Annotated in this window: 44 protein-coding genes, 1 tRNA gene, 1 rRNA gene and 1 pseudogene; 16 read left to right on the top strand and 31 right to left on the bottom strand. The window is 65.0% G+C overall.

The window, feature by feature from the left end; genetic code table 11:
* The first annotated feature begins 108 nt into the window (after positions 1 to 108).
* Together DAD99_RS01200 and pknB are read left to right on the top strand one after the other, a co-directional pair.
* Complete coding sequence (locus tag DAD99_RS01200) at positions 109 to 1,488, top strand: lytic transglycosylase domain-containing protein (RefSeq protein WP_193340010.1); 1,380 nt, start codon at positions 109 to 111, stop codon at positions 1,486 to 1,488.
* Positions 1,489 to 1,601: 113 nt separating this feature from the next.
* On the top strand, positions 1,602 to 3,674 hold the full coding sequence (gene pknB, locus DAD99_RS01205; protein WP_193340011.1) for a Stk1 family PASTA domain-containing Ser/Thr kinase: 2,073 nt from the start codon (positions 1,602 to 1,604) through the stop codon (positions 3,672 to 3,674).
* 52 nt (positions 3,675 to 3,726) lie between these two features.
* Here pknB and DAD99_RS01210 read toward each other — a convergent pair whose 3' ends face one another.
* Positions 3,727 to 5,118 carry a class II 3-deoxy-7-phosphoheptulonate synthase gene (locus tag DAD99_RS01210; RefSeq protein WP_193340012.1) on the bottom strand — a complete coding sequence of 464 codons (1,392 nt, stop codon included), beginning with the start codon at positions 5,116 to 5,118 and terminating at the stop codon, positions 3,727 to 3,729.
* Between the two features lie 71 nt (positions 5,119 to 5,189).
* Positions 5,190 to 5,969, bottom strand: a complete 780-nt coding sequence (locus DAD99_RS01215; RefSeq protein WP_309233171.1) for a lysophospholipid acyltransferase family protein — start codon at positions 5,967 to 5,969, stop codon at positions 5,190 to 5,192.
* A 112-nt stretch (positions 5,970 to 6,081) separates the two neighbouring features.
* On the opposite strand from DAD99_RS01215, the gene DAD99_RS01220 reads away from it, so the two are divergent.
* The 3 genes from DAD99_RS01220 to DAD99_RS01230 are packed head-to-tail and all read left to right on the top strand — an operon-like array spanning position 6,082 to position 8,331.
* Positions 6,082 to 6,903 (top strand): carboxylesterase, encoded by an 822-nt coding sequence (locus tag DAD99_RS01220; RefSeq protein WP_193340013.1) that lies wholly within the window; start codon positions 6,082 to 6,084, stop codon positions 6,901 to 6,903.
* On the top strand, positions 6,900 to 7,694 hold the full coding sequence (locus DAD99_RS01225; RefSeq protein ID WP_193340014.1) for a carboxylesterase: 795 nt from the start codon (positions 6,900 to 6,902) through the stop codon (positions 7,692 to 7,694). Before DAD99_RS01220 ends, DAD99_RS01225 begins: the two co-directional genes overlap by 4 nt.
* Positions 7,687 to 8,331, top strand: coding sequence for a hypothetical protein (locus DAD99_RS01230; protein ID WP_193340015.1), 645 nt, complete (start codon positions 7,687 to 7,689; stop codon positions 8,329 to 8,331). Before DAD99_RS01225 ends, DAD99_RS01230 begins: the two co-directional genes overlap by 8 nt.
* A gap of 10 nt (positions 8,332 to 8,341) precedes the next feature.
* On the opposite strand, the gene DAD99_RS01235 is transcribed toward DAD99_RS01230, so the two are convergent.
* On the bottom strand, positions 8,342 to 9,430 hold the full coding sequence (locus tag DAD99_RS01235) for an ROK family glucokinase (RefSeq protein ID WP_193340016.1): 1,089 nt from the start codon (positions 9,428 to 9,430) through the stop codon (positions 8,342 to 8,344).
* A gap of 179 nt (positions 9,431 to 9,609) precedes the next feature.
* On the opposite strand from DAD99_RS01235, the gene DAD99_RS01240 reads away from it, so the two are divergent.
* Entirely contained in the window at positions 9,610 to 11,418 is a 1,809-nt protein-coding gene (locus DAD99_RS01240; protein WP_193340017.1) for a long-chain fatty acid--CoA ligase, read from the top strand.
* Positions 11,419 to 11,499: 81 nt separating this feature from the next.
* On the opposite strand, the gene DAD99_RS01245 is transcribed toward DAD99_RS01240, so the two are convergent.
* On the bottom strand, positions 11,500 to 14,901 hold the full coding sequence (locus DAD99_RS01245; protein WP_193340018.1) for a pyruvate carboxylase: 3,402 nt from the start codon (positions 14,899 to 14,901) through the stop codon (positions 11,500 to 11,502).
* A gap of 301 nt (positions 14,902 to 15,202) precedes the next feature.
* On the opposite strand from DAD99_RS01245, the gene DAD99_RS01250 reads away from it, so the two are divergent.
* Positions 15,203 to 16,024 (top strand): ParA family protein, encoded by an 822-nt coding sequence (locus tag DAD99_RS01250; RefSeq protein ID WP_193340019.1) that lies wholly within the window; start codon positions 15,203 to 15,205, stop codon positions 16,022 to 16,024.
* 106 nt (positions 16,025 to 16,130) lie between these two features.
* Here DAD99_RS01250 and DAD99_RS01255 read toward each other — a convergent pair whose 3' ends face one another.
* The 5 genes from DAD99_RS01255 to gcvH all read right to left on the bottom strand — a co-directional run bounded on the left by DAD99_RS01255 (position 16,131) and on the right by gcvH (position 19,217).
* The gene (locus DAD99_RS01255) at positions 16,131 to 16,727 is read right to left on the bottom strand and encodes a MerR family transcriptional regulator (protein ID WP_193340020.1); all 597 of its coding nucleotides are present in this window, start codon (positions 16,725 to 16,727) and stop codon (positions 16,131 to 16,133) included.
* Between the two features lie 238 nt (positions 16,728 to 16,965).
* A complete protein-coding gene (locus tag DAD99_RS01260; protein WP_193340021.1) occupies positions 16,966 to 17,469 on the bottom strand; it encodes a bifunctional nuclease family protein in 504 nt (167 codons plus the stop codon).
* Positions 17,469 to 18,185 carry a MerR family transcriptional regulator gene (locus tag DAD99_RS01265; protein ID WP_193340022.1) on the bottom strand — a complete coding sequence of 239 codons (717 nt, stop codon included), beginning with the start codon at positions 18,183 to 18,185 and terminating at the stop codon, positions 17,469 to 17,471. Before DAD99_RS01265 ends, DAD99_RS01260 begins: the two co-directional genes overlap by 1 nt.
* 23 nt (positions 18,186 to 18,208) lie before the next feature.
* Entirely contained in the window at positions 18,209 to 18,685 is a 477-nt protein-coding gene (locus DAD99_RS01270; protein WP_185263200.1) for an FHA domain-containing protein, read from the bottom strand.
* Positions 18,686 to 18,830: 145 nt separating this feature from the next.
* Positions 18,831 to 19,217: a glycine cleavage system protein GcvH gene (gcvH, locus tag DAD99_RS01275; protein WP_185263199.1), complete on the bottom strand. Its 387-nt coding sequence runs from the start codon at positions 19,215 to 19,217 to the stop codon at positions 18,831 to 18,833.
* A gap of 118 nt (positions 19,218 to 19,335) precedes the next feature.
* Between gcvH and DAD99_RS01280 the strand changes: the two genes are divergently transcribed.
* Positions 19,336 to 19,953 (top strand): hypothetical protein, encoded by a 618-nt coding sequence (locus DAD99_RS01280; RefSeq protein ID WP_193340023.1) that lies wholly within the window; start codon positions 19,336 to 19,338, stop codon positions 19,951 to 19,953.
* A gap of 4 nt (positions 19,954 to 19,957) precedes the next feature.
* Positions 19,958 to 20,827: an Fpg/Nei family DNA glycosylase gene (locus DAD99_RS01285; protein WP_193340024.1), complete on the top strand. Its 870-nt coding sequence runs from the start codon at positions 19,958 to 19,960 to the stop codon at positions 20,825 to 20,827.
* A 78-nt stretch (positions 20,828 to 20,905) separates the two neighbouring features.
* Here DAD99_RS01285 and DAD99_RS01290 read toward each other — a convergent pair.
* From DAD99_RS01290 to DAD99_RS01335, 10 genes and pseudogenes are all read right to left on the bottom strand, one after another.
* A tRNA-Pro gene (locus DAD99_RS01290) sits at positions 20,906 to 20,982 on the bottom strand.
* A 147-nt stretch (positions 20,983 to 21,129) separates the two neighbouring features.
* Positions 21,130 to 22,680, bottom strand: a complete 1,551-nt coding sequence (der, locus tag DAD99_RS01295) for a ribosome biogenesis GTPase Der (RefSeq protein ID WP_193340025.1) — start codon at positions 22,678 to 22,680, stop codon at positions 21,130 to 21,132.
* Between the two features lie 10 nt (positions 22,681 to 22,690).
* Positions 22,691 to 23,372: pseudogene (locus DAD99_RS01300) on the bottom strand (lysophospholipid acyltransferase family protein).
* 31 nt (positions 23,373 to 23,403) lie between these two features.
* A complete protein-coding gene (cmk, locus tag DAD99_RS01305) occupies positions 23,404 to 24,117 on the bottom strand; it encodes a (d)CMP kinase (protein WP_193340026.1) in 714 nt (237 codons plus the stop codon).
* Positions 24,117 to 25,226, bottom strand: coding sequence for a prephenate dehydrogenase (locus tag DAD99_RS01310; RefSeq protein WP_193340027.1), 1,110 nt, complete (start codon positions 25,224 to 25,226; stop codon positions 24,117 to 24,119). The genes cmk and DAD99_RS01310 overlap by 1 nt, the downstream gene beginning before the upstream one ends.
* Positions 25,227 to 25,229: 3 nt before the next feature.
* A complete protein-coding gene (locus DAD99_RS01315; protein WP_193340028.1) occupies positions 25,230 to 26,537 on the bottom strand; it encodes a pseudouridine synthase in 1,308 nt (435 codons plus the stop codon).
* A gap of 110 nt (positions 26,538 to 26,647) precedes the next feature.
* A complete protein-coding gene (locus tag DAD99_RS01320) occupies positions 26,648 to 27,298 on the bottom strand; it encodes an SMC-Scp complex subunit ScpB (RefSeq protein WP_309233172.1) in 651 nt (216 codons plus the stop codon).
* A complete protein-coding gene (locus DAD99_RS01325; protein ID WP_193340030.1) occupies positions 27,295 to 28,107 on the bottom strand; it encodes a ScpA family protein in 813 nt (270 codons plus the stop codon). The genes DAD99_RS01320 and DAD99_RS01325 overlap by 4 nt, the downstream gene beginning before the upstream one ends.
* A gap of 7 nt (positions 28,108 to 28,114) precedes the next feature.
* Entirely contained in the window at positions 28,115 to 29,014 is a 900-nt protein-coding gene (locus DAD99_RS01330) for a ParA family protein (protein WP_185263190.1), read from the bottom strand.
* Positions 29,015 to 29,256: 242 nt separating this feature from the next.
* Positions 29,257 to 30,600, bottom strand: coding sequence for a cation:dicarboxylate symporter family transporter (locus tag DAD99_RS01335; protein WP_193340031.1), 1,344 nt, complete (start codon positions 30,598 to 30,600; stop codon positions 29,257 to 29,259).
* 146 nt (positions 30,601 to 30,746) lie between these two features.
* Here DAD99_RS01335 and DAD99_RS01340 point away from each other — a divergent pair, with 146 nt between their 5' ends.
* Together DAD99_RS01340 and DAD99_RS01345 are read left to right on the top strand one after the other, a co-directional pair.
* Positions 30,747 to 32,387 (top strand): sensor histidine kinase, encoded by a 1,641-nt coding sequence (locus DAD99_RS01340; protein ID WP_193340032.1) that lies wholly within the window; start codon positions 30,747 to 30,749, stop codon positions 32,385 to 32,387.
* Positions 32,384 to 33,097, top strand: coding sequence for a response regulator (locus tag DAD99_RS01345; protein WP_185263188.1), 714 nt, complete (start codon positions 32,384 to 32,386; stop codon positions 33,095 to 33,097). Before DAD99_RS01340 ends, DAD99_RS01345 begins: the two co-directional genes overlap by 4 nt.
* 125 nt (positions 33,098 to 33,222) lie before the next feature.
* On the opposite strand, the gene DAD99_RS01350 is transcribed toward DAD99_RS01345, so the two are convergent.
* A complete protein-coding gene (locus DAD99_RS01350) occupies positions 33,223 to 35,124 on the bottom strand; it encodes an AMP-binding protein (protein ID WP_185263187.1) in 1,902 nt (633 codons plus the stop codon).
* A 170-nt stretch (positions 35,125 to 35,294) separates the two neighbouring features.
* On the opposite strand from DAD99_RS01350, the gene DAD99_RS01355 reads away from it, so the two are divergent.
* The 4 genes from DAD99_RS01355 to DAD99_RS01370 all read left to right on the top strand — a co-directional run bounded on the left by DAD99_RS01355 (position 35,295) and on the right by DAD99_RS01370 (position 39,621).
* Positions 35,295 to 35,936, top strand: a complete 642-nt coding sequence (locus DAD99_RS01355) for a GntR family transcriptional regulator (RefSeq protein WP_185263710.1) — start codon at positions 35,295 to 35,297, stop codon at positions 35,934 to 35,936.
* An 11-nt stretch (positions 35,937 to 35,947) separates the two neighbouring features.
* Positions 35,948 to 37,468 carry an MmgE/PrpD family protein gene (locus tag DAD99_RS01360; RefSeq protein ID WP_193340033.1) on the top strand — a complete coding sequence of 507 codons (1,521 nt, stop codon included), beginning with the start codon at positions 35,948 to 35,950 and terminating at the stop codon, positions 37,466 to 37,468.
* Between the two features lie 33 nt (positions 37,469 to 37,501).
* On the top strand, positions 37,502 to 38,407 hold the full coding sequence (gene prpB, locus DAD99_RS01365) for a methylisocitrate lyase (protein ID WP_185263185.1): 906 nt from the start codon (positions 37,502 to 37,504) through the stop codon (positions 38,405 to 38,407).
* A 74-nt stretch (positions 38,408 to 38,481) separates the two neighbouring features.
* The gene (locus tag DAD99_RS01370; RefSeq protein ID WP_185263184.1) at positions 38,482 to 39,621 is read left to right on the top strand and encodes a bifunctional 2-methylcitrate synthase/citrate synthase; all 1,140 of its coding nucleotides are present in this window, start codon (positions 38,482 to 38,484) and stop codon (positions 39,619 to 39,621) included.
* A gap of 186 nt (positions 39,622 to 39,807) precedes the next feature.
* On the opposite strand, the gene DAD99_RS01375 is transcribed toward DAD99_RS01370, so the two are convergent.
* The 10 genes from DAD99_RS01375 to DAD99_RS21465 form a co-directional block, all read right to left on the bottom strand.
* Entirely contained in the window at positions 39,808 to 40,293 is a 486-nt protein-coding gene (locus tag DAD99_RS01375) for an 8-oxo-dGTP diphosphatase (RefSeq protein WP_193340034.1), read from the bottom strand.
* Positions 40,294 to 40,323: 30 nt separating this feature from the next.
* Positions 40,324 to 41,307, bottom strand: coding sequence for a site-specific tyrosine recombinase XerD (xerD, locus tag DAD99_RS01380; RefSeq protein ID WP_227007484.1), 984 nt, complete (start codon positions 41,305 to 41,307; stop codon positions 40,324 to 40,326).
* On the bottom strand, positions 41,307 to 41,969 hold the full coding sequence (locus tag DAD99_RS01385; RefSeq protein WP_193340035.1) for an NUDIX hydrolase: 663 nt from the start codon (positions 41,967 to 41,969) through the stop codon (positions 41,307 to 41,309). Before DAD99_RS01385 ends, xerD begins: the two co-directional genes overlap by 1 nt.
* 25 nt (positions 41,970 to 41,994) lie before the next feature.
* Positions 41,995 to 43,740 (bottom strand): CTP synthase, encoded by a 1,746-nt coding sequence (locus DAD99_RS01390; protein ID WP_193340036.1) that lies wholly within the window; start codon positions 43,738 to 43,740, stop codon positions 41,995 to 41,997.
* Between the two features lie 88 nt (positions 43,741 to 43,828).
* Positions 43,829 to 45,568, bottom strand: coding sequence for a DNA repair protein RecN (gene recN, locus DAD99_RS01395; RefSeq protein WP_193340037.1), 1,740 nt, complete (start codon positions 45,566 to 45,568; stop codon positions 43,829 to 43,831).
* A gap of 3 nt (positions 45,569 to 45,571) precedes the next feature.
* Positions 45,572 to 46,597, bottom strand: coding sequence for an NAD kinase (locus tag DAD99_RS01400; protein ID WP_193340038.1), 1,026 nt, complete (start codon positions 46,595 to 46,597; stop codon positions 45,572 to 45,574).
* Positions 46,598 to 46,610: 13 nt separating this feature from the next.
* Positions 46,611 to 47,423, bottom strand: coding sequence for a TlyA family RNA methyltransferase (locus tag DAD99_RS01405; RefSeq protein ID WP_193340039.1), 813 nt, complete (start codon positions 47,421 to 47,423; stop codon positions 46,611 to 46,613).
* 2 nt (positions 47,424 to 47,425) lie between these two features.
* Entirely contained in the window at positions 47,426 to 47,656 is a 231-nt protein-coding gene (locus tag DAD99_RS01410) for a hypothetical protein (RefSeq protein WP_193340040.1), read from the bottom strand.
* Positions 47,657 to 47,665: 9 nt separating this feature from the next.
* Positions 47,666 to 48,655 carry an HAD-IIA family hydrolase gene (locus DAD99_RS01415; protein ID WP_193340041.1) on the bottom strand — a complete coding sequence of 330 codons (990 nt, stop codon included), beginning with the start codon at positions 48,653 to 48,655 and terminating at the stop codon, positions 47,666 to 47,668.
* A 5-nt stretch (positions 48,656 to 48,660) separates the two neighbouring features.
* The gene (locus DAD99_RS21465) at positions 48,661 to 49,569 is read right to left on the bottom strand and encodes a hypothetical protein (protein ID WP_309233173.1); all 909 of its coding nucleotides are present in this window, start codon (positions 49,567 to 49,569) and stop codon (positions 48,661 to 48,663) included.
* Between DAD99_RS21465 and DAD99_RS21470 the strand changes: the two genes are divergently transcribed.
* Positions 49,558 to 50,874: a hypothetical protein gene (locus tag DAD99_RS21470; protein ID WP_227007485.1), complete on the top strand. Its 1,317-nt coding sequence runs from the start codon at positions 49,558 to 49,560 to the stop codon at positions 50,872 to 50,874. The genes DAD99_RS21465 and DAD99_RS21470 overlap by 12 nt on opposite strands.
* A gap of 53 nt (positions 50,875 to 50,927) precedes the next feature.
* On the opposite strand, the gene rrf is transcribed toward DAD99_RS21470, so the two are convergent.
* Positions 50,928 to 51,044, bottom strand: a 5S ribosomal RNA gene (rrf, locus tag DAD99_RS01425).
* Positions 51,045 to 51,151: the final 107 nt, after the last annotated feature.

Consider the following 51,151-nt stretch of genomic DNA (forward strand, 5'->3'; position numbering starts at 1 on the left):
AGAGATTCACATAGATCACATTTGTAACACTAATAACTTGAGTAACATTAGTATCAATAGTCACATAGCATCTCCCGCCCACGGCAGTTGAAGAAGAGGAATCTTTCCATGACGACGTCCCGCTCGCCAAAACAGCCCCCGAGGCAGAGCCTGCCCATGATTGCTGTCACCACGGCGGCGCTCCCTGCGGTTGTCTTGTCGTCGTTGGCCCTCGCCCAGCCTGCTGCGGCAGAGGCACCTGCGCGCGCAATCCCGGCAACCCTTGCCGCCGCGATGAAAGCCCAAGCGGCGGAAACGAAAGTTGGCCTGATCCCGGCGGCTTCCGTCTCCACTACTATTCCGGCTGCCTTCCAGCCCATGCAGCCGGCGGCGCCCGCGGAATACACCATCGCCCGCGGCGACACCATCAGCGGAGTTGCCGGCAAGTTCGGGCTGGACACGTACGAAGTCCTCAAGCTCAACAACCTCCAGACGAACACCATTATTTACCCCGGCCAGAAGATCAAGCTGTCCGGCTCGGGCTCCCCCGCTGCGCCTGCTCCGGCGCCCGCGGCCGCTCCAGCCAATGCCGGAGGCAGCTACACGGTAAAGGCCGGCGATACACTCGGCGCCATCGCGGCCCGGCACAACGTCAGCTTGTCCGATGTTTTCAGCTGGAACGGCCTGAATATGCGCTCCATCATCTACCCGGGCCAGAAGATCAACGTGGGCGCGGGTGCTGCTGCAGCACCGGCTGCAGCAGTCCAGCCTACTTCCGCTCCCGTCGCACCAGCTCCCGCACCAGCTCCCGCACCAGCTCCCGGCGGTTCATACACGATCAAGGCCGGGGACACCCTGTCAGCGATCGCCTCCCGGCACGGCGTCAAGCTCTCGGACATCCTGGCCGCCAACCAGCTGAGCATGACTACTGTCATCTACCCCGGCAACAAGCTGGTCATTCCGGGCGCCTCCATCCAGCCTGCTTCCTCCACCCCGGCCGCCCCGGCGGCCCCCGCCGCTCCACTGGTAGCGAGCTCCTTCCTGGGCTTCACCTACCCCGCGGCCGTTGTGAGCTCCGCCAACGAAAACAAGGCCTTGCTGAACGCCTCTCCCGTACCGTCCCGGGCTGAGATGCGCACAATTGTGGCCGACACGGCCCGCCAGTTGGGGGTAGACCCCACTCTGGCTCTGGCCTTCGCGCAACAGGAGTCCGGCTTTGACCAGCGAGCGGTGTCACCGGCCAACGCGATCGGCACCATGCAGGTCATCCCCTCCTCCGGGCAGTGGGCGTCAGACCTCGTAGGGCGGAAGCTCAACCTGCTGGACCCCTACGACAACGCAACGGCCGGCGTGGCGATCATCAAGCGCCTTTTCGCCACCAGCAAGGACGAGGACACAGCGATAGCGGGGTACTACCAGGGCCAGTACTCGGTCAGTAAATACGGTATGTACGACGACACCAAGGCCTACGTAGCTGCGATCAAGGCGCACCAAAAGAACTTCGGCTAAACCACCGCATAACAGCGCCCCGCGGGCTTGCTGAAGCCAGCCCGGGGATAACGATAAGGGTCCGGACCGCACGTCGGTTCGGACCCTTTTCCATGCGGGATTAGTATCGTAGGGTGCAGGAACAAGTGTCAGACCTTCTCGTTGGAACGCTGGTGGACAACCGCTACGCCGTCCGCTCTAAACTCGCGCGCGGCGGCATGTCGACGGTATATCTGGCAACGGACCTCCGGCTGGAACGCGATGTTGCCCTGAAGGTCCTCCATCCCCACCTCGCCACCGACGAGACGTTCCTGGACCGGCTGGGCCGCGAGGCGAAGGCCGCCGCGAAGCTGTCCCACGCCCACGTTGTGGGAGTCCTGGACCAGGGCAACGACGGCCAGACGGCCTATCTGGTAATGGAACACATCAAGGGCCACACCCTCCGGGACGTCATCAGATCCAGAGGTGCACTGCCTCCCCGGCTGGCCCTCGCCCTGATTGATCCGGTAGTGCAGGGCCTCGGCGCGGCCCACGCTGCGGGGCTGATCCACCGGGATGTGAAACCGGAGAACGTCCTGATCGCGGACGACGGCCGGATCAAGATCGGCGACTTCGGGCTGGCCCGTGCGGTGACGACGTCCACGAGCACCGGGACACTCATCGGTACCGTGGGTTACCTCTCGCCCGAGCTTGTGCTCGGAAAACAGGCTGATACCCGGAGCGATATCTACTCAGTGGGCATCATGCTCTTTGAGATGTTGACCGGCCAGCAGCCGTACGACGGCGAGGTCCCCATCCAGGTTGCGTACAAGCACGTGAATGAAACAGTCGGTCCGCCCTCGGCCTTGGTGCCCGGCCTCGCCGCCGAAGTGGATGAACTCGTCCAGTGGTGCACCGCAAACGATCCCGAGAACCGCCCCGTCGACGGCAACGCCCTGCTGCAGGAACTGCGCCACATCCGAACCAATCTCACGGACGCCGAACTGGACCTCATGCCACCGGCAGCAGCCCCTGCAGGACAGCAGAACCACACCGAGGTCATCGCCCGCACCAACAATCCCACAGCCGTAATGTCGTCCTTCTCCCGGCCCCGGCCACAGCACTCACCGCAGGGTCCGCAAGCCCTGTATCCGGCCGACGCCAACTTCCGGCCAGGCGAACAGTACCGGCCGGAAACGCATTACAGGCTTGAAGCTCAAGACGCCGTCCCGGCAGCGATTCCCATCAGCAAACGCGCCCGGCGCAGGCTCGACAGGGAGGAAGAGAAGGTAAGGGCGCGGGCTGCGGCCACCCCGGTCCGGAGCCTGCGGGAGGGCAACCCGCGGCGCCGCGGCGTCCTCTGGGTGGTGGTCCTGGTCATCATCGCATTGCTTGCCACAGGAGCCGGCTGGTTCTTCGGCATGGGTCCCGGGTCCCCGGGCACCATTCCGGTGGTCGCCAACAAGTCGGTAGCCCAGGCGCAGCAACTGCTGAGCGAGGCGGGGTTCCAGTCACGGACCAACGATGTCTTTGACGACGATGTTCCCTCCGGCCTCGTGGTGGGCTCCGACCCGACTGCCGGAACGGAGACTCGGAAGTATCAGCCGGTGTCCTTGTTTGTTTCCCAGGGCCCGCAACTCTATGAACTCCCGAAACTGACCGGCGGAACGCTTGACGACGCGAAAAATGCACTGAACCAGGCTGAAATGGCGCTCGGCACCGTCACTGAACAATTTGACGGCGCCGTTGCCGCCGGCGTCGTGCTCTCCCAGGAACCGGCTGCCGCGGCCCCCGCGCGCCACGGCACCCCGGTCAATCTTCTGGTCTCCAAGGGGCCGCAGCCGATCCCGGTCCCGTCAGTGGTGGGACTGGCGAAGAACGCCGCCGTCGACGCCATCGAAACTGCCGGCCTCAAGGCCGATGTCGCGAAGGACGAAGTCAACGATCCCAAGGTGCCCAAGGGCTCAGTTGCCGCACAGTCGCCCGCGACCGGCACCCTGACCAAGGGCGGCGCAGTGACGCTGACCATTTCCGACGGACCCAAGCTCGTTGAAGTCCCCAGCTTCATCGGCAAACAAGCCAAAGAAGCCGAAGCAGCGCTGCGTGCGCTGGGCTTCGAGGTACGGGTAAACAATATCCTCGGCGGCTTCTTCGGCACGGTTCGTGATCAGGACCCGGTGAAGAAGAAGGTGCCTGAAGGCTCCGTCGTGACCCTCACCGTGGTGTAGCCGGCGGCCTGCCGGCCACACCACGGTGGAAGCCTGACTCCGCATCGGGCGGTCAGTGCTTGGCCAGTGCTCCGGCCACCAGGAACGCCATTTCGAGGGACTGCATGTGGTTCAGTCGCGGATCGCAGACCGACTCGTACTTGTCGAGGAACGAATCCTGGTCCACCGGATCGGCACCGCCCAGGCATTCCGCGACGTCGTCACCGGTCATCTCCACATGGAGGCCACCGGGAACCGTGCCCAGGGCCTGGTGCACTTCGAAGAAACCGCGTACTTCATCAATGACGTCGTCGAAGTTGCGGGTTTTGTAGCCGTTCGGCGACGTAACCGTGTTGCCGTGCATCGGATCGGTGACCCAGAGAACCTTAGCGCCGGAGGCCGTGACCTTCTCCACAATGGCAGGAAGCTTCTCGCGGATATTGCCCGCTCCCATGCGCGTGATGAACGTCAGCCTGCCCGGCTCCCGCTCGGGGTCCAGCTTGTCGATGAGGCGGAGGGCGTCGTCGCCGGTTGTCGACGGGCCCAGCTTCACGCCAATGGGATTCCGGACGCGTGAGAGGAAGTCAACGTGCGCGTGGTCAAGTTCGCGCGTACGCTCCCCGATCCACAGGAAATGCGCCGAGGTGTCATACGGGAAACCGGTACGCGAATCGATGCGGGTCAGTGCACGCTCGTAGTCCAGCAGCAGGGCCTCGTGGCTGGCGAAGAATTCCACCCGCTTGAGTGCTTCGAAATCAGCGCCGCAGGAGGCCATGAACTTTATGGCGCGGTCGATGTCTCGGGCGAGGGATTCGTAACGGGCGTGCGCCGGGTTTTCGGTGAAACCCTTGTTCCACTGGTGCACGGAGCGCAGGTCTGCGAAGCCGCCCTGCGTGAAGGCCCTGATGAGGTTCAGCGTGGAGGCGGACGTGTGGTAGGCCTTGAGCATCCGGGCGGCGTCATGGCCACGGGACTCGGGAGTGAACTCGTAGCCGTTGACGATGTCGCCTCGGTACGCCGGCAGGGTCACGCCGTCGCGGGTCTCGTCGTTGGACGAGCGGGGCTTGGCGAACTGGCCGGCCATCCGGCCCATCTTGATGACCGGCATCGCCGCGCCGTAAGTGAGCACCACTGCCATCTGCAGGATGGTCTTGACCCGGGCGCTGATCTTGTCCGCCGTTGCCGCTTCAAAGGTCTCAGCACAGTCGCCACCTTGCAGCAGGAAGGCTTTGCCCTCCGCGGCAGCTGCCAGCCGTTCACGGAGAACGTCCACTTCGCCGGCGAAAACCAGCGGCGGCAGCAAGGAAAGTTCCCCGACAGATGCGTCGAAAACGTCCTTGTCCTGCCAGCTGGGCTGCTGGGAAACGGGAAGGTCACGCCAAACATCCAGGCCAGGATAATTAGCTGCTCCGCTCTGGGCGGTGCTGGACAGCGAAAAGGCAGGTTTTGCAGATAGCTCAGTCACTATCTAAGACTAATGTGCGCGGCTGGCTTCAGGACACCTGACCGTCACGCGTCCCGAGAGCGGCGTCACAGTCAGCCGGCTGCCGGGTCCTTACCCTCGGTCTCAGTGCCCTCGGCACCGCCGTCAGATTCAGCCCGTTTCGCGGAGGCACCGCCAGCCTCGGTCGCCGCTGCTCCCGCAAGGCGGAGCTTAACCACGGCGGCGTACTCGTCCACGTACTCCTGGCCGGAGAGGCGCATCAGCTCGAACATGATCTCGTCGGTGACCTTGCGCTGGACCAGCCGGTCCTCCGCCTGGTCGGAGAATTGGCTGAAATCCAGCGGAGCACCGAAAATCATGCCGATCCGCCGGATATTCGGCATCCGTTTGCCGATGGGCTGAACCTTGTCCGTGCCGATCATTGCCACGGGAATCACGGGCACTCCAGCCTCCAGGGCGAGCCTGGCGACTCCAACCTTTCCCCGGTACAGGCGTGCGTCGGGGCTGCGGGTGCCTTCAGGGTAGATGCCCAGCAGTCCACCGCCGGTCAGGACATCCATGCCGGCATTGAGCGATACGGCCGATGCCGCGCCGCCGGACCTGTCCATGGGCAACTGGTTGGTGAGCCTGAAGAAGAGGGCCGTCAGCCTGCCCTTGAGGCCCGTGCCGGTGAAGTACTCGGACTTGGCCAGGAAAATCACCGGCCTTCGAACCATCAGCGGCATGAAGATGGAGTCGGAGAAAGACAGATGGTTCGAAGCGATAATGGCCGCCCCCTGCGCCGGAACATTGTCCAGGCCTTTGACCCAGGGGCGGAAAAGAAGCCGTAGCACCGGCCCCAGGAAGATCCTCTTCATGACCCAATAGAACACGTGATGAACCTCTCCGGAAGCCGGCCAGCCAGCCCCTTCGTCGGGCCGGGCGGGCACTTCAATGCAACCCTACTCTAGTGAGATTTGTCCCAAACAATGACACGATGGTGTCATGACAGAAAGCAGCATCGCGCCCCGGCCTGCCGCTTTCAGCTACCCCGGCCACGGACCCAATGCCACCACCGGGATTGCCATCTGCCACGGCTTCACCGGCAGCCCCCTGAGCGTCCTGCCCTGGGCAGAGCACCTCGCCGCCCAGGGATTCGCGGTGTCGGTACCGCTTCTTCCCGGCCACGGGACAGATTGGCGTCAGCTCGCGCGCTCAAATTGGCGCGACTGGTACGGGACTTTCGAATCGGCGTACCTGGAGCTGAGCGCCCGGACGGAGCAGTGTTTTGTGGCCGGCCTCTCGATGGGCGGCGCCATTGCGTTGCTGACGGCCGCCAGGCATCCTGCGGCTGGCGTCTCTCTGGTGAATCCCGGCCTTAGCTTCTATGACCGCCGCGTGCATGTCATCGGAGTGCTCAAGTATTTCCAGCGCACTACCTTGCCCATCCAGGAGGAACAGCCGACGGCGGGCGTCACCAATGACGGCGACTATTCGCGGACGCCTTTGGCAGCCGTCCATGAGCTCAAGAAGCTTTTCGGCACAGCCACGCGGGGGCTGCACCAGGTCAGCGCCCCGGTGCAGGTCTTCAAGTCCCAGTCGGACGTCGTGGTGCCGGCCACCTCGCTCCTGACGCTGCGGCAGCGTTTGGGCCCCCACTTGGTGGAAGTAGTGGACCTGCATAACAGCGGACATGTGGCCACGCTGGATGTCGACGGGCCAGAGATATTTGCCCGTTCCAGCGCCTTCTTCCTTGCCCATACACCCACCACTGCCCCGTCAGCCCGAACCGCGGCCACACCTCACACCACCTCGGAGACTTCATGACCGGCGTACCGGACCACAGCCCTTTCAGCAGCACCTTCAACGGCGCCGGAGCCCGGATCGGGGTGGTCCTCTCCCACGGATTTACGGGCAGTCCGCACGGCCTGCGCGCGTGGGCGCAGTCGTTCGCCGACGCCGGGTTCGCCGTACGCATGCCGCTGCTGCCCGGGCACGGCACCAGCTGGCAGGACCTGGCGCGCACGCGCTGGCCGCAGTGGCACGGCGCACTGGACGACGCCTACCTGGAGCTTGACTCCCACTGCGACCACGTCTTCGTCGCCGGGCTGAGCATGGGCGGCGCGCTGGCCCTGAGAATTGCGGCCAGCCGGCCCGTGGCCGGGGTGATCGTGGTGAACCCCGGCCTCGTTATCGATGATCCCCGAGCGCCCTTGGCCGGCATCCTGAAACTGGTCCTGAAGAGTACTCCGGCCATCGCCAACGACATCCTCAAACCCGGGATGGACGAGGGCGCCTACCCCCGGACGCCCGTAGCTGCAGCCCATGAGCTGAACAAGATGTTCAAGGACACCATCCGGTTGCTACCCCGCGTCACCGCGCCCGTACGGGCCTTCCGCTCCACCGTGGACCACGTCGTATCGGACAGGAGCGTGGCAGCGCTGCGCCGCGGGCTGACAAACGCACCGCTGACACTGACCACGCTGGAGAACAGCTACCACGTGGCAACGCTTGATAACGACGCTGAGGAGATTTTCCGAGGATCTGCCGACTTCATCAGGGCAGTGGTTGCCGGCACGGCAGCAGCCCAGGTCCAGGAGGGTACCGCCCATGAATAGGCCCGGCTCCGGTTCACAGGACCAAAGCGCAAACCAGGACGATGCAGTGTGGCTGGACCTGGTGGCCCGGCTCGAAGAAAAGCCCGGAGCCCCTACCGGCACAGTCCCGGCGAGTGCCAGCTCCCCCGGCCCGAATGCCCCGGGCCCTAACGCCAAAACTCCTGATTTACCAGGCCCGGACGCCGCGGCCGGGGCTGGCAGGTCCGCGACGTTCCGCGACTTTGATCCGCTGGGCCTGGCGGGCACAGCCCCTACCGAACTGTCCGCAGCCGAGCGGCATGCGGCAACGTCCGGCGCCGGTGACGGTGACGGTGCGAAGGCCGGCGAAGCTACCGCTGGTTACGGCCAGGGTGGCAGCGAGGCCTTCGGCCCGCGTGACTATGCCGTGGAGGACGACGCCGGTGATTTCGTGCCGGAAGAACCGCCAAGCCTTGCCGGGACGGATCCCCTGACCATGCTGGCCTGGCTCGGCGCCATCGGTGCGCCCCTTGCCTTGCTCCTGGCCGCCATGTTCTGGCGGTCCGCGCCACTGCTGGCGATTGTGGGCATGGTGGCAGCATTCATCCTCGCCGTTGCTTACCTGATCATGAAGCTGCCCCAGGAAAAAGACGAGAACGACGACGGCGCCCGCGTCTAAGGAGCGTCCGTCACCGCATGCGGCTGCTGACTCGGGACAGATCGGCCGCTCCGATGAGCCCCGCGTTTGGTCCGAGCGCTGCCAGCTCGATGCCGGCCGCCGGACGGAAGCCCCGGCCGGTGAGGTTCCGGGCGAAGGCTTTACGGGCGGGCTCCACCAGCAGGTCACCTGCCGAGCAGAGTCCCCCACCGATCACAAACAGTCCGGGATCCAACGATGCTGCCAGGTTCGCCAGTCCCAGGCCCAGCCATTCGCCCACTTCATCAAGGAGTTCGCGGCAGGCCGCGTCACCGGCGAGTGCCAGTTCGGTGACAATCGTCCCGGTGATCTGCTCCGCGTCACCGCCGACGGTGGCCAGCAGTTCCTGGGCAACCGGCGAATTGGCACGCGCCAGGATCCTCGCTTCCCGGCCCAAGGCGTTACCCGAAGCGTACTGCTCCCAGCAGCCCCGGTTCCCGCACTCGCAACGCTGCCCGCCGGGCATGATGATCTGGTGGCCGAATTCGCCTGCTACACCAAACCGGCCGCGCTCCACCCGCCCGTCCATCACCATGGCGCCGCCGATACCGGTGCCGAGGGTGATGCACACCAGCCGGTCCTCCCCCTGCCCCGCACCAAAGCGCCATTCCGCCCAGGCCGCGGCGTCGGCGTCGTTCGTCAGTAGCACAGGGCGTCGCAGGAGGCGCTCAAGGTTTGCCCGCAACGGCTCGTTGCGCCAGGCGAGGTGCGGACTGAAAAGCACTGTTCCGCCATCCAGATCCATCCAACCGGCCGCTCCGATGCCCACCGACCAGACCCTGTGGCCGGCTCCCAATTCGTCCACGAGCTCGACGATGACCTGCTCCACAGCGCGCGGGTCGCTGCCGGGGGTGGACCGCCGGGCCTCGCTCAGAATCCTACCGTCGGCGTCTACCACGCCGGCGGCGACCTTGGTGCCGCCGATATCGATGCCGATCGCCAGCCCCTTGCGCCCGAGCCGCAGGTGCTCCCGGAACGTTTCCACCTGCCTGGGCCGGGCCCTCAATCCCAGCGGCCGCCGCCGCCAAGGGGCTGGACGTCGGAGCGGATCGGCGGGCTCGCCGGGGGGCGTTGCATACATAGTGCTTCATTCTAGGGCGCCCCGGGCAGGCAGCACCGGAGGCCGGGCCCATGGCCTTCGCCCTCCTCTTTGACTCCTATGTTACTGGCCAGTAGATTTGTTTCTGCACGGCCAAGCTACAGGGCGTATTAGTCTTTAGGCATACCCTGTGCGGGTCTATGGATATCAAAGGAGCTATAGTGCGCGAATTCAGTGTTCCGCCTCTGGTTGTTGTCCCACCGGAAACCAACATCACCGATCTTGTGCTTCGGCAGGCAGCCAAGCCCAGCAACCCGGCACTCTTCTCGCGGCTGGACTCCGCAGGCGCGTGGCGGGACGTCTCGGCCACGGATTTCCTGGCGGATGTCCAAGCCCTTGCCAAGGGCCTGATGGCCAGTGGCGTGGGAGCCGGCGACCGGGTGGGCATCATGTCCCGTACACGCTACGAGTGGGCGCTCATCGACTTTGCCATCTGGTTCGCCGGCGCCGTCTCGGTGCCCATCTACGAGACGTCATCGCCGTCGCAGGTTGCCTGGAACCTCGGTGACTCCGGGGCGGTTGCCGCATTCGGCGAGGCCGCCCACCATGAGGACATCATCCGGCAGGCTGCCACGTCCGAAGGCCTCACCGCCCTCCAGCACGTCTGGCAACTCGAAGGCAGCGGACTGGACGCCGTCCGTGCGGCGGGCCGGGACGTCAGCGACGCCGACCTGGAGGCCCGCCGCTCAACGGCACAGCTCAGCGACGTGGCCACTCTCATCTACACTTCGGGCACCACCGGCCGGCCGAAGGGCTGCGAGCTGACCCACGGCAACTTCGTTGAACTGTCCGACAACGCCCTGGCGCTGCTTGGCGACGTGGTCAACGAGCAGGCCAAAACCATCATGTTCCTGCCGTTGGCCCACGTCTTTGCACGGTTCATTTCGGTGCTGGCAGTGGCCGCCGGCGCCACGGTCGCGCACACCCCGGACATCAAGAACCTGCTGGCCGATTTGCAGAGCTATCAGCCCACGTTCATCCTGGCCGTGCCGCGCGTCTTCGAAAAGGTCTACAACTCGGCCCTGACAAAGGCAGAGGACGGCGGCAAGGGTGCCATCTTCCACAAGGCCACGGAGACCGCCATCGCGTTCTCCAAAGCCCGCCAGGCCGGGCACGTTGGCCTGGGGCTGAAACTCAAGCACACGGTGTTCGACAAACTCGTCTACGGCAAGCTGCGCGCGGCCATGGGCGGCAACGTGGCCCATGCCGTGTCCGGCGGCGGCCCGCTCGGGGAACGGCTGGGGCACTTCTTCCAGGGCATCGGCCTGCAGATCCTTGAAGGGTATGGCCTTACCGAGACCACCGCCCCCATTTCGGTCAACACCCCCGCCCTGATCAAGATCGGCTCCGTCGGCAAGCCGCTGCCGGGCAACTCCGTCAAGATCGCCGAAGACGGCGAGATCCTAGCCAAGGGTGTCTGCGTGATGCGCGGCTACTACCAACGCGAAGACCTGATGGCCGATACGTTTGCCGATGACTGGTTCCGCACCGGCGACATCGGAAGGCTCGACGAGAACGGCTTCCTGTGGATCACCGGCCGCAAGAAGGAAATCATTGTCACGGCCGGCGGCAAGAACGTGGTTCCGGCCCTGCTGGAGGACCAGATCCGGGCGGATGCACTGGTCTCCCAGGTCCTGGTGGTGGGCGACAACCGGCCGTTCATCGGCGCCCTGGTGACCCTGGACCAGGAAGCCCTGCCGGGCTGGCTTCAGCGGCACGGGCTGCCCGCCACCACGACGCTTGACGAGGCGGTCGAGAGCCCTGTGGTCAAGGCCGCCGTGCAGGACCTCATCACGCAGGCCAACGCCTCGGTGTCGCAGGCGGAGGCCATCAAGTCATTCCGGATCGTCGCTTCGGACTTCACGGAAGCGTCCGGCCATCTGACGCCGTCCATGAAGGTGAAGCGGGCGCAGGTGATGAAGGACTTCGAGACGGTCATCGAGGAAATGTACGGCGCGCCGCGCGTCTAAGCGGCACTGCAAAACGAGGGGCCCTCCCGGCGGAAGTGGAAACTTCCGCCGGGAGGGCCCCTCCCTTTAAGCCTGGATTCCTTATCCCTGCTCTACGACCAGGAGGAGGTCCCCGCCCTGGACCTGCTCCACGGCGGAGATGGCGAGCCGCGAGACTTTGCCCGCCACCGGCGTTGTAATGGAGGCTTCCATCTTCATCGCTTCGATGGTGGCCACCGTGTCGCCGGCATTGACCGTGTCGCCGGCCTTGACGGTCACGGTGACGGCCCCGGCGAACGGCGCGGCAACGTGACCGGGCTGGGCCGGGTCTGCCTTCTCGGCGGCTTTGACGTTGCTCACCACGGAGCGGTCACGGACCACAACGGGGCGGGACTGGCCGTTGAGCGTGCACATCACCGTGCGCATGCCCTTCTCGTCGGGCTCGGAAACGGCTTCCAGCGAGGCGATCAGCCGGACACCCTTCTCCAACTGGATCTCGTGCTCGGCGCCGCGCTGAAGGCCGTAAAGGTAATCGCGGGTGTCGAGGACGGAAATGTTGCCGTAAGTCTCCACGCTCTTGAGGTAATCCTTGGTGGGGCCCTCGAAGAGCAGGCGGTTCAGCGTGTTCTGGCGGGTCTTGGAATCGCCCTGGAGCGCGGCGCTGTCCTCGGGGCTGAGGTCAGCATCGCGGACCTTGATGCTGCGGCCCTTGAGCGCCTTCGTGCGGAAGGGCTCCGGCCATCCTCCGGGCGGGTCCCCAAGTTCGCCGGACAGGAAACCGATGACGGAGTCGGGGATGTCGTAGTTCTGCGGGTTTTCGTTGAAGTCCGCCGGATCTGCGTTGAGGCCCACGAGGTGCAGGGCGAGGTCGCCCACCACCTTGGACGACGGCGTGACCTTCACCAGGCGGCCCAGGATCCGGTCCGCCGCGGTGTACATGTCCTCGATCGCTTCGAAGCGCTCCCCCAGACCCAGAGCCATGGCCTGCTGGCGCAGGTTGGAGAGCTGGCCGCCCGGGATTTCGTGCTGGTAGACACGGCCGGTGGGGCCCGGAAGGCCTGACTCGAACGGCGCATAGACGCGGCGCACGGCTTCCCAGTACGGCTCAAGGGAGCTGACAGCGTCAAGGCTCAAGCCGGTGTCCCGCGGCGTGTGCGCCAGCGCCGCCACAAGGGCGGAGGCGGACGGCTGGCTGGTGGTTCCGGCCAGCGAGGCGGAGGCAACGTCAACAGCATCCACGCCGGCGTCCACGGCCGCCAGCAGGGTGGCCAGCTGACCGCCGGCCGTGTCATGGGTGTGGAGGTGGACCGGGAGGTCGAAGCGTTCGCGGAGTGCGGCGACCAGTTTGGCGGCCGCTGCCGGGCGGAGCAGCCCGGCCATGTCCTTGATGGCAAGGATGTGCGCGCCGGCGTCCACAATCCGCTGGGCCAGTTCCAGGTAGTAGTCCAGCGTGTACAGCTTCTCGTCCGGGTTCAGCATGTCGCCCGTGTAGCACAGGGCCACTTCGGCTACAGCTGTGCCGGTGGCCCGGACAGCGCGGATGGCGGGGGCCATCTGGTTCACGTCGTTCAGGGCATCGAAGATGCGGAAAATGTCGATACCGGTGGCGGCGGCCTCGTTGACGAAAGCCACCGTCACCTCCTCCGGGTACGGCGTGTAGCCCACCGTGTTCCGGCCGCGCAGAAGCATCTGCAGGCAGACGTTGGGCAGCGACTTCCGCAGCGCGGCCAGGCGGTCCCAGGGGTCCTCGCCGAGGAAGCGCAGCGCAACGTCATAGGTTGCGCCGCCCCAGGCCTCAACGGACAGGAGTTCCGGAAGGAGTGCCGTGACCGCGGGTCCGGCGGCCACGAGGTCCCGGGTACGCACGCGGGTGGCCAACAGGGACTGGTGGGCGTCGCGGAAGGTGGTGTCGGTGACGGCCACGGCGGTCTGCTCACGCAGGGCCTTGGCGAATCCTTCAGGGCCAAGCTCCAGCAGGCGCTGGCGTGATCCGGGCGCGGCCTGCCGATCGCCAACGGCGGGGAGTTTGGCAGCCGGATCCGAGTGCACCTTCAGCTCGCCGTTGGGCTTGTTGACGGTGACTTCGGCCAGCCAGGTCAGGAGCTTGGTGCCGCGGTCGGCGGAGACCCGGGCCTTCAACAGCTGGGGTCGCTCGTCGATGAAGTTCGTGGCGACGTTGCCGGCAATGAAGTCGGCATCATCGAGGACGGCCTGGAGAAAGGAAATGTTGGTCGACACACCTCGGATGCGGAACTCCGCGAGGGCCCGGCGGGCGCGGGCCACGGCGGCAGGGTAGTCACGGCCCCGGCAGCTCAGCTTCACGAGCATTGAGTCAAAGTGGGGACTGATCTCGGCACCCGAGTAGACGGTGCCGCCGTCGAGCCTTACACCCGCACCGCCGGCGGAGCGGTAGCCGGTGATCTTCCCGACGTCGGGCCGGAACCCGTTGGCCGGGTCCTCGGTGGTGATGCGGCACTGCAGCGCTGCACCCTTGAGCTGGACCGTCTCCTGGGAAAGGCCGAGGTCCGCGAGGGTCTCGCCGGAGGCGATCCGAAGCTGTGCCTGCACCAGGTCAACGTCCGTCACTTCCTCAGTAACGGTGTGCTCCACCTGGATACGGGGATTCATTTCGATGAAGACGTGCTGGCCGGCGCGTTCGCCGACGGTGTCCACTAGGAACTCCACAGTTCCGGCGTTGACGTAGTTCAGGGCCTTGGCGAACTTCACCGCGTCACGGTAAAGCGCCTGGCGGATGCCTTCGTCCAGGTTGGGTGCCGGGGCAATCTCGATGACCTTCTGGTGCCGGCGCTGGATGGAGCAGTCACGTTCGAAGAGGTGGATGACGTTGCCCTCGGCGTCGGCCAGGATCTGGACCTCGATGTGGCGCGGGCGTAGCACTGCCTGCTCGAGGAACATGGTGGGGTCACCGAAGGCGGCATCGGCTTCACGCATGGCGGCCTGCAGGGCCTCAGGAAGGCCTTCCCGGGTGTCAACACGGCGCATGCCACGTCCGCCGCCACCGGCGACGGCCTTCGCGAAGATGGGGAAGCCGATCTCGTCGGCCGCGGCGATCAGCTCATCCATGTCCTTCGAGGGTTCACTCGATTTCAGGACCGGCACACCGGCCTCACGGGCAGCCTTCAGTGCTGCCACCTTGTTGCCGGCCAGCTCAAGCACTTCAGCCGGCGGGCCAACAAAGGTGATGCCCGCTTCCTCTGCCGCGCGGGCGAGGTCCGGGTTCTCCGACAGGAAGCCGTAGCCGGGGTAGATCGCGTCGGCGCCGGACTCCTTGGCAACGCGTACCACTTCGGCAACATCGAGGTAGGCCCGGACGGGATGCCCCACTTCGCCGATCAGATATGCCTCATCGGCCTTCTGGCGGTGGATCGAATTTCGGTCCTCATTGGGGAAGACAGCAACGGTCTTGGCGCCGAGCTCGTAGCTGGCACGGAAGGCCCGGATCGCGATTTCGCCGCGGTTGGCCACCAGAATCTTGGAAAACATAATTCTCCTGCATCTTTGCGGGTGTATCGGTAAGTGGTCACAGTGTCTAAGACCCGCGCTTAGAAACACAAATCACTGTGGCCACAGTCACAGAAACCTCCGTCATGTCCCGCGTGCATCAACGGAGGCTGGCAGAACCTGCCACCCATACCATCCCCGTGCCATGCCGTGTCCCCATAAGGCGGGATTCACAGGCGCAGCCACATATGATGAGTAAGGCGGCTCGAGCCGCCGGCTTCGGGAGTGCCGGAGCAAACATTACCCCCAACACGGCAGCCGGCGTTAGGTTTTGGTCTCACAAGTGCAAGTAGTCAGCATCAGCAGCCTCAAGGGCGGAGTCGGCAAGACTTCCGTCACCACAGGATTGGCGTCTGCGGCGCTTGCCGCAGGAATCCCCACACTGGTGGTGGACCTCGATCCGCATGCGGACGCGACCACGGCCCTGGGCGTCCTGGCCGGCGATCAGCTGGACATCGGCAGGATGCTCAAGAGCCCCCGCCGCGCCAAACTGGCGGACAATGTCGCAGGCAGCTCCTGGACTGCACGGGAGCACACCAACGGGTCCGGACGGGCCGTACTGGACGTCGCTGTGGGTTCGGCCTACACCGGCATCTACGATCGTCCCGACCTTGGCCGCCGCGACCTCCGCAGGCTTTCCACAGTCCTGGCCGGCGCCGACCGCTACGAGCTGGTCCTCATAGACTGCCCGCCGTCGCTGAACGGGCTGACCCGGATGGCGTGGTCCGCGAGTGACAAGGTGGCCTTGGTGGCCGAGCCCGGACTTTTCTCGGTGGCGGGAACAGAGCGGACCATGCGCGCCATCCAGCTGTTCAAGCAGGAATTTGCGCCGAACCTGTCCCCCGCCGGCATCGTGGCCAACCGCGTGCGCACAGGCTCCTCCGAACACACCTACCGGCTCGCGGAAATGGAATCGATGTTCGGTGACCTCCTGTTGAGCCCGCGCATCCCCGAACAGGCGAACTGGCAGCAGATCCAGGGCGCGGCCCACCCGGTGCACCACTGGCCCGGCGAATCCGCGAAGTCTTCCGCTGCACTGTTCGACGCACTCCTTGCCAACCTCCTGGCGACTGGAAGCGGCCTGCGGAACCGAACCCAGCGGTAACTCCCCCGGCTGCAGCGTGCCGCTGCAGCCACAGGTTCTGCGGCCAACCAGAAGAGGCCACCCGTCGGGGTGGCCTCCTCTCGTTGCTATGTGTCAGCCTGTGGTGTCAGCCGATCTTGCGGGCGGCGCGCCGCTTGCTCAGTTCGTCGTCGGGAAAGGACTGTTCGACGGCGTGTTCGCTCGGCAGGGAAGCCAGGCTGCCTTCGACTTCGCGCCAGACCCTGCCCACGGCGATGCCGAAAACACCTTGGCCGCCCTGGACAAGATCGATGACCTCGTCAGCGGACGTGCATTCGTAGACGCTCGCACCATCGCTCATAAGAGTGATCTGCGCCAGGTCCTCCACTCCGCGTTCGCGCAGGTGTTCCACCGCGGTACGGATCTGCTGAAGGGACACGCCAGTGTCCAGGAGCCGTTTGACCACCTTGAGGACGAGAATGTCCCGGAAACCGTAGAGCCGCTGTGAGCCCGAGCCGGCGGCGCCGCGGACTGCGGGCTCAACGAGCCCGGTCCGTGCCCAGTAGTCCAGCTGGCGGTACGTTATCCCGGCCGCCTTGCAGGCGGTGGGGCCGCGGTATCCGGCGTCCTCATCAAGGACAGGAAGGTCTTCGGTAAACAGGAGGCCCTGGGCACCGCTCGCGGGCACAGCCACACCAGCCGTTGAGGGCTGTTTCAGCCCGCCTGCTTCGCCTTTGGGACTCACCTGGATCCTCCTTCTATAAGCTCCCGGGGGACCACTGCATCAGCCGGTGCACGCATGAAGTCCATGCATGTAATTTCGCGGGGGTCCTACTTTTACAGTGTGACTTGCGCGGCTGCTGTAAGCAATGGGAGCTTGATACCTTCGACGTTAGGCGCGCCGCGCCCCTAGGTCAAAGATGTAGGCCTCTTGGTGCAGGCGTGTCGGAACTTTCAGTCTCAACTTTAACCTTAACGTGACCTCAGCCGTCGAAGTCTTCCGGCTCAACATCGTCCAGGAACTCTCGGAACCGCCGCAGTTCGCGCTCTTCGTCCACAGTGGGGCCCGGGTCAGTGTCTTCACCCTCGTCATGCTCGGTGATGCGGACGCCGGCTTCATCCATCACGGAGTCGGCACACCAGATCCGGCACTTGGCCCGCAACGCGACCGCGAGGGCGTCCGATGCGCGTGAGCTGACGGTGGTGCCGTTCTCGAACTGGAGCTGGCCATAAAAAATATTGTCCTCAACGGCCACAATGTTGACGCTGACAATTGAGTGGCCCAGGGATTCCACTACGTCCACCAGGAGGTCGTGGGTCATCGGGCGCGGAGGCACTACCCCTTGCTGGGCCAGGGCGATGGCACTTGCCTCCGGAGTCCCGATCCAGATGGGCACGTGGCGTTCGCCGTGGATCTCGCGCAGCAGCACGAGCGGCTGGTTGGACGGCAGTTCGATGCGAACGCCAACAATCTCCACTTCGATCATCAGATGTCCATACGCGAGATGCGGTCCTGGACCAGAGCCCGGTGCAGGACCAGGCAGAGGTCGCTGATTTCGCGGGCGGCTTCCGCAGCCCGCGCCTGGGACGCGGAATCGCGCCGGGACGCGAGCGGCGCAACTGCCCGCTCCACGAGCCCGAATTCACGTTCCGCGGCGGCCTGGAACGGACGCAGGTGGCGCGGTTCAAGGCCGTGGCTCTCCAGTTGCACGCAGGCACGGGCAACCTGAAGGGCGTGCTCGTCGAACGTGCCGTTGCTGTGGCTGATCAGTCCGAAGCTCAGCAGGGATTGAAGCAACGGAATGCTGGCACCGGATTCAGTCCGCAGCTGTTCCTCGCTGAATTTCCGGCCGCGGTTCTGAAGCTCCACGGCCAGTTCATCCGAAACGATCCGAGGCGAAACCACGACGCCGGGCGGCAGGTTCTCCGGCCGTTCTCCCCGGTCAATCGCATCAAGGTAGTCCTTGATGACTTTCAGTGGCAGGTATTGGTCCCGCTGCAACGCCAGCACAAAACGGAGACGCTCGACGTCACCGTCCGAGTACTGCCGGTATCCGGCCGGAGTGCGGCGCGGATTAATCAGGCCTTTTTCCTCCAGGAATCTGATTTTCGACGCGGTCATACCCGGAAAGTCGCCGCTGAGCTGCGCGAGGACTTCCCCGATGTTCAGAACTTGGGGCCCCCGGCGTTCCGGTTGTGCCATTGCCACAGGCAAGTGTCCCGGGATCAGGCGCGGCCTGCTGCGCGGGCAGGGCTCAGGTAGAAGGTAAGACGGAACTTGCCGATCTGGACTTCGTTTCCGGACTTCAGCTCAACACTGTCCACGCGGTCGTGGTTAACGTACGTGCCGTTGAGGCTGCCGGTATCCACCACTTCAAAGCTCCGCGCTGTGCGGCGGAACTCGACGTGGCGCCGCGATACGGTGACGTCATCCAGGAAGATGTCCGCGTCGGGATGACGGCCGGCCGTGGTGGTGTCCGTGTCAAGCAGGAAGCGGGCACCCGCGTTCGGGCCGCTGTGGGCAACCAGGAGCGCGGAACCGGCAGGCAGTGCCTCCACGGATGAACGCTCGTCCATGGACAGCTTGGGGGCGATCGTGGGCTCGTCCGTGACGGGGGTGAGATGGATCGAGGTGGTCTCCGAAGCCCTGGCTGCACCTGTGCCGTGCTCGCCTTCGGCAGGGACCTGTTCGTGGCCAACCATGGATTCCTCCTCTTTCGCTGCAGCTCTCACGCCTGCAATCAACATTTGCCCTGACGGACCCGCCTCGCGGATCCGTTGCCGGGCACCGATCCGGCCACTGACGTGCGAAGACGCCCGCCGGCCGGACCGGATGAACCCGGTAGCTTCAGCCTACCTGCTGTTCGTACTCGGATGCACTGAGCAAGGATTCCACAGCGTCTGCTTCGGCAAGCCGGATCTCGATCAGCCAGCCGTCGCCGTACGGATCGGAGTTGATCAGGGCCGAATCGGTATCGAGGGATTCGTTGCGTGCAACGACTTCGCCGCTCACCGGAGCATAGATATCGCTGACGCTCTTGGTGGATTCGACTTCGCCAACAACTTCGTTAGCGGTGACTTTAGTACCCGCTTCCGGCAGCTGGGCGTAGACAACATCTCCGAGTGCGTCCTGCGCGAAGTCGGTGATGCCCACCCGGACCACGCCGTCGGCGCTCGGTGCGGATACCCACTCGTGCTCGGCAGTGTAGGACAGGTCTTCGGGAATGTTGCTCATCAGGGGCCTTTCATCGGGTCAATCACCAATGTCAACGGGGCCTGGAAAACAAGCCGCCGCTGAAAGTATAGGCACAACTCCACGGGCGTTCGGGGAGGATTCTGACATGATGAGACGCATGAGAACACACTCACAGGAATCGCCCGCGAAACAGGCGAACTGGGCTGCGCGGATCATCCTCGCTGTGGTGGCGCTGGTGGTCCTCACTGCCGCCTACTTTGCCTTTGCGGCGATCCTGCCGGTCTGGTGGGCGAATGTTATCCGCAACCAGGTCCAGGGCAACCTCGGGGCAGGCATCCTGGTGGGGATGTTCTACGGGTTCGTTTTCACGTTCGTCCCCCTCCTGGTGGCCTGGCAGGCAACGCGCAAATCCCTGAACTGGCCCTGGAAGCTGGCCATCCTCGCCGCCGCCGTGGCCCTCGCGTCCCCTAATCTGCTGACCGCCGGAATCATGTTCGGCAGCTCGCAGGCCGCCCACAACGGACAGCGGATCCTTGGCACCGAGGCCACCTGGTTCTCTATGTGGACGCAAATCTCAGCCATCGCCGCCGCTGTCATCTTTGTTGTTGGCCTGGTCCTGTGGAGGGTCTGGCGGCAGCGAGGCAAGAAGATGCGGGCGCTCAGGAAGGCAGATACCGAGCGCTCCATGGCGGCGAAGGCGGCCAATGACACCGCGGCCAGCTCACCTGTTCCTGAGGCACCTGCCGCCACCGACAGCCACGCTGACCGCAGGTAAAGCCGTGCCGGAGCTACCCGAGGTTGCAGGCCTGGCCGGTTTCCTGGACGAGCACTTGCGCGGAGCGGTGGTGCGGAAGATCCAGATTGTTTCCTTTGCGGTGCTGAAGACAGCGGATCCGCCCTTCACCGCGTTGGAGGAGTGCACCATCAGCGGCGTCCGCCGGTTCGGAAAGTTTGTCAGCCTAGACACCGACGGACCTTCGTTTGTCTTCCACCTCGCCCGGGCTGGATGGGTACGTTTCACGGACTCCCCCACCGGCACCCAGCTCCGGATGGGAAAGGGCTACATCGCTGCCCGGCTGGAGTTCAGCGGGCCGGACGGTGACCATGGCATGGATCTCACCGAGGCGGGGACCAAAAAGAGCCTGGCCGTGTACGTGGTGAGCGATCCCCAGGATGTGCCGGGCATCGCGGCCCTTGGGCCGGACCCTTTCAGCGCAGCGTTCTACGCCGACATGCTGGTGGAAATTCTTGGCTCCACGTCCCAGCAGATCAAGGGCGTCCTGCGGAGCCAGAGCGTGATCGCGGGGATCGGAAACGCCTACAGCGACGAGATCCTGCATGCTGCAAGAATCTCCCCTTTTGCTACCGCCAAGTCCTTGGACCGCGACACAGTGCAGGCGCTGTACGACGCCATCCACAGCGTGCTCGGAACCGCCCTGGCTGAAGCCGAGGGGAAACCACCCAGCGAACTCAAAGACGTCAAACGCGGCCACATGCGGGTCCATGCCCGGACCGGCGAGGCCTGCCCGGTGTGCGGTGACACCGTCCGGGAGGTGTCTTTCGCCGATACGTCCCTGCAGTACTGTCCCACGTGCCAGACCAAGGGAAAGATCCTGGCGGACCGCAGGACATCGAAGTTCCTGAAATAGGCCGGGTGACGAAACATGCAAAAAGGACGGCACAAAACAGAAGCGTCCCGGAGAAAATTCTCCGGGACGCTTCTGTTTTGGTCGGGCTGACAGGATTTGAACCTGCGACCCCTTGACCCCCAGTCAAGTGCGCTACCAAGCTGCGCTACAGCCCGTTAGTTCCGCCGTTCTCCGCTGCGTTTACTCCTGATGTTAGCCAGGATTTCAACTCAGCAGTCCGGCCGAACCACCTTGAAAAGCTTACACGATTCCGGAGGGTGCAAGTGACACTTTGCCGCCTGCACGCCCCCGGCGTGACCTAATTAACGCTTCTTGCCACGCTTTTCGCGGACGCGCATGTTGACCTCGATGGGCGTGCCCTCGAAACCAAACGTTTCGCGGAGCCTGCGGGTGATGAAACGACGGTAGCCCGGGTCCAAAAACCCGGTGGTGAACAGCACAAACTTCGGCGGCCGGCTGGACGCCTGCGTGCCGTACAGGATGCGCGGCTGCTTTCCGCCGCGGACCGGGTGCGGGTGCGCCGCCACAAGCTCGCCGAGGAAGGCATTGAGCTTGCCGGTGGGGATGCGCCTGTCCCAGTTCTCCAGCGCCAGGTCAAGGGCAGGAACCAGGCGGTCCTTGTGCCAGCCGGTCAGGGCGGATATATTGACCCGCGGCGCCCAGGCCACGTGGGCCAGGTCCTGCTCGATTTCGCGCTCCAGATAGGTGCGGCGTTCGTCGTCGAGCAGGTCCCACTTGTTGAAGGCCAGCACCAGGGCACGGCCCGACTCGATGGCCAGCTGCAGGATGCGGACGTCCTGCTCGCTGAGCACCTCGTCAACAGCGAGAAGAACGACGGCGACCTCCGCCTTCTCGAGCGCGGCCTGCGTCCGGAGGGAGGCGTAGTAGTCGGCGCCCTGCGCCATGTGCTGGCGGCGCCGGATGCCCGCCGTGTCCACAAAGCGCCAGGTGCGGTCGCCGAGTTCAATGAACTCATCCACCGGATCACGGGTGGTACCGGCAGTGTTGTCCACGACTACACGTTCGGACCCTGCCAGCTTGTTCAGCAGCGATGACTTGCCCACGTTCGGGCGGCCGATCAGTGCGATGCGGCGCGGGCCGCCCGAGCGTTCCAAGCCCTCAATCGTGGAGAACTCCGGCAGGGTGTCCATCACGTGGTCCAGGAGGTCGGCGACGCCGCGCCCGTGCAGGGCGGAAACGGGGTAAGGCTCACCGAAGCCGAGGCCCCACAGGGTGGCGGAGTCCGCTTCCTGGGCGAAGTCGTCCACCTTGTTGGCCACCATGATGACCGGCTTCTTGCTGCGGCGGAGCATTTTCATGACGCCCTCGTCCGTTGCGGTGGCACCCACCGCGGAGTCGACGACGAAGAGCACGGCGTCGGCCATTTCCACGGCCATTTCCGCCTGTTCGGCCACCCGGGCGTGGATGCCGCGGGCATCGTGCTCCCAGCCACCGGTGTCCACGACCGTGAAGTTGCGTCCGTTCCAGTGTGCCGAGTACATCACCCGGTCCCGCGTCACGCCGGGAGTATCCTCGACCACGGCTTCGCGTCGGCCCAGGATACGGTTCACGAGAGTGGATTTGCCTACGTTGGGACGGCCGATGATGGCCAGCACGGGATCGAGCTTGACCGGTCCGTCAAAGTCCTCGTCGTCGAATTCCCCGCTCAGAAGGGCGGCGTCTTCGTCGTCGAGTTCGTAGTCGGCCAGGCCGGCGCGGAGCGACGCGGCACGCAGCTCCGCTTCGTCGTCGTCCAGGGCGGCCAGCCGCTCGGCCACCTGGTCCGTGCCGGTGGGCGTGTATTCGTCTTCGCCGGCGCCGGAGTGGCCGGAGGTTTGAGTCGTATCGCTCATTGCACTTTCCTTAGTGGTCATCTGCCGGCGTCCCGGCTACTGCTGTGAAGTTCGTGCGGGAAATCCGCGTGGGGCAAAGGCTGCCCACTGTGTTGGATGGTCTCCTGGACGTGCCCCGAAAGCGCAGCGCGGATTTCCGTTCCCGCCCTGTCCATTGAAGCACGGCCCGTTTCGCCGGGGTTTCGGCTGAGTGTCAGCGCGTCGCCGAAGCTGACGTGGAACCGCCGCCCCGGCCTGGGTACTGTGTCGAGGTGTTCGTTGCCAGTCCGGGTGCCGAGGATCGCCACGGGAACCACTGGGGCGCCGGAGTTCAGCGCCAGCCAGGCCACCCCGTTGTTGATGTCCGTTGCCTGGCCGCTCCCCCGAGTACCTTCCGGAAGAATCCCGATGCAGCGGCCGGCGTCGAGCATGCTTTTGCTCAGCAGCAGCGCTGCCCGGTCCCCGGAGCGGTCCACCGGCAGCTGGCCTGAGGCCCGAAGGACCCGTCCCAGCACTCCCTGGAACATCTCCTTTTTAACCAGAATGTGCATGGGACGCGGCGACGCACCGAACATCACCGGCCCGTCCAGGAAACTGATGTGGTTGCCGGCAAAAATCACCGGCCCGCCTGTAGGCACGTTGTCCCGGCCAGTGACGGACGTCCGGTACACCACATGATCAAGTAGCCAGCCGACGGGCCTGCTCCAGGTCATGGTCAAACCGGAGGGAAGACGCACGCCGCCGTCAGTCACGGTTGAGCACCTTCGTGACGATCACGAGCGCCGCATCCACGGTCTCGGCGAAGTCCAGATCGGACGAATCCAGGGTGACAACACCGTCGGCAGCCTGGGTGAAGTTCACCACCGTGGAATCCTTGGCGTCGCGCTGGGTGACCTGGGCGGCGAGCTGTTCCGCATCCTGCGTGCCGCCCAGCTGGATGCCGCGGCGGCGAAGCCGTGCTTCCTCACTGGCCGTCAGCAGCATGCGGACTTCAGCGCCCGGCGCGACGACCGTGGTGATGTCCCGGCCCTCCACCACGATGCGGCGGTGGTGCTTTTCAATTAGCTCACGCTGCCGGCGGATCAGTTCGGTCCGGGCACCAAGGGTGGTGGCCACCGTACTGACCGCCGAAGAAATTGCCGGTTCGCGGATGGCGTCCGTGACGTAGGTCCCGTCCACGCGCACGTAGTCCTCCCGCGGCGTGGTGCTCAGTTCCAGGACCAAGTCCCGGGAAGCCTGCTCCACGGCGGCGGCATCGCTGAGGTCGATTCCGGTGGTGACGCAGAACCAGGTCAGGGCCCGGTACATGGCGCCGGTGTCCAGGTAGGCAAGGTGCAGCCGTCGGGCCACTTCCTTGCTCACACTGGACTTGCCGGAGCCTGACGGTCCGTCGATGGCAACCACCAGGGGCCTGCCGACGCGTAAGGCCGGAAAGGTGTCAAGAAGTTCTTGTGTCATTACTGCAATACCCGCCATCCGCGGTCGTTGAGTGCTTCGATCAGATGGTCATGTTTGTTCGGCAGCACGGACAGTTCCACCATGCCCACGTTCTGACCCGAAGAATGGTCCAGCCGAAGGTCCTCCACATTGACGCCGATCTCACCGATTTCGGTGAGCAGCTGCGCGATCTGTCCCGGCCGGTCATCCACGAGGACCGTCAGCCATGAGTAGGCCTGCGGCGGGCCACCGTGCTTGCCCGGAATACGGGCCTGCCCGGCGTTGCCTTCGCTTATGAGCTGGGCAAGGTCAAGCCTGGCACCTGGCGCCAACGGTTCCTCCAGCGTGCCGATGAGCCGGTTCAGGTCCTCGCGGACGCCGTAAAGGATCTCTACAACCTTCGCCGCGTTGCCGCCCAGGATCTGGACCCACAGCGTGGGATCGCTGGCGGCAATCCTAGTGACGTCCCGCAGCCCGTTGCCGGCGAGGGACAGCGCGTTAAGCGGCGTCCCCTGCAGCCTGCTGGCCAGCAGGGAGGACATGATCTGGGGCAGGTGCGACACCAGGGCAACGGCTTCGTCGTGTTCGTCGGCAGTGAATTGGGAAACCACAGCACCCAGGTCGGTCGCCAGGGAGCGCGCGGTCTGCACGGCCGCCGCGGATGATTCCGGGCCCGGACAAACCACCCACGGCATAGACGTGAAGAGCTCACCGCGGGCCGCTACGGGCCCGGACTTTTCACGCCCGGCCATCGGATGGGTGCCCACATAGCGGTTGAGGTCCGCGCCGCGGCCGCGCAACTCCGCCAGGATTGCGGCCTTGACGCTGGCGATGTCAACCACCACGGAGTCCGGGTAGTCGCCAAGCGCACGGGCCACGACGTCGGCGGTCACGTCCGGCGGTGCTGCCACCACCACAAGCTCCGGCGTCCCGTCCCGGAGCTGGTCCAGGGGCTGGCCGGCACCGATGTCCACGGCAACCGCCTGGTTGGTAGGCGACGGGTCAGACAGGAATACGGGCACGCCGCGGCCACGCAGGCCCAGCCCGATGCTGGCACCGAGCAGGCCGGTGCCAATCACCACGACCGGTCCGTTGAGGTGTCCCCGCCCGTGGGAGCGAAATGCGGACATGCGTCAGAGTCCTACGGATGCCAGCAGGTGGCCGACTTCCTGCTTGCCAAGGTTGCGGATGCTGCCCTGGCGCTGGTCGCCCAGACCGATGGGACCCACCTTGACGCGCACGAGGCGCAGGACCGGGAACCCGACGGCGTCGAACAAACGCCGGACAATCCGGTTCTTGCCCGAGTGCAGGATTACTTCGATCAGCACGTGGCCCGGGGTGGAGTCCACCAGCTTGAAGGAATCAACGGAGGCAAAGCCATCCTCAAGTTCCACACCTTCCCTGAGCTGGGCGCCGACTCCCTGCGGGAACGGGCCGCGGACCTGGACCAGGTAGGTCTTGGGGACCTCATAGGACGGGTGGGTCAGCCGGTTGGCCAGTTCGCCGTCGTTCGTCAACAGCAGCAGGCCCTCGGTGGCGACGTCCAGCCGGCCCACATGGAAGAGGCGTTCGCCCTGGTGGGTCTTCCGCACAAAATCGCTGATGCAGGGGCGGCCATCGGGGTCCTCCATGGTGGACACCACACCCTTGGGCTTGTTGAAGACCATGTACACGAGGTTTTCATCCAGCTGAATGCGCAGGCCATCAACGTGGATGACCGCAGTCTTGGGGTCCACACGGACACCAAGCTCAGTGACCACCTGGCCGTCGACTTCCACCCGGCCTTCGGAGATCATCTCTTCGCAGACGCGGCGCGAAGCCACGCCCGCCTGTGCCATAACCTTCTGGAGGCGGGTGCCATCGGCGTCGTGCATTTCAGACTGCGGAACAGAACCGCGGGGTCCGCGCTGGCGGGCAGGCTTGCGCACGGGGCCAAGGTTCTGGCCGAAACGTTCGCTGCCAAAGGCGCGAGAGGCCGCGGCTCCGGGCCGGCCGGTGCGTGGCTTGGGCTTGAGTGCGCCCGGAGTGCCGGGAGCTTTATTGGCGCCCGGCTTGCGGGCGGCAGGCTTGCGCGCCGAGGCGCTGGCGGCGGGCTTCCAGTCGGAGGCACCGCGGTTGGCCGGCGGCGACGCCGGGGCATCGCCGGGATCCACAAATGGCTCCTCGCGCGGCCTTGGGGCCTTGAACCGCCGGTCGTCTCCGCCGAATCCGGCGTTACGCTTGCCAGCGCCGCCGCGGAAACCGCCGCCTGCCGCGCTGGGGCGGCCGCTGCCGCCCTGTGCAGGGTTACGGCTGGCGCCGCCCTGCGCTGGATTGCGGCTGGCCGCTGGATTGCTGCTGGCCGCTGGATTGCGGCTGGCGCCGCCCTGTCCGGCATTGCGTTCTGAACTGTTGCGTCCCGAACTGTTACGTGGTGAACCCTGGCGTCCCGCCTGTGTCATGACCCGTCCTTCGTAATTTGGCCGGCTGGTTGTCCAAGAACAACCCTAGCCAGCCATGCAGAAATTATCTGCCCTTATGAATATTCGTGTGCGTACGCGGGATTTCCCGCCTACATTCTGTCGGCGTCGTAGAACTCCGAGATGCCCTCAAGCCCCGGAAGATGGGGTGAAAGCTGAGGCAGTTCCGCTGCGGAGCCGATTCCCATCCGTTCCAGGAAATACGACGTGGTCCGGTAGAGGATGGCGCCCGACTCAGGATCATGTCCCGAATCTTCGATCAGCCCGCGCTGGGTCAATGTCCGTACGACAGAATCGACATTGACTCCTCGAATTGCAGACACCCTGGCCCTGGAGACAGGCTGGCGGTACGCGATGACAGCCAGTGTTTCCAGAGCCGCCTGTGTGAGCCTGGCCGTCTGACCCTCAAGCACAAACCGTCCGACGATCTCGGCGAAGTCTGCGCGGGAGTAGATCCGCCAGCCACCGGCGATGTTCCGCAATTCGAAACCCCGGGGGCTGGCACTGAAACCAAAATCGCTGGCATCGTCCATGTCCGGGGCTTTAACAGTATAGCCGCTATACTCCTGCTGCAGTTCCGCCAGTAACTCTTCGACGACAGCGACGGTCAGGTTAAGGCCGGCGGCCAGTTCGATGGCGGTGGCTGGCTGGTCCAGGACCATCAGGACCGCCTCGAGTGCAGCCTTTGCGCCGCCGGGAAGATCCCGGACGTCAACGCCCGGCTCCGGAAGTTCTTGACTCACGGCAGTTCCTCGTATTCTTCGCTTAGGTTTTCTGTTGACCATTCCCGGCCATCCACTGTCCAGTGCACGGTGAGATCACCAAGCGGCGTCACCTGGTCAAAGGACACTGCCCTGTCCCGGAACATCTCCAGCAGGGCCAGGAACCTGGCCACCACTACCAATGTGGAATCGGCGTCGGCGATCAGCGCGCGGAAAGACAGGGGCTTCCCCAGCTGGAGCCGGAGCCCCAGGATCTCGGCCTGTTCCTTCACGCTGACGGCACTCCCATGCAGGTGGGCAAGGCCCACCTCGGTGGGCCGCGGCGCCTTGGGCTTCAGAGCGGACTCGGCCAGGCGGGCGAATTGTTCCGGCGAGTGCTTCCACACCAGTTCCGGGAGCATGGCGGCAAAGTGCTCCTCCAAGGCCACCTGACGCGGAAACCGGCCGGCTTCCTGTTCAAGGGTTCCAGCCATCAGAGCCGCCACCTGTTTGAATGCCTTGTATTGGAGAAGTCTCGCAAAAAGGAGGTCCCGTGCTTCCAGCAGGGCGATGTCTTCATCGTCCTCCACTTCGCCGGCGGGCAGGAGCCGCGCCGCTTTGAGGTCCAGGAGGGTGGCGGCGATGACCAGGAATTCACTGGCTTCGTCCAGTGCCCATTCCTCGCCGAGCTTCTGGAGCTTCCTGATGTACTTGATGAACTCATCAGTGACGGTGGCAATGGCCACCTCGGTAATATCCAGCTGGTGCTTGGCGATCAGGCCCAGCAAGAGGTCGAACGGGCCGGTGAAGTTGGCCAGCCGCACCTCAAAGCCGGGTTTGGACTCGGCCACGGCCTGGCTAGGGCGCTCCGCCGCGCGAAATCAGCTCTTTGGCCAGGCGGCGGTAGGCATCGGCACCGATATGGCTGCCGGCGTAACTGGTGATCGGCTCGGCCGCGACGGTGGCGTCCGCGAACTTGATGGAGCGTTTGATGACGGTCTCGAAGACTTTGTCACCGAAGGCTTCCACCAGACGGGTGATGACTTCGCGGCTGTGGAGCGTACGGGCGTCGTACATCGTGGCAAGGACACCATCAACCTGCAGGCCAGGGTTCAGCCGGTCCTGGACCTTGTCGATGGTTTCTACCAGCAAGGCTACTGCCCGGAGGGCGAAAAACTCGCAGATCAGCGGAATGATCACGCCGTGGGCGGCGGTCAGGGCGTTGACCGTCAGCAGGCCGAGGGAGGGCTGGCAGTCGATCAGGACAACGTCGTAATCGTCTTCGACTTTTTTCAGCGCCCTGTCCAGGACCTGCTCACGGGCTACTTCGTTGACCAGCTGCACTTCTGCGGCGGAGAGGTCGATGTTGGCCGGCAGCAGGTCCACATTTTCGACGCCGGTCCGGTGGATGGCGTCGCGGATGTCCACCTTGCGGTCCATGAGGACGTTGTACACCGTCAGGTCCAGTTCGTGCGGGTTGATGCCGAGGCCCGCGGAAAGCGCACCCTGCGGATCGAAGTCAACCAGCAGTACCTTGCGGCCGTATTCGGCAAGGGCCGCTGCCAGGTTGATGGTGGACGTGGTCTTACCAACGCCGCCCTTTTGGTTGACCATTGCGATCACGCGCGCGGGACCGTGGGACGACAGCGGGGCGGGTTCCGGAAATTCGCGGTGGGGGCGCCCGGTGGGGCCCATCACGGCGTCTTCCAGATCGAGTTCTGTGCCTTCCAGAGTTGCCGAACCCTGTTCGCTGCTCACGTATCTATCCACACTTTCGATGACGGTGATTTTCCTGCCGCTGGAGCTCCAGCGCTGATCCTGCTTTCAACCTAGGCTACAGGCCCCGACACGGTATTCGAGGGAACTTGACTTTAGCGGGATTCTGAGCCTTTACCTTCTACTAGAGGTCGAAGGTTAGGCTTCCGGACGCAGGAAATGCCCGCGCAAGCCGGGGCTGTGCGGGCATTCCTGCGTGTTCATGATTCGGTGCCGATGGCCGCTTAAGCGTTGGTCAGCACCGGCGCCTTGGCGGAATCGGACAACGGCTCGCCGTGTCCTGCGATCATGGTCTGCTCGTCGAAGGGGGCCTGGCCCGAGAGGACTTTGCCGACCTGCTGGTTGTCGATTTCCTTGACCCAGGTGCCGATCAGTACGGTGGCGACGGCGTTGCCGGTGAAGTTGGTCAACGCACGTGCCTCGGACATGAACCTGTCGATGCCCACGATCATGCCGACGCCGCCCAGCAGCTGCGGCGCGTGCGCTTGGAGGCCTGCAGCAAGGGTGGCCAGGCCGGCACCGGTGACGCCGGCGGCGCCCTTGGAGGCAATGATCATAAAGACCAGCAGGGAAATCTGGGCACCCAGATCCAGCGGGGTACCCATCGCGTTGGCTACGAACAGGGCGGCCATGGTCAGGTAGATGGCCGTGCCGTCCAGGTTGAACGAGTATCCGGTGGGGACGGTGACGCCAACAACGGGCTTGGAGACGCCCAGGTGTTCCATCTTGGCGATGAGGCGGGGAAGGGCAGCCTCGGAGGAGGAGGTGGAGAAGATCAGGAGATACTCGCGGGCCAGGTACTTCATGAGCTTGAAGATGTTGACGCCGGTAACCACCTTGAGCAGGCCACCCAGGATGATGACGATGAACAGTGCGCAGGTGATGTAGAAAGCGGCCATCAGGGTGAACATGCTGACGATCGCCTGGAAGCCGGTGGCTCCGACGACGGCGGAGATGGCACCGAAAGCTCCGACGGGGGCAAGCCACATGATCATGATGAGGATGCGGAATACCAGCACTTGGCCGTGGCCGATGGCCTTGAGGATAGGAGCGCCCTGCGGGCCCATCTTTTGGAGGGCGAAGCCTACGAGGATGGCGGCGAAGAGCGTGGGCAGAACCGGAATGTCGCCCGGAATGATGCCCAGCAGGAAGGCAACGGTGCTGTCGACTTCCGCCTTCTTGTTGGGGTCGTACGCCGCCAGCTTCAAACCCTCACCCGGGTGGATCAGGTTGCCCACTACCAGGCCGATGCCGAGCGCGAACGTGGACATCAGCAAGAAATAGCCAAGCGCCAGGCCGCCCACCTTGCCGACCGTGGCGGCTTTGGCGATGGAGCCGATACCCAGGACGATGGTGCAGAAGATGATCGGTGCAATCATCATCTTGATGAGCTTGATAAAGCCGTCGCCGAGCGGCTTCAGTGATTTGCCAACCTCGGGGAACAGCAGGCCGACGACGGCGCCCAGGATAACGGCGGCAATAACGGCAATGTATAGGTAATGGGATTTGTCCAGGCCCTTGCGCCGCGTTTTCACGGTGCCGAGCGACTCTCCTCGTTGAGAAGCCATGATGTGTCTCCTTGATATATGGATGATCTGGTAGACGCTGCGGCGCATTCTCTGGGCTCTTCGCGTCGGTCCGGTGTGATATCCATCATTGGCCATACCGTGACTTAGCTCACGGTTGCGTTCATATTGGTCATGGGAGGTGCTTGATGATCCACCGCTGGAGTATCGCCCGCCGGCTGTTTGTGGCGAATCTGCTCATTGTGCTGGCCTTCATTGCGATTGCGGGCACCGTTGCATTCGTCGACGCCAGGGACCGGAGCTATGAGGAAGCAGGTCGGCGGATGACGGGTGTTGCTGCCGCCGTCGCCGCTAATCCGCTGGTCCTCCAGGCCTCGGACCAGACGGATCCGTCAGCGTTGCTCCAGCCCTACGCCCTGGACGTTATGGCCGGGTCAGGGGTGGACTTCCTCACCATCATGGCGCCGGACAGGACGCGCTGGACGCATCCCCGGAACGAGGAGCTGGGCAGGCCGTACATCGGCTCGATTGAGGCTTCCCTGCGCGGGGAGGTGTTCACCGAGGTCACAGCAGGAACGCTTGGCCCGTCGGTACGCACGGTTGTTCCGGTAAAGGATGCGGCGGGCAACGTCAAGGCACTGGTCGCTGCCGGCGTTACGGTCCGGACCGTGGACGTGGCGCTCTCCGGCCGACTGCCCGCCCTGCTGGCCCCCGGCCTGGCCCTGCTGGTGGGCGGATCCCTGGCTTCCTGGCTGCTGGGCCGCTACCTGCGCCGGGTGACCAGGGGGTGGGGTCCGGAGCAGCTGGCGCAGCTGTTCGCCTACTACGAATCGGTCCTGCATTCCGTGCGTGAGGGACTGATCCTGATCGACACCAAAGGCCGGGTGGTGATGTACAACGACCAGGCAGCCGAGCTGCTGGGACTGCAGCCCCGCGATTCGGCAGACGACCCGTCGCGGCCGCCCTTCCTGACGAACCTTCCGCTGGCCCCCAGCCTGAAAGAACTGTTTGAATCCGGCCGCGCAGCCCACGATGAAATTCACCTGACAGGCCCGCGGATTGTGGTGGTGAACCAGGGCCCGGCCGTCGGGCCCGACTCCCCCGGCCTCCGCCGGCCGCCGGTGTTCGGCACCGTGGCCACCATTCGCGACCGGACAGAGATCGAATCACTGGGCAGCGAGCTGGAAACGATGCGGACGCTGTCCGACGCCCTCCGCGCCCAGACCCACGAGCACGCCAACCGGCTGCACACCATGGTTTCCCTGCTGGAGCTGGGGCGGACCCGGGAGGCCCTGGAATTCGCCACCAAGGATCTCGAACTGAGCCAGCAGCTGACTGACGAGATGGTGAGCTCCGTGGACGAGCCCGTCCTGAGCGCCCTGATCATGGGCAAAGCTGCGGAAGCGAATGAGCGCGGGGTGAAGCTGACGCTCTCCACCGAGGGGTCCGCGTCCGTCGCGGGCCTGGCCGTCCAGGACCTCGTCACCATCCTGGGAAACCTCCTGGACAACGCGATCGACGCCGCCGCGGACGGCGCGGCCCCCAGAACTGTGGAACTGACTGTGGAGTCCGACGCCGAGGGGCTGGACATCACCGTGGAGGATTCCGGATCGGGCGTGGACCCCGCAGCCGTGGAGGATATTTTCCGGCACGGCTTCAGCACCAAGGCATCCGGCCCCTTCGGACGCGGCATTGGCCTGGCCCTCGTCCGCCAGGCCGTGCAGCGCCTGGACGGTACCATGAGCATCACAGGCACGGACGGCGCGCGCTTCCAGGTCTTCCTGCCGGCCATGGCCGCCGGAACCGACAAAGAGGAGCAGTTCCAGTGACCGATATCCGCGTCCTCGTGGTGGAAGACGAGCCGGTGGCGTCGGCCGCGCACGCAGCCTACGTGGGCAGGATGACAGGATTTATGCTGGCCGGAACGGCCCCGGACGGCCAGTCCGCGCTCAGGCTGCTGGGCGAGCTCGCCGCTGCCGGCGAGCCGGTGGAACTGGTCCTGCTCGACATGAACCTGCCGGACCTGCACGGCCTGGACATCGCCCGGCGGATGCGTGCTGCAGGAATCCTGGCGGACATTATTGCCATCACCGCGGTCCGGGAAGTGGCGATTGTCCGGAGCGCGGTGGCCATCGGTGTGGTGCAGTACCTGATAAAGCCCTTCACCTTTGCCACGTTCGAAGACAAACTCTCGAGCTACCGGTTGTTCCGGCAGCAGCTGGCAACCCCTGGGTCCGGAGCCGGGAGGACCGGCGCATCCCAGAGCGAGGTTGACCAGGCCTTCGCAAGCCTCCGGGCGCCGTCGGAAATGCCCCTCCCGAAGGGCCTTTCCGTCTCCACGCTGGGCACAGTCCGGGACTACCTGAAACACCATGCGGGATCCGTTTCGGCCACAGAGGTCATGGCGGCGCTTGGAATGTCCCGCGTGACGGCCCGCCGTTACCTCGAATACCTCGCCGACGCCGGCATCGCCTCCCGGGCGCCCCGCTATGGAACGCCCGGCCGGCCGGAAAACGAGTACGCCTGGAAGCGGCCCTGATACTACAGGCGTGTTTTCCGTGGAGCCCGAGGCTAAGCAGAGGAGATGGCTTCCTTCCGGGCCCCCAGCACCGGGGCCACTGACGCGGCGTTTGCGTTGGGACCCATCAGTTATTACCGCGGGTACTAGACGGCGCCGTCCGGCCGGAGCACGCCCAGCAACTGCCCGATCACCTCGGGATCCTCAATCGTTGAGGGCACAATGTACTCGTCGCCGTCGGCGATCTGGCGCATGGTCTTGCGCAGGATCTTCCCTGACCTGGTCTTGGGGAGTGCTTCGACCACCGTGGCGTGCTTGAAGTCAGCCACCGGCCCGATGTCCTTCCTGACAAGGGCGATCAGCTCGCGGACCACCTCGGTCGCGTTGGCGGTCACACCTGCCTTGAGTACCACGAAGCCGCTGGGGCGCTGACCCTTGAGGGGATCCGCCACACCGATCACGGCACATTCGGCGACGGCGGGGTGGCTGGCGATGACCTGCTCAATCGCACCCGTGGACAGCCGGTGTCCGGCCACGTTGATGATGTCGTCGGTCCGGCCCATCACAAAGACGTAGCCGTCGGCGTCCCGGTAGCCGCTGTCGCCTGTGGCGTAGCTGCCTTCAAAGGCCGCAAGGTACGAGGACACATAACGGTCGTCGTTCTGCCAGAGGGTGGTCAGGGTACCGGGAGGCAAGGGAAGCTGCAGGACAATGTTGCCTTCCTCCCCCGGCTGCACGGCAGCCCCGGAGCCGTCCACAATCTTCAGCTCGAAGCCGGGCATGGGCACCGTCGGTGACCCGGGCTTGAAGGGAAGGTCCTCCAGCCCGCGCGGGTTGGCGCAGATGGCCCAGCCGGTTTCGGTCTGCCACCAGTGGTCCACCACAGGAACGCCCAGGACCTCACCTGCCCAGCGGTAGGTGTCCGTGTCCAGCCGCTCGCCGGCGGCAAACAGTGTGCGCAGGGTGGAGATGTCGTACCGGCCCAGCTCTGCCGCCTGGGGGTCGGCTTTGCGGATCGCGCGCAGGGCGGTGGGCGCGGTAAAGAGGACGTTGACCTTGTGGTCCTGCACGACGCGCCAGAACGCTCCCGCATCAGGGGTCCCCACGGGCTTGCCCTCGTAGAGGACCGTGGTGGCACCGGCCAGAAGCGGGCCATAAACAATGTAGGAATGCCCCACCACCCAGCCGACGTCGGAGGCGGTCCACATCACGTCACCCGGACCGACGTCGTAGATGTTTGCCATGGTCCAGCTGAGCGCGACAGCATGACCACCGTTGTCGCGCACGACGCCCTTCGGTGTGCCGGTGGTGCCCGAGGTGTAGAGGATGTAGAGGGGATCGGCTGCTGCGACGTCCACTGCTGCCGCCGGGGCGGCATCCGCCATGCACACCTCCCAGTCCAACCAGTCCGGATACCCGGAGGCCGGGTGCACGAAGCCTTCCCGGTCCTTGACGATGACGGGCGTCTGCCCGGCACCGGCGAGTTCGAGCGCTTCGGCGACCGCCGGAAGATACTCCACCCTGCGCGAAGGCTCAATTCCTCCCGATGCCGTCACAATCGCCGCCGGACCGGCGTCCTTGATGCGGGCGGCGAGTTCCTTGGGCGCGAACCCGCCGAAGACCACCGAATGCACGGCCCCGAGCCGCGCCGTCGCCAGCATTGCAATGGCGGCCTCGGGAATCATGGGCATGTAGATGACCACCCTGTCCCCCTTGAGGACTCCCTGCGAGCGCAGCACACCCGCGAACCGCGCCACTAGGTCCGTCAGTTCGGCGTAACTGTACGTGCGCTTGATCCCCAGCATCGCGGAGTCGTAGATGAGGGCAGCCTGGTCCCCGCGGCCGGCCTCAACGTGGCGGTCCAGGGCGTTGTAGCTCGTGTTGAGGATGCCATCGGGAAACCAGCGGAACAGCGGGGCGGCCGATCCATCAAGCGCGGCTTCCGGAGTCCTGGTCCAGGTCACGCCGCCTGCTGCCTCGAGCCAGAAGGCTTCCTTGTGTTCGATGCTGCGCGAATATGCTTCCCGGTAATTTCCGCTGACCGTCATGGGCTCCCGTTCACGTCGCTGTGTTGCCACCATGCTATGCGGGCAGCCCGCCCCAGACAAGACCCATGTATACATACATGCGGCCATGCCGCTGCTGAACCGGCTTTTGCTGGGCTATTCGGCAATTCGTGTATACACTAGGGCCCATGAGCAGATTGACGGGAGGCACCCTGCGGGCCAGCGACAAAGCCTATGCAACACTTCGCGAAGACATTATCGAATGGCGTCTGACGCCCGGAACGGTCCTCGCCGAAGTGGAGCAGTCGGAGCGCCTGGGCGTCTCACGCACTCCGGTCCGGGAGGCGCTGAGCCGGCTCAGCGCAGAAGGGCTGACGACGGCGGCAGGCGGCCGCGGCGTCGTCGTCACCGATATCTCGCTGGAGGACATCGATGAGATGTTCGAGCTCCGCGAAACCCTGGAGGGCAAGGCTGCTGCCCTCGCTGCCGAACGCGGCGAGCGCGCTGTCTTTGCGAATCTCCACACCGATCTTTTGCGGGCGCAGGAGCTGATCAGTGACACCGATCCTGCCCGCCATGAGTACTACGCACTGGTGGGCCGGCTGGATGAGGCGATCGACGCTGCCATCTCAAACTCCTACCTCGCACAGGCGATGCGCAGCCTGCGGGTCCATCTGGTCCGGGTCCGCCGCCTCGCTGCCGATGACGCACCGCGACTGTACGCGGCCGCCGTCGAGCACGCGGCCATTGCCGAGGCCATCGCCGCAGGCAACGCCAGGCTCGCCGAAGCAGCCACCACCCTGCACCTGCACCGCAGCCTTTCCCACGTCAAAGCTACCCACCCACAGCACTAAGAAGGAGCCCCATGGTTAAGCTTAACCACGTCCGCGTCTACAAGAGCGAAGAAAACCTCGCCCGTGAAGACCAGCTGGCACACAAGATCGCGGTCGTCGCCGCCGACGCCGTCGAGGTCACGCCCGAGGTCACCGAGATGGTCATCAACCGTGTCATCGACAATGCTTCCGTGGCCATCGCTTCACTGAACCGAGCACCGATTGTCGCTGCCCGGGCCCAGGCACTGACCCACGCACCGACCACCAACGGCAAGGGCTCCGGCGTTTTCGGCATCACGGACAGGGTCTCCCCCGAGTGGGCAGCCTGGGCGAACGGCGTGGCCGTCCGCGAGCTGGACTACCACGACACCTTCCTGGCCGCGGAATATTCCCACCCGGGCGACAACATCCCTCCCATTCTCGCCGTTGCGCAGCACGTCGGCGCAGGTGGCAAGGACCTGATCCGGGGCATCGCCACAGGCTATGAAATCCAGGTCAACCTCGTGAAGGCGATCTGCCTGCACAAGCACAAGATCGATCACGTTGCGCACCTCGGCCCGTCTGCCGCGGCCGGTATCGGCACCCTCCTGGGCCTGGACGTCGAGACGATCTTCCAGTCGGTGGGCCAGGCCCTGCACACCACCACTGCCACCCGCCAGTCCCGCAAGGGCGAAATCTCCACTTGGAAGGCCCACGCCCCGGCGTTTGCAGGCAAGATGGCCGTCGAAGCGGTGGACCGCTCCATGCGTGGCCAGACTTCCCCCGTGCCGATCTACGAAGGCGAGGACGGCGTGATCGCCTGGATGCTGGATGGCCCGGACGCCTCCTACGAGGTCCCGCTGCCCGAGGCCGGCGAAGCCAAGCGCGCCATCATGGACACGTATACCAAAGAACACTCCGCGGAATACCAGGCCCAGGCCTGGATCGACCTGGCCCGCAAGCTGCACACCGAGCACCCGGAGGCCACCGACCCGGCCAACGTGGCCTCAGTCCTGATCAAGACCAGCCACCACACGCACTACGTGATCGGTTCCGGTGCCAACGATCCCCAGAAGTACAGCCCCACGGCAAGCCGCGAAACCCTTGACCACTCCATCCCGTACATCTTCACCGTGGCACTTCAGGACGGCTCCTGGCACCATGCGGACTCCTACAGCTCCGAGCGTGCCGGCCGCGCCGACACCGTGGAGCTGTGGAACAAGGTCAGTACCGTGGAAGACCCTGAATGGACCCGCCGCTACCACTCCCTGGACATCGCCGAGAAGGCCTTCGGCGGATCCGTGGAGATCACCCTGAACGATGGCACGGTCATCACCGATGAGATCGCCGTAGCCGACGCCCACCCGCTCGGCGCCCGCCCGTTCGCCCGCCAGCAGTACATCAACAAGTTCCGCACCCTGGCGGCCGGCCTGGTTACCGAAGAGGAAATCGAGCGTTTCCTCGCCGCCGCCGAAAGCCTCCCGGACCTGGGCCCGGGCGAACTGGACCAGCTGAACATCACGGCCGCTCCGGGCGTCATCGACCTCAGCAACTCACCCGCCGGCCTCTTCTAAGCTCTGCCTACCCACCCCGCACAGGAGAACCAGATGCTGTATTCCAAGACAACCCCGGAACAGAAGAGGATCGCGCTGCGCGACATGCTCGCGTCCGGCACCATCCAGCAGTTCCCGGGCGCGTTCAACCCCCTCTCGGCCCGGCTGATCGAGGAAAAGGGCTTTGCCGGTGTCTACGTCTCCGGCGCGGTCCTGGCCAATGACCTTGGCCTGCCGGACATCGGGCTGACCACCCTCACCGAGGTGGCCACCCGTGCCGGGCAGATCGCCCGCATGACCGACCTACCCACGCTGGTGGACGCGGACACCGGCTTCGGCGAGCCCATGAACATAGCCCGCAGCATCCAGGAACTGGAGAACGCCGGCCTGGCCGGCTGCCACATCGAAGACCAGTTCAACCCCAAACGCTGCGGGCACCTGGACGGCAAAAACGTGGTGGACCTGGAAACGGCAACCAAGCGCATCCGCGCCGCCGCTGATGCCCGCCGGGATCCGAACTTCCTCATCATGGCCCGGACCGACATCCGGGCCGTGGAGGGGATCGAAGCCGCCACGGACAGGGCACGGGCCCTGGTTGATGCCGGAGCGGACGCCATCTTCCCGGAAGCGATGAAGGACCTGTCCGAGTTCCAGGCCATCCGCGACGCCGTGGACGTGCCCATCCTGGCCAACATGACCGAGTTCGGCAAGAGCGACCTGTTCACCGTGGACGAGCTGCAGGGAGTCGGCGTCAACATGGTCATTTACCCTGTCACGCTGCTACGCATTGCCATGGGCGCAGCAGAGCGTACTCTGGAATCGATCAAGGCAACAGGGTCGCAGGAAGCCCAGGTGGAGAACATGCTCACCCGTGCGCGGCTATATGACCTTGTGGACTACGAGGCCTACAACCACTTCGATACCGGCGTTTTCAACTTCCACGTTCCCGGCGTCCGCTAGGACCCGGGAGCCACCAAGGAGACTGCAAGCATTCCGGCACACCCGGGCTTGCCCAATGAACGAAGGAGGACAGCATGGAAGCTGTTGATATCAAGAAGGGCCTGGCCGGCGTCGTGGTGGACTACACCGCGGTTTCGAAGGTCAACCCGGACACCAATTCGCTGCTGTACCGCGGCTATCCCGTCCAGGAGCTCGCCGCCAAATGCAGCTTCGAGGAAGTGGCATTCCTTTTGTGGAACGGCGAACTGCCCACCCCCGATGAGCTCTCCGCGTTCTCTGCCCGCGAGCGCGCCGGCCGTGCCCTTGATCCCGTGGTAAAGCAGATCGTCGACACAATTCCCACCAGCGCCCACCCGATGGATGTCTGCCGGACCGCGGCCTCGGTCATGGGCGCCCGGCACCCTCTGGCCGAAGACTCCTCACCCGAGGCCAACATGGCCAAGGCCGTGGATCTCTTCGCCGCCATGCCCGCCGTTGTTGCCTACGACCAGCGACGCCGGCGCGGCCAGGAAGTCGTGGAGCCCCGCGATGACCTGGGCTACTCGGAAAACTTCCTGTGGATGGCTTTCGGCGAAGACCAGGTTCCGGAAGTTGTCGACGCCTTCAACGTCTCGATGATCCTGTACGCCGAGCACTCCTTCAACGCCTCCACCTTCACCGCCCGGGTCATCACCTCCAGCCTGTCCGACCTGCACTCGGCAGTGACCGGTGCGATCGGCGCCCTCAAGGGCCCGCTGCATGGCGGCGCCAACGAAGCCGTGATGCACACCTTCGACGAGATCGGCATCCGGCCCGAGGAATCACTGGACGAAGCCGCCACCCGGGCCAAGGCCTGGATGGAGGACGCCCTGGCCCAGAAGAAAAAAGTCATGGGCTTCGGCCACCGCGTCTACAAGCACGGTGACTCCCGCGTCCCCACGATGAAGGCCGCGCTGGACAAGATGATCGCGCACTACGGCCGCCCCGAACTGCTGGGACTCTACAACGGCCTCGAGCAGGCCATGGACGAGGCCAAGGCCATCAAACCGAACCTCGACTACCCGGCCGGCCCCACCTACCACCTCATGGGTTTCGACACCCCCACGTTCACACCCCTGTTCGTGGCCAGCCGCATCACCGGCTGGACCGCCCACATCATGGAACAGGCGGCCAGCAACTCCCTGATCCGCCCGCTCAGCGAATACAACGGACCGGAAGAACGGCACGTACCCTAATCCTCCCCACCGGCTCCCAAACCTCGCAAGCTCGGCTCGGGTCCCTCGCCGGCGTGGGCCCAACCGACGCACGACGGCGGTCCGGTCACCTTTGAAAGTGACCGGCCCGCCGTCGGCCGTTCTCGGAGTTTTTGTCCAGATAATCCAGCCAGCCAGCCCCTGGACAGGCGATATGTGGACAAAAACTCAGCGGCTCGAGTAGTCCAGCACTTCGCGGACGGTTTCGTTGTCCGAGTTCAGGACTATGGTGAGGCGCAGCCTGGAGCCGCCAAGGACCAGCGGCAGCCAGTGCGCTGCGTCCTGCCACATCCGGTCAACCGGTAAGGCGCCGACGTCGAACCATTCCGGCCGTATCTCGGCACTTTCGGCCGGCTGCCCGGTCCAACGCGCGGCGACAAAGAGCCGGGTTCTCATATTCCATTCCGGGCGGGACGGGAAATCGAAGGCCACCACACCGGCGTCGCGCAGATCCTCCTGCCGGACTGCAATGCCGGCTTCCTCACGGACTTCGCGGCAGGCAGCCTCTTCATCCGTCTCCCCCGGCTCAACATGCCCGCCGAGCCCAACCACCTTGCCGCGGCCAAAGCCGGTCTTCTTCAGGCCAAGCAGGACCTGTGGCACGCCGGCGGACTCACGGATGAGGAAGCACAGCGTGACAGGGGTAAACGTCATGCCCCCAACCTTATAGCCTGGCCCCAGGCGTCAGCCCAGCGCCCGGGGGTGGGCTGCTGCGTAAATTTCCCTGAGCGTCTCAGCGGTGACCAGGGTGTAGACCTGCGTTGTGGTGACCGAGGCGTGCCCCAGCAGCTCCTGCACCACTCGGACATCCGCTCCGCCTTCGAGCAGGTGCGTCGCGAAGGAGTGCCGCAGTGTGTGCGGGGAAACATCCTTCGTGATGTTGGCTTTATCCGCGGCCGCCTTCAGGATGGTCCAGGCGCTTTGCCGGCTGATTCTTCCGCCGCGGGCGTTCAGGAACAGGGCGGGAGTCCCCTTGCCTTTCGCCGCCAGTAGCGGACGTCCGCGGACCAGGTAGGCGTCCACAGCCCGCGCCCCATAGGATCCCAGCGGCACCAGCCGTTCCTTGGATCCCTTGCCGAACAGGCGGACTACGGCGGGACCGGCTTCGGCGTCCTGCAGGGCAATGTCATCTACGTCCAGGCCCACGGCCTCGCTGATCCGCGCCCCCGTGGAATAGAGAAATTCGAGCAGGGCGCGGTCCCTGAGCCCTGTGGCGGTGTCCTCTCCTGCGGCTTCAAGGATCCGCGTGACTTCGTCCACGCTGATGGCCTTGGGCAGCCGCTTGCCCGGCATCGGCGGGTGGACATCGCTGGCGGGGTCCGTCGTAGTGATCCCCTCCAGGGCCCAGAACTTGTGGAGCCCCCGGACCGCCACCACGGTTCTGGCGGCAGACCTGACGCCCAGGGCTGTGCCGCCGTCGGATCCGTCGTTGAGTGCCATAACGAACCCCGTCACGTGGTGGCGGGTGATCTGGCCGGGGCTGTGGCAACCCTCCGAGGTCACGTAGCGGGAGTACCGCGCCAGGTCACGGCGGTAGGCGGAGAGCGTGTTGGCGGCCAGGCCGCGTTCCACGCCCATATGTTGAAGATACTCTGTGATGGCGAGGTCGATGGCAGTCTGTGGCCGGACCTGCGGGGTCGGGGCTTCTGCCTCAGTAGTCGCCGTCATCAACGCTGGCTGGGGTGCGCAGGCCAGGGTGCATCCGCGGGACGCAGCCCGCCAAAGCCGTCAGCCTTCGCCGCGGCGACTGCCAGGATTCCGACGACGGCGGACGGGTTGTGCAGCCTGCCTTCCAGCACCGAAGCCACGGCGTCGTCCAAAGCGATCCAGTGGAACTCAATCTCGGCTTCCTCATCGGTCCGCTCATGGCGTTCGTGGTGAGGCACCTCGGTGAGGCCGCGGGCAAGATAGATGCGGATGGCCTCGCTGGAGGAACCTGGCGAATTGAAGAAGTCCACCAGGACATTCCATTCGCCGGCCGCGAGGTCCGCCTCCTCGGCGAGTTCGCGGGCAGCCCCCGCCACAAACTCCTCGCCTTCCACGTCCAGAAGGCCGGCAGGAATTTCCCAAAGGTCCATGCCCACGGGGTGCCGGTACTGCCTGATCAGCAGAACCTCACCGGCGTCGTTCATGGGCAGGACGGCCACGGCGCCAGGGTGGTCGATGTAGTCGCGGGTCAGGGACTCCCCCGTCTCGCTCAGCTGGAAGCTGTCGCTGACCACATCCCAGATCCGGCCTTTATAGACCTTCTCCGTAGACAGAAGACGGCGCGGGCTCGGTGCATCCGAAACCTGCAGTGCAGCTTGGGGGGTTTCAGGTGTGCCGGGCATCGCGCCGTCCTCTACTTATTCGGTTCTATTTCGCGGCAACCGTACGCAACGGCTTGGCTGCCGGTGCGTCCTGTGCGTTCTGGTGGTCCAGGGCGGCCTTGACGAGCCCGGCGAAGAGCGGGTGCGGCCGCGTGGGCCGTGAGCTCAGTTCGGGGTGCGCCTGTGTTGCCACGTAGAACGGGTGGACGTCGCGGGGCAGTTCAACGAATTCCACGAGCTTGCCGTCCGGCGACGTTCCGGAGAACACGAGGCCCTCAGCAGCAATCTGGTCGCGGTACTTGTTGTTGACCTCGTAGCGGTGCCGGTGCCGTTCGCTGACCGTGGTCTTGCCGTAGGTCTCTGCGATGACGGAGCCGTCGTCGAGCTTGGCTTCGTACAGGCCCAGGCGCATGGTGCCGCCAAGATCGCCCTTGCCGTCCACGATGTCCAGCTGCTCTTCCATGGTGGCGATCACCGGGTATTTCGAATCCGGTTCGAACTCGCTCGAGGAAGCGCCTTCGAGGCCCACCACGTTGCGTGCGTATTCGATCACCATGCACTGCAGACCCAGGCACAGGCCCAGGACCGGCAGCTTGGTTTCGCGCGCGTACTTCAGGGCGCCCAGCTTGCCTTCGAGGCCGCGGATGCCGAAGCCGCCGGGAACGCAGATGGCGTCCACGCCGTCCAGGGACGCCACGGCGCCTTCATGGGTTTCGCACTCATCCGACGGTACCCAGCGGATCTTGACCTTGGTGTCGTTGGCGAAACCGCCGGCACGCAGGGCCTCGGTCACGGACAGGTAGGCATCCGGCAGGTCAATGTACTTGCCCACCAGCGCGATTTCCACATGGTGCTTGGGGTTGTGGACTGCTTCGAGCAGCCTGTCCCAGCTGGTCCAGTCAACGTCCTTGAACGGCAGGTCCAGGGCGCGGACGATGTAGGAGTCCAGTCCCTGGGTGTGCAGGGTCTTGGGGATGTCGTAGATGCTGGGGGCATCCGGGCATCCGATGACGGCCTCGATATCGACGTCGCACATGCGGCCGATCTTGGCGCGCATGGGTTCGGGGACCTCGCGGTCCGAGCGGATCACGATGGCCTCGGGCTGGATGCCGATGGAGCGCAGGGCCGCCACGGAGTGCTGCGTCGGTTTGGTCTTCAGTTCCTGTGAGGGTCCGATGTAGGGCACCAGGGAGACATGGACGAAGAAGACGTTGCCGCGGCCGATGTCCTGGCGGACCTGGCGGGCCGACTCGAGGAAGGGCTGCGACTCGATGTCGCCCACGGTGCCGCCGATTTCGGTGATGATGACATCCGGCGCGTTTTTGCCTTCGGCCGGCAGCCGCATCCGCCGCTTGATCTCATCGGTAATGTGCGGGATGACCTGGACGGTATCGCCGAGGTATTCGCCGCGGCGTTCCTTGGCGATCACCGTGGAGTAGACCTGGCCGGTGGTCACGTTGGCTGAGCCCTCGAGGTTTTCGTCGAGGAACCGCTCGTAGTGCCCGATGTCCAGGTCCGTCTCGGCGCCGTCGTCAGTGACGAAGACCTCGCCGTGCTGAAAGGGGTTCATCGTGCCAGGATCCACGTTCAGATAGGGATCAAGCTTCTGCATAGTTACAGACAGGCCACGTGCCCGCAGGAGGTGACCGAGGCTCGAAGCCGTCAGTCCCTTACCGAGCGAGGACGCCACACCACCGGTTACGAAGATGTGTTTGGTCGTCTTGGACGAGCCCGGGAACCGGGAATTTACACGGGAATTTGATCGCTGCACCACGGAATTCGAGCCTATCATCAATTGAGCCTTTCCCCGATCAGGAACTGTCTCCCCAAATGATCCAGTGTGCAGGGCGAGGCGGCCTCCGAGCAAGGGGCATCCGCCGTCAGGCCCGCTGCGGCAGCAGTTTTGCGTCGTCCAGCAGCTCCTGGGCGTGGGCCTGGGCCGATTCTGAATCCTCCTGGCCAGCCAGCATCCGGGCGAGCTCCCGCACCCGCTCCGGGCCGTCAAGGAGGCGAACATCACTGGACGTAAACCCGGTGGCGGTGCCGCCGTCGGACCCTCTGACGGATGTCTTGGTGACGGTGATGTGCTGGTCCGCAAAGGCTGCCACCTGCGGCAGGTGCGTGACCACCAGGACCTGAACGTGCTGTGCCAGCATGGCCAGCCGGCGTCCAATTTCGACGGCGGCGCGCCCGCCGACGCCGGCGTCCACCTCATCGAACACAAAAGTGGGCACCGGATCCACTGCGGCCAGCACCACTTCGATGGCCAGCATCACGCGGGACAGTTCGCCGCCGGAGGCGCCCTTGCCCAGAGGACGGGCCGGGGCTCCGGCGTGCGGCTGGAGCAGGAACGTAATCTCATCCGCTCCATGCGGTGTCAACTGAGCGGCCGCCTCACGGGTGATGACCAGCGTGGCGTCGGCCATGGCGAGTGCCTTCAGCTCCGCGCTGACCCTGCCGGACAGGTCCTTGGCGGCATTGGCCCGGATTTTGCTGACGGCGGCTGCCTGCTTCTGCAGTTCCGCTTCGGTCCGGACCACGTCGGCATCCAGGGCTTCGATCCTGGTGGAGTCGTCCTGCAGCTCGTCGAAACGGACCCGGGCATTTTCCGCCCACACCAGGACTTCGTCGATGCTGGGGGCATACTTGCGGACCAAAGTGGCCAGTGCGGACCGCCGGTCCTCGATCTCGGCCAGGCGTTCGGGGCCCTCCGAGTCGAGGCCGGCCTGGTAGCTGGCCAGCTCCGTAGCGATGTCGTTGAGGAGAAAGCCTACTTCGGCCAACCGCGTTGCGGCGGACCCCAGCTCGGCGTCGTGCTCGGCCACGTGCTCCAGGGTTCTTTTCGCCACGTCCACGAGGGTGGTGGCATCACCTGAGTCACCGTAGTCCTCCGCGATGAGCGCCTGGTGAGCCGTGTTCGCGGCAATCCTCAGCTCTTCCACGTTGGCCAGTTTCACGGCCTCAGCTTTGAGTGACTCGTCCTCCCCCGGCTGCGGATCCACGGTGCTGATTTCGGCCAGGGCAACTTCCAGCGATTCGGCCTCGCGGAGCCTGTCGCGGGCGGCGCTGCGCAGGGTTTCCAGCTCCGCCTGGCTGGCCTTCCAATGGCTGTAGAGCGACTGGTAGGAGGTCAGTGGGCCCGCCAGCGCCTCGCCGGCAATTTTGTCCAGCGCGCCGCGCTGGGCCGCTGCGCCTTTCAGCCTGATCTGGTCCGACTGGCCGTGGACCACCACGAGGGTTTCTCCGATCTCCGCGAGGACGCCCACAGGGGCTGCCCGCCCGCCCAGGAACGCCCGGCTGCGCCCGTCGGCACCGAGGCGACGCGCAAGGATGAGCTCGGCGCCGCCGTCGAACTCCTCCACGTCGGCACCCGCTTCCACGGCCCGGGCAATCGCCGGATGCCCGGCGTCGAGCTTGAGGACAGCCTCCGCAGTGGCACTCTTCGCGCCGCTCCGGACCGCCCCGGCATCGGATCTCGCCCCGAGCAGGAGGCCGACGGCGGTGACCACCATCGTTTTGCCGGCACCGGTTTCGCCAGTAACGACGCTGAGCCCGGGGCCCAGCGGCAGCGTGGCGTCGGTGATGACGCCCAGATCGCGGATTCTCAGTTCTTCAAGCATGGTTCACTTTGCGGTCGCGGGATCGGTTTCGTCCTCCGGCTGGCCGCCGGAGGCAAGCTGGAGCGGCGGCCTGGGCCGCGGCGTCCGGACGATCGGGATGGGTCCGGTGTGGATGGTCTCCGACTGCGGCACGGGCCCGCGCCAGCCATGGATGGGAAGTTCAAATTTGCGGACCAGCCGCGCTGAAAAGGGCGTCTGGTGCGTCCTGGCCAGCCGGACCGGCGTGGCGGACTTGGTCACTTCAACGCGGGCGCCGGGCGGCAAATCCACGGAACGCCGGCCATCACACCAGAGCACGCCCTGGGCGCCGGTGCGGGTGAGGACTTCCACGGCCAGTCGGGACCGAGGCGATACCACCAGCGGTTTGGCGAAGAGCGCGTGGGCACTGATGGGAACAATCACCAGGGCCTCCACCTCCGGCCAGACGACGGGCCCGCCAGCGGAGAACGCGTACGCGGTGGATCCTGTGGGCGTGGCCACCACCACACCGTCGCAGCCGAAGGAAGTCAGCGGACGCTCGTCCACTTCGGTCACCACTTCGATCATGCGTTCGCGGTTGCCTTTTTCAATCGCCGCCTCATTCAGGGCCCAGGTGTGCCAGATTTTCTGTCCGCGGATCCAGACCTGGACGTCGATGGTCATGCGTTCTTCCACCGTGTAGTCGCGGCGGGCAATCCATTCCACCGTTTGGGCCAGGTCCGCCCGCTCGCTCTCGGCCAGGAAGCCGACGTGGCCAAGGTTGACGCCCAGCAGGGGAACGTCCACCTCGCGCACCAGCTCTGCGGCGCGCAGGATGGTGCCGTCACCGCCCAGGACCATCACCAGCTCAACGTCCGGCAACTGTACGTGGTCGTGCAGGATCTCCACCGGCTGGGTAAGTTGCCCGAAGAATCTTTCCATGTCACGAAGTTCAGACTCCTGCATGACGGGGACAATGCCGGAGTCATGGAGTTGGGCGCAGGCTTCCCAAGCGGCCTTCAGTGATTCCTCGCGGCCAGTGTGGGCAAGGACAAGTACTCGCCTGCTCATCGGGTTCCGCTTTCTAGTGGTTCGGCCAAATTCGGCCAAGCAAACCGTCAATGGCTGCGAGGCGCTCTTCGATCTTAGGCAGTTCTTGGGCCATCCTGCGCTTTATCCACAGGAAGTATTCGACGTTTCCGTCCTGGCCCGGCAGCGGGCTGGCCGCTAAGCCGCATAAGTCCAGTCCGGCGTCGAGCGCTGCATTGGCCACTTTTTCCACGGCCATCCGGCGTTCGCGCTCGGAGGTGACCACACCGGTGCGGCCCAGCCGGTCCTTGCCGATCTCGAACTGGGGCTTCACCATCAGCACCAGGTCACCGCCCGGCTGCGTGCACAGCGCCAGGGGCAGGACCACCAGGGTCAGCGAGATGAAGGAGAGGTCGGCCACCGTGAGTTCGGCCTGTCCGCCGATGTCCGCCGGCGCCATGTACCGCACGTTGAGGCCCTCATGAACGGCTACCCGGCCATCGGCGCGGAGCTGCGCGACCAGCTGGTCATGGCCGACGTCGACCGCCACCACGCGTGCCGCACCGCGCCGCAGCAGCACCTCGGTGAAGCCGCCGGTGGAGGCCCCGGCGTCCAGGCACCGTTTGCCCGCAACAGTAACCTCCGGGAAGACGTCCAGAGCGCCCGCCAGCTTGTGCCCGGCCCGGCTGACGTAGCTGTCCGCTTCCGTTTGCTCGACCGACAGGTCCTTGCCGTCGTCGACCTGGAGTGACGCCTTGGACAGAACCTGGCCGGCCGAGCTCACCTTGCCTTCGGCAATCAGCGATGCAGCATGGGTCCGGGACCTGGCCAGGCCGCGGGCGACGAGCGCCTGGTCAAGTCGTGCCATGCTCAAGCTTCTCCTTCGCCGCTTGGGGCCTCTTCGTTCAACGCATGTAGCAGGGCATCGTGGAGGTCGCTGTAAACGGCTTCGTGCTCGGATACAGGTAGCACCTGGACGCCGTCCAGCGCGGTCACAAGGGCCGCAATGGACGGATCGGTGGTTGCCGACGCAGCTGTGACCGGCCATTCCGGCGTTGGCTGGGCTGCTTCCGGATGGTGCGCCTTGTTCAGCTCAGTCATTGGGCCAGTCTAATGATCGCGCCACTCAAGTTTGGGCTCGGTGGGCCGCGCGGCGTCAGGAACCGCAGTCCACCAGGCGGCGCAGGCGGCCCGCCACGAATCCAGGTCGCTCTCGCTGCCGCTGATCTGGACCGTGTCACCACAGACCCGCGCGGTGGCGGCCCCGCAGCGGTACGTTCCGTCAGTGTTGTCCACGGCCGGGTAGGGACGGTGGAGGTCGCTGAGGGAATTGATGATGTAGTCCGGACGCTCGGCCGTACGTGCGGCCAGGATGCTGGGCGTGGTGTCGACGCCGGTCAGCACCGCCACCGTGGCAAACCCGGCGTTGTTGCCCCCGAGGATGTCCGTGTCCAGGCGGTCGCCCACCACCAGTGGGCGGTCAGCCGCGAGCCGTTTGGCGGCGGCGTGGAACAGCGGAGCCTCCGGCTTGCCGGCAACCCTCGGAGTCTGTCCGGTAGCCGCGGCTACTGCCGCCACCAGCGTGCCGTTTCCCGGAGCCATGCCGCGAGCCTGCGGTATGGACATATCGGTGTTGGTAGCTATCCACAGGGCTCCGGCCGACACGACGAACGATGCCTCGGCCAGATCCTTCCAGCCGATCCCGGGATTGAATCCCTGGACCACGGCGACCGGATTCTCATCCTGGCTGTAGACAGGAGTCAGTCCCACGAGCTCGATTTCCTGTGCCAGAGCGGGGCTGCCGGTGATCAGCACCCGCGCGCCGGGGGCGACGAGCGATGCCAGGAGCTCTGCCGCGGCTTGCGAGGAACTGACCACCTGTTCGTCGTCGGCCGGCGCACCCAGTTCACGAAGATGCGCCGCTACCTGCGCCGGAGTGCGGGAAGCATTGTTGGTGACATAGCCGAGGCCAATGCCCAAACCCTCCAGTTGCCGTAGCGAGTCCACGGCGCCGGGGATGGCGTGCTGTCCGGCGTAGACCACGCCGTCCAAGTCCGCCAAAAGGGCGTCGAACAGGGAAATCAGTGGAACTTCAGTCATAGCGGCTAGTTGTCCCGTCCTTCAGAGTGGGCATCGCTGCCGTTGGTGCTGTTGTCTGCTTCGGTGGGCTCGGCATCGCGCTCTTCTTCATCCTGCTCGGCGTCACCGGCTTCCAGCTCGTCCGCTTCGACGGAATCCTCGTCAGACTCGGCGTCATCGGACTCGAAAAAATCCGATTCCACGTCGTCGATGGCTTCATCCACGCCGGCGGTCTCAACGACAGTCTTGTCCGCGGCTACCTCGGAACGGGCAGCAGGCGTGGAGTCACTGGCCTCGGGACCTGCGGCAGCGCGCTCCAGCAGGTGCCGGCGCTGAGCTTCCTCGCGGGCTTCCTCTTCCTCGTCCCAGCCCAGGTCCACGATGTCCGGTTCCTCATCGGCACCAATACCCAAGGCGTTTTCAGCCACGACGGCCTGCCTCTGCCATTTTGCCGCCTCATCTTCGCGGCCGACGGCGGCCAGGGCGTTTGCGTAGGCCCGGAAGAGCCTTGGGCTGTAGGAGAACGCACGGTTTATGTCCAACTGGGCAATTTCAAGTTCCGCCACGGCAGCGTCCAACTGGCCGAGGTCAGACCGTGCCCCGGCCGCAACGATGGCCAGCTCGACTTTGCCGGGCGCGTCCAGATCGTTGGCTTCCTCGGACCGCACCACGTCGAGGGCGCGGTCAGGCCGGCCCAGTCCGCGTTCGCAGTCTGCCATCACGGGCAGGTGGACGTTCGAACCGCTGATGCGGCGGTAGGTCCGGAACTCGCGCAGTGCTTCGCCGTAGTGTCCTGCCGCGTAAGCGGTAAGTCCGACGGCTTCACGGACCGCAGCCAGGCGGCCACCACGCCGGCTTGCGGCGAGGGCGTGCTGGAAGGCCAGCTCCGGCTCTTCGTCGATCAGGCGTCCGGCCATGACCAGGTGGCGGGCCACCCACTCGGCGCTCTTGTCCTCAAGGGTCTTGATCTGGTGCTGCGTAGCGCGGTCAAGCTCCTTGCCCGTGACATCCTCATCGATTTCCGGCGAACGCTCGCGGTCCGGGCGGTTGGCGCTGCGAAGATCACGCGCGTTGGGTACACGGACCGGCCGGTCTTCGGCACGTTCCCCGCCAAACTGACGGGGGCCGGAGTCTCCACGGTCGAAGCTGCGTGGGGCACGGTCCTGGCGGTCGCCGAACGGCTTGCGGTTGTCGCTGCCCGAGAATCCACGACGTTCGCCGTCGCCATCACGGCGGGGACGATCACCGAAGGACTTGTTGTCGCGATCGCCGTAAGGCTTGCGATCCCCGCCACCGAAGGTACGCCGCTCACCGTCACCCTCACGACGGGGACGATCACCAAAGGACTTGTTGTCGCGATCGCCGTAAGGCTTACGCTCACCACCACCACTGAACGGCTTACGGTTGTCGCTGCCCGACAATCCACGACGTTCGCCGTCACCCTCGCGACGGGGACGATCACCAAAGGACTTGTTGTCGCGGTCGCCATAAGGCTTACGCTCACCACCACCACTGAACGGCTTACGCTCACCACCACCACTGAACGGCTTACGCTCACCACCACCACTGAACGGCTTACGCTCACCACCACCGAAGGTACGCCGCTCACCGTCACCCTCACGACGGGGACGATCACCAAAGGACTTGTTGTCGCGGTCGCCGTAAGGCTTACGCTCACCACCACCACTGAACGGCTTACGCTCACCACCACCGAAGGTACGCCGCTCACCGTCACCCTCACGACGGGGACGATCACCGAACGACTTGTTGTCGCGATCACCGTAAGGCTTACGGTCCCCGCCACCACTGAACGGCTTACGCTCACCGGAACCAGGCGCACGCTTCGGAGCCTCGGAGTTACGGTCTTCCCGGGAACGGAATCCACGCGGATCGCCGCCGGAATTGTTGTTGCCGCGGAAAGGACCGCGGTCCTTACCGCCGCGGTTGCCGCCGTTGTGCTCAGCCATGGGGATTCCTCCTGTTATGAGCCGACCACTGGCGCAATCGCAGCCGCTCGTTCCGTGTTTCGTTATCCTACGCAACCCGAAATCAAGCGCTTCGAAGTCCGTACATCTCAGTCAATTCTAGGCGAGAGCCCACCGACAGATGACATGGATCCGTCTACAGGCCACCGTCGTGGGAATGTTCACACACCCAGTGGCCGCCCGCACAGTTTCTGCGGGGTTCCCGGGACGGGTTTGTGGTGCTGGTTGGGTGTGTTTTGTGGGTTGGGTGGTTAACGTGGGAGAGCCCCTCAACCTGGTGGTTGGGGGGCTCTCGACCTGTAATGATGTTCCGGCGGTGACCTACTCTCCCACACCCTCCCGGGTGCAGTACCATCGGCGCTGTGGGTCTTAGCTTCCGGGTTCGGAATGGGACCGGGCGTTTCCCCCACGCTATGACCGCCGTAACCCTTCTACCCGGCCCGTTCAGGCGTGCCTGTACGGGTGGGAAATCTGGTTACAACATTGTGGTGTTGTTATGTTGTTGTGTTGTGTTCCTGTGCAACGGCCCGTG

This window comes from Pseudarthrobacter sp. AB1, assembly GCF_014926485.1.
Lineage (GTDB): Bacteria > Actinomycetota > Actinomycetes > Actinomycetales > Micrococcaceae > Arthrobacter.

Excerpts from the sequence above, each read along its gene's own strand:
- DAD99_RS01260 (WP_193340021.1), bottom strand. The coding sequence starts at position 17,469 with ATGATCGAAGTGGAGATTGTTGGCGTTCGCATCGAACTGCCGTCCAAC.
- DAD99_RS01375 (WP_193340034.1), bottom strand. The coding sequence starts at position 40,293 with ATGACGTTTACCCCTGTCACGCTGTGCTTCCTCATCCGTGAGTCCGCC.
- DAD99_RS01225 (WP_193340014.1), top strand. The coding sequence starts at position 6,900 with ATGACCGGCGTACCGGACCACAGCCCTTTCAGCAGCACCTTCAACGGC.
- DAD99_RS01245 (WP_193340018.1), bottom strand. The coding sequence starts at position 14,901 with ATGTTTTCCAAGATTCTGGTGGCCAACCGCGGCGAAATCGCGATCCGG.
- DAD99_RS01370 (WP_185263184.1), top strand. The coding sequence starts at position 38,482 with ATGGAAGCTGTTGATATCAAGAAGGGCCTGGCCGGCGTCGTGGTGGAC.
- DAD99_RS01265 (WP_193340022.1), bottom strand. The coding sequence starts at position 18,185 with ATGGCACAACCGGAACGCCGGGGGCCCCAAGTTCTGAACATCGGGGAA.
- DAD99_RS01410 (WP_193340040.1), bottom strand. The coding sequence starts at position 47,656 with ATGACTGAGCTGAACAAGGCGCACCATCCGGAAGCAGCCCAGCCAACG.
- DAD99_RS01360 (WP_193340033.1), top strand. The coding sequence starts at position 35,948 with ATGGTTAAGCTTAACCACGTCCGCGTCTACAAGAGCGAAGAAAACCTC.
- DAD99_RS01270 (WP_185263200.1), bottom strand. The coding sequence starts at position 18,685 with ATGGTTGGCCACGAACAGGTCCCTGCCGAAGGCGAGCACGGCACAGGT.
- prpB (WP_185263185.1), top strand. The coding sequence starts at position 37,502 with ATGCTGTATTCCAAGACAACCCCGGAACAGAAGAGGATCGCGCTGCGC.
- DAD99_RS01200 (WP_193340010.1), top strand. The coding sequence starts at position 109 with ATGACGACGTCCCGCTCGCCAAAACAGCCCCCGAGGCAGAGCCTGCCC.
- cmk (WP_193340026.1), bottom strand. The coding sequence starts at position 24,117 with ATGACACAAGAACTTCTTGACACCTTTCCGGCCTTACGCGTCGGCAGG.
- gcvH (WP_185263199.1), bottom strand. The coding sequence starts at position 19,217 with ATGAGCAACATTCCCGAAGACCTGTCCTACACTGCCGAGCACGAGTGG.
- DAD99_RS01390 (WP_193340036.1), bottom strand. The coding sequence starts at position 43,740 with ATGATAGGCTCGAATTCCGTGGTGCAGCGATCAAATTCCCGTGTAAAT.
- DAD99_RS01350 (WP_185263187.1), bottom strand. The coding sequence starts at position 35,124 with ATGACGGTCAGCGGAAATTACCGGGAAGCATATTCGCGCAGCATCGAA.
- DAD99_RS01415 (WP_193340041.1), bottom strand. The coding sequence starts at position 48,655 with ATGACTGAAGTTCCACTGATTTCCCTGTTCGACGCCCTTTTGGCGGAC.
- DAD99_RS01310 (WP_193340027.1), bottom strand. The coding sequence starts at position 25,226 with ATGTCCGCATTTCGCTCCCACGGGCGGGGACACCTCAACGGACCGGTC.
- DAD99_RS01235 (WP_193340016.1), bottom strand. The coding sequence starts at position 9,430 with ATGTATGCAACGCCCCCCGGCGAGCCCGCCGATCCGCTCCGACGTCCA.
- DAD99_RS01405 (WP_193340039.1), bottom strand. The coding sequence starts at position 47,423 with ATGGCACGACTTGACCAGGCGCTCGTCGCCCGCGGCCTGGCCAGGTCC.
- DAD99_RS01230 (WP_193340015.1), top strand. The coding sequence starts at position 7,687 with ATGAATAGGCCCGGCTCCGGTTCACAGGACCAAAGCGCAAACCAGGAC.
- DAD99_RS01340 (WP_193340032.1), top strand. The coding sequence starts at position 30,747 with ATGATCCACCGCTGGAGTATCGCCCGCCGGCTGTTTGTGGCGAATCTG.
- DAD99_RS01335 (WP_193340031.1), bottom strand. The coding sequence starts at position 30,600 with ATGGCTTCTCAACGAGGAGAGTCGCTCGGCACCGTGAAAACGCGGCGC.
- DAD99_RS01385 (WP_193340035.1), bottom strand. The coding sequence starts at position 41,969 with ATGCCCGGCACACCTGAAACCCCCCAAGCTGCACTGCAGGTTTCGGAT.
- DAD99_RS01280 (WP_193340023.1), top strand. The coding sequence starts at position 19,336 with ATGAGAACACACTCACAGGAATCGCCCGCGAAACAGGCGAACTGGGCT.
- xerD (WP_227007484.1), bottom strand. The coding sequence starts at position 41,307 with ATGACGGCGACTACTGAGGCAGAAGCCCCGACCCCGCAGGTCCGGCCA.
- recN (WP_193340037.1), bottom strand. The coding sequence starts at position 45,568 with ATGCTTGAAGAACTGAGAATCCGCGATCTGGGCGTCATCACCGACGCC.
- der (WP_193340025.1), bottom strand. The coding sequence starts at position 22,680 with ATGAGCGATACGACTCAAACCTCCGGCCACTCCGGCGCCGGCGAAGAC.
- DAD99_RS01315 (WP_193340028.1), bottom strand. The coding sequence starts at position 26,537 with ATGACACAGGCGGGACGCCAGGGTTCACCACGTAACAGTTCGGGACGC.
- DAD99_RS01220 (WP_193340013.1), top strand. The coding sequence starts at position 6,082 with ATGACAGAAAGCAGCATCGCGCCCCGGCCTGCCGCTTTCAGCTACCCC.
- DAD99_RS01400 (WP_193340038.1), bottom strand. The coding sequence starts at position 46,597 with ATGAGCAGGCGAGTACTTGTCCTTGCCCACACTGGCCGCGAGGAATCA.